General features: G+C 53.3%; 50 protein-coding genes and 1 pseudogene (1 of these 51 running past the window's edge). 44 read left to right on the top strand and 7 right to left on the bottom strand.

The annotated features are described in order from the left end of the window. Nucleotides 1–116 precede the first annotated feature (116 nt). Both M5R41_19150 and M5R41_19155 read right to left on the bottom strand, forming a co-directional pair. The gene (locus tag M5R41_19150; protein MCZ7558511.1) at nt 117–812 is read right to left on the bottom strand and encodes a hypothetical protein; all 696 of its coding nucleotides are present in this window, start codon (nt 810–812) and stop codon (nt 117–119) included. Next, the gene (locus M5R41_19155) at nt 805–1989 is read right to left on the bottom strand and encodes an AAA family ATPase (protein ID MCZ7558512.1); all 1185 of its coding nucleotides are present in this window, start codon (nt 1987–1989) and stop codon (nt 805–807) included. Before M5R41_19155 ends, M5R41_19150 begins: the two co-directional genes overlap by 8 nt. Before the next feature lie 104 nt (nt 1990–2093). Between M5R41_19155 and M5R41_19160 the strand changes: the two genes are divergently transcribed. The 8 genes from M5R41_19160 (at nt 2094) to M5R41_19195 (ending at nt 13934) form a co-directional block, all read left to right on the top strand. Continuing rightward, nucleotides 2094–2357: an ATP-binding protein gene (locus M5R41_19160; protein ID MCZ7558513.1), complete on the top strand. Its 264-nt coding sequence runs from the start codon at nt 2094–2096 to the stop codon at nt 2355–2357. Between the two features lie 444 nt (nt 2358–2801). Further along, complete coding sequence (locus tag M5R41_19165; GenBank protein MCZ7558514.1) at nt 2802–3806, top strand: tyrosine-type recombinase/integrase; 1005 nt, start codon at nt 2802–2804, stop codon at nt 3804–3806. 144 nt (nt 3807–3950) lie between these two features. Then, complete coding sequence (locus tag M5R41_19170) at nt 3951–5384, top strand: hypothetical protein (protein MCZ7558515.1); 1434 nt, start codon at nt 3951–3953, stop codon at nt 5382–5384. Between the two features lie 97 nt (nt 5385–5481). Further along, nucleotides 5482–7437, top strand: coding sequence for a hypothetical protein (locus tag M5R41_19175; protein MCZ7558516.1), 1956 nt, complete (start codon nt 5482–5484; stop codon nt 7435–7437). Then, nucleotides 7437–7859: a hypothetical protein gene (locus M5R41_19180; GenBank protein ID MCZ7558517.1), complete on the top strand. Its 423-nt coding sequence runs from the start codon at nt 7437–7439 to the stop codon at nt 7857–7859. The genes M5R41_19175 and M5R41_19180 overlap by 1 nt, the downstream gene beginning before the upstream one ends. A gap of 349 nt (nt 7860–8208) precedes the next feature. Then, nucleotides 8209–8985: a hypothetical protein gene (locus tag M5R41_19185; GenBank protein MCZ7558518.1), complete on the top strand. Its 777-nt coding sequence runs from the start codon at nt 8209–8211 to the stop codon at nt 8983–8985. Nucleotides 8986–10022: 1037 nt separating this feature from the next. Beyond that, nucleotides 10023–12728: a VWA domain-containing protein gene (locus tag M5R41_19190; GenBank protein ID MCZ7558519.1), complete on the top strand. Its 2706-nt coding sequence runs from the start codon at nt 10023–10025 to the stop codon at nt 12726–12728. A gap of 288 nt (nt 12729–13016) precedes the next feature. Continuing rightward, complete coding sequence (locus M5R41_19195) at nt 13017–13934, top strand: hypothetical protein (protein MCZ7558520.1); 918 nt, start codon at nt 13017–13019, stop codon at nt 13932–13934. Nucleotides 13935–13984: 50 nt separating this feature from the next. Here the strand turns inward: M5R41_19195 and M5R41_19200 are convergent, their stop codons facing one another. Together M5R41_19200 and M5R41_19205 are read right to left on the bottom strand one after the other, a co-directional pair. Beyond that, nucleotides 13985–15106, bottom strand: coding sequence for a hypothetical protein (locus M5R41_19200; GenBank protein ID MCZ7558521.1), 1122 nt, complete (start codon nt 15104–15106; stop codon nt 13985–13987). Nucleotides 15107–15108: 2 nt separating this feature from the next. Then, on the bottom strand, nt 15109–15414 hold the full coding sequence (locus M5R41_19205) for a hypothetical protein (GenBank protein ID MCZ7558522.1): 306 nt from the start codon (nt 15412–15414) through the stop codon (nt 15109–15111). A gap of 1120 nt (nt 15415–16534) precedes the next feature. On the opposite strand from M5R41_19205, the gene M5R41_19210 reads away from it, so the two are divergent. The 23 genes and pseudogenes from M5R41_19210 to M5R41_19320 all read left to right on the top strand — a co-directional run bounded on the left by M5R41_19210 (nt 16535) and on the right by M5R41_19320 (nt 46321). After that, nucleotides 16535–16687 (top strand): hypothetical protein, encoded by a 153-nt coding sequence (locus tag M5R41_19210; GenBank protein MCZ7558523.1) that lies wholly within the window; start codon nt 16535–16537, stop codon nt 16685–16687. Next, a complete protein-coding gene (locus M5R41_19215) occupies nt 16677–19064 on the top strand; it encodes an N-6 DNA methylase (protein ID MCZ7558524.1) in 2388 nt (795 codons plus the stop codon). Before M5R41_19210 ends, M5R41_19215 begins: the two co-directional genes overlap by 11 nt. Next, nucleotides 19061–19306 (top strand): annotated as a pseudogene (locus tag M5R41_19220) (KilA-N domain-containing protein). Before M5R41_19215 ends, M5R41_19220 begins: the two are co-directional and overlap by 4 nt. Nucleotides 19307–19365: 59 nt before the next feature. After that, a complete protein-coding gene (locus tag M5R41_19225; protein MCZ7558525.1) occupies nt 19366–19983 on the top strand; it encodes a PDDEXK nuclease domain-containing protein in 618 nt (205 codons plus the stop codon). Further along, nucleotides 19980–21314 (top strand): restriction endonuclease subunit S, encoded by a 1335-nt coding sequence (locus tag M5R41_19230; protein ID MCZ7558526.1) that lies wholly within the window; start codon nt 19980–19982, stop codon nt 21312–21314. Before M5R41_19225 ends, M5R41_19230 begins: the two co-directional genes overlap by 4 nt. Beyond that, nucleotides 21311–22372, top strand: coding sequence for a hypothetical protein (locus tag M5R41_19235; GenBank protein MCZ7558527.1), 1062 nt, complete (start codon nt 21311–21313; stop codon nt 22370–22372). Before M5R41_19230 ends, M5R41_19235 begins: the two co-directional genes overlap by 4 nt. A 5-nt stretch (nt 22373–22377) precedes the next feature. After that, a complete protein-coding gene (locus M5R41_19240) occupies nt 22378–22932 on the top strand; it encodes a hypothetical protein (GenBank protein ID MCZ7558528.1) in 555 nt (184 codons plus the stop codon). Nucleotides 22933–23087: 155 nt separating this feature from the next. Next, the gene (locus tag M5R41_19245; GenBank protein MCZ7558529.1) at nt 23088–23915 is read left to right on the top strand and encodes a nucleotide-binding protein; all 828 of its coding nucleotides are present in this window, start codon (nt 23088–23090) and stop codon (nt 23913–23915) included. A 240-nt stretch (nt 23916–24155) separates the two neighbouring features. Continuing rightward, complete coding sequence (locus tag M5R41_19250) at nt 24156–26108, top strand: DUF262 domain-containing protein (protein ID MCZ7558530.1); 1953 nt, start codon at nt 24156–24158, stop codon at nt 26106–26108. A 174-nt stretch (nt 26109–26282) separates the two neighbouring features. Beyond that, nucleotides 26283–27209, top strand: coding sequence for an endonuclease NucS (locus M5R41_19255; protein MCZ7558531.1), 927 nt, complete (start codon nt 26283–26285; stop codon nt 27207–27209). A gap of 1 nt (nt 27210) precedes the next feature. Beyond that, nucleotides 27211–30297 (top strand): HsdR family type I site-specific deoxyribonuclease, encoded by a 3087-nt coding sequence (locus M5R41_19260; GenBank protein ID MCZ7558532.1) that lies wholly within the window; start codon nt 27211–27213, stop codon nt 30295–30297. Then, complete coding sequence (locus tag M5R41_19265; GenBank protein MCZ7558533.1) at nt 30287–31015, top strand: M48 family metallopeptidase; 729 nt, start codon at nt 30287–30289, stop codon at nt 31013–31015. The genes M5R41_19260 and M5R41_19265 overlap by 11 nt, the downstream gene beginning before the upstream one ends. Before the next feature lie 112 nt (nt 31016–31127). After that, nucleotides 31128–31340: a hypothetical protein gene (locus M5R41_19270; GenBank protein MCZ7558534.1), complete on the top strand. Its 213-nt coding sequence runs from the start codon at nt 31128–31130 to the stop codon at nt 31338–31340. A gap of 353 nt (nt 31341–31693) precedes the next feature. Continuing rightward, entirely contained in the window at nt 31694–33259 is a 1566-nt protein-coding gene (locus tag M5R41_19275; GenBank protein MCZ7558535.1) for a DNA cytosine methyltransferase, read from the top strand. Continuing rightward, nucleotides 33259–33672 carry a very short patch repair endonuclease gene (locus M5R41_19280; GenBank protein ID MCZ7558536.1) on the top strand — a complete coding sequence of 138 codons (414 nt, stop codon included), beginning with the start codon at nt 33259–33261 and terminating at the stop codon, nt 33670–33672. The genes M5R41_19275 and M5R41_19280 overlap by 1 nt, the downstream gene beginning before the upstream one ends. Nucleotides 33673–33730: 58 nt before the next feature. Further along, on the top strand, nt 33731–35377 hold the full coding sequence (locus tag M5R41_19285; GenBank protein ID MCZ7558537.1) for an NERD domain-containing protein: 1647 nt from the start codon (nt 33731–33733) through the stop codon (nt 35375–35377). Then, a complete protein-coding gene (locus M5R41_19290; GenBank protein ID MCZ7558538.1) occupies nt 35374–38565 on the top strand; it encodes a helicase-related protein in 3192 nt (1063 codons plus the stop codon). The genes M5R41_19285 and M5R41_19290 overlap by 4 nt, the downstream gene beginning before the upstream one ends. A gap of 25 nt (nt 38566–38590) precedes the next feature. Beyond that, nucleotides 38591–40456, top strand: coding sequence for a DUF1998 domain-containing protein (locus tag M5R41_19295; GenBank protein ID MCZ7558539.1), 1866 nt, complete (start codon nt 38591–38593; stop codon nt 40454–40456). Further along, entirely contained in the window at nt 40453–41658 is a 1206-nt protein-coding gene (locus M5R41_19300; protein MCZ7558540.1) for a hypothetical protein, read from the top strand. The genes M5R41_19295 and M5R41_19300 overlap by 4 nt, the downstream gene beginning before the upstream one ends. Continuing rightward, nucleotides 41651–43480, top strand: a complete 1830-nt coding sequence (locus tag M5R41_19305) for an FWWh domain-containing protein (protein MCZ7558541.1) — start codon at nt 41651–41653, stop codon at nt 43478–43480. The genes M5R41_19300 and M5R41_19305 overlap by 8 nt, the downstream gene beginning before the upstream one ends. Nucleotides 43481–43776: 296 nt before the next feature. Continuing rightward, entirely contained in the window at nt 43777–43968 is a 192-nt protein-coding gene (locus M5R41_19310; GenBank protein MCZ7558542.1) for a hypothetical protein, read from the top strand. 266 nt (nt 43969–44234) lie between these two features. Continuing rightward, nucleotides 44235–45392, top strand: coding sequence for a hypothetical protein (locus tag M5R41_19315; GenBank protein MCZ7558543.1), 1158 nt, complete (start codon nt 44235–44237; stop codon nt 45390–45392). A 23-nt stretch (nt 45393–45415) separates the two neighbouring features. Then, nucleotides 45416–46321, top strand: a complete 906-nt coding sequence (locus M5R41_19320) for a hypothetical protein (GenBank protein ID MCZ7558544.1) — start codon at nt 45416–45418, stop codon at nt 46319–46321. Nucleotides 46322–47142: 821 nt separating this feature from the next. Here M5R41_19320 and M5R41_19325 read toward each other — a convergent pair. From M5R41_19325 to M5R41_19335, 3 genes are all read right to left on the bottom strand, one after another. After that, on the bottom strand, nt 47143–47388 hold the full coding sequence (locus tag M5R41_19325; GenBank protein MCZ7558545.1) for a hypothetical protein: 246 nt from the start codon (nt 47386–47388) through the stop codon (nt 47143–47145). 115 nt (nt 47389–47503) lie between these two features. Beyond that, the gene (locus M5R41_19330) at nt 47504–47980 is read right to left on the bottom strand and encodes a hypothetical protein (protein ID MCZ7558546.1); all 477 of its coding nucleotides are present in this window, start codon (nt 47978–47980) and stop codon (nt 47504–47506) included. 125 nt (nt 47981–48105) lie between these two features. Then, nucleotides 48106–48303 carry a hypothetical protein gene (locus M5R41_19335; GenBank protein ID MCZ7558547.1) on the bottom strand — a complete coding sequence of 66 codons (198 nt, stop codon included), beginning with the start codon at nt 48301–48303 and terminating at the stop codon, nt 48106–48108. 684 nt (nt 48304–48987) lie between these two features. On the opposite strand from M5R41_19335, the gene M5R41_19340 reads away from it, so the two are divergent. From M5R41_19340 to M5R41_19400, 13 genes are all read left to right on the top strand, one after another. Continuing rightward, nucleotides 48988–49365 (top strand): hypothetical protein, encoded by a 378-nt coding sequence (locus M5R41_19340; protein ID MCZ7558548.1) that lies wholly within the window; start codon nt 48988–48990, stop codon nt 49363–49365. 117 nt (nt 49366–49482) lie between these two features. Then, a complete protein-coding gene (locus M5R41_19345; GenBank protein ID MCZ7558549.1) occupies nt 49483–50409 on the top strand; it encodes a hypothetical protein in 927 nt (308 codons plus the stop codon). Then, on the top strand, nt 50402–50593 hold the full coding sequence (locus M5R41_19350) for a hypothetical protein (GenBank protein MCZ7558550.1): 192 nt from the start codon (nt 50402–50404) through the stop codon (nt 50591–50593). Before M5R41_19345 ends, M5R41_19350 begins: the two co-directional genes overlap by 8 nt. Next, on the top strand, nt 50594–51553 hold the full coding sequence (locus M5R41_19355) for a hypothetical protein (GenBank protein MCZ7558551.1): 960 nt from the start codon (nt 50594–50596) through the stop codon (nt 51551–51553). It abuts the gene before it with no gap. After that, complete coding sequence (locus tag M5R41_19360) at nt 51537–52340, top strand: hypothetical protein (protein MCZ7558552.1); 804 nt, start codon at nt 51537–51539, stop codon at nt 52338–52340. The genes M5R41_19355 and M5R41_19360 overlap by 17 nt, the downstream gene beginning before the upstream one ends. Nucleotides 52341–52408: 68 nt before the next feature. Further along, the gene (locus M5R41_19365; protein MCZ7558553.1) at nt 52409–52699 is read left to right on the top strand and encodes a hypothetical protein; all 291 of its coding nucleotides are present in this window, start codon (nt 52409–52411) and stop codon (nt 52697–52699) included. Then, nucleotides 52693–54018 carry a hypothetical protein gene (locus tag M5R41_19370; protein ID MCZ7558554.1) on the top strand — a complete coding sequence of 442 codons (1326 nt, stop codon included), beginning with the start codon at nt 52693–52695 and terminating at the stop codon, nt 54016–54018. The genes M5R41_19365 and M5R41_19370 overlap by 7 nt, the downstream gene beginning before the upstream one ends. Further along, nucleotides 54018–54995, top strand: a complete 978-nt coding sequence (locus M5R41_19375; protein MCZ7558555.1) for a DUF932 domain-containing protein — start codon at nt 54018–54020, stop codon at nt 54993–54995. The genes M5R41_19370 and M5R41_19375 overlap by 1 nt, the downstream gene beginning before the upstream one ends. A 1-nt stretch (nt 54996) precedes the next feature. Next, entirely contained in the window at nt 54997–55212 is a 216-nt protein-coding gene (locus M5R41_19380; GenBank protein ID MCZ7558556.1) for a hypothetical protein, read from the top strand. Beyond that, nucleotides 55209–55682, top strand: coding sequence for a hypothetical protein (locus M5R41_19385; GenBank protein ID MCZ7558557.1), 474 nt, complete (start codon nt 55209–55211; stop codon nt 55680–55682). Before M5R41_19380 ends, M5R41_19385 begins: the two co-directional genes overlap by 4 nt. Nucleotides 55683–55689: 7 nt before the next feature. After that, complete coding sequence (locus tag M5R41_19390; GenBank protein ID MCZ7558558.1) at nt 55690–55839, top strand: hypothetical protein; 150 nt, start codon at nt 55690–55692, stop codon at nt 55837–55839. 91 nt (nt 55840–55930) lie between these two features. Further along, nucleotides 55931–57535: a hypothetical protein gene (locus M5R41_19395; protein MCZ7558559.1), complete on the top strand. Its 1605-nt coding sequence runs from the start codon at nt 55931–55933 to the stop codon at nt 57533–57535. Nucleotides 57536–57537: 2 nt separating this feature from the next. Beyond that, on the top strand, nt 57538–57671 hold the 5' portion of the coding sequence (locus M5R41_19400; GenBank protein ID MCZ7558560.1) for a hypothetical protein. It continues 67 nt past the right edge of the window; only the first 134 of its 201 coding nucleotides appear in the window; the start codon lies at nt 57538–57540; its stop codon lies off the right edge, out of view.

The following is a 57671-nucleotide window of genomic DNA, read 5'->3' on the forward strand; positions in this document are numbered from 1 at the left end:
GGCGGAGAATCCCTGAACCGCTGATGAAGAGTCAGCAAGGACTGCCATTATTGACATGGATATGCATAAAAGTACCCCAATGTCGTCATACTGACCCGCCAAGTAAACGTATTGCATCATGGTAACTTCGAGAGTACATCCAGTGAAAAGCGCTCCGCTTGCGAACACTGTTCGCGTACGCTAGCCCACGCGTCCTCGATTCTCTTGCTGTGATTCCTGTATTCAAGAGCATTTTTCTGTACCCGCTCGGCTACGGGTAGAACTCGAAGTTGCGTTGCGAGATTTGTGTTGCATTCAAGATTACTCGCAAGTGAGTGACCTCGACCGAATACCGCAGCAACGAGCCAGGCCTCTGATGCCTTGGAAGGTACACACAGTATAGTTCTGGGTCCCGGTGCTGTGAGTCCCGCCCACGCGAGCAAGCGACTTCGCATCGCGTCCACACTTCCTTGCGGCGGCGGACATGGAAGCACGCAGGGCAATATCGGCCATCGCCGGTTATTTGCTTCTTCGGAGATTTTCTGACTCACGTCCTCATACCTGTCGTCTGCAACGTCCGCGTCCACATGAAGGATGAAAAGGTCAAAGTCTGGGAGCGTCGGATCGGTCTCAAGACTGGGATACCCGCGCTCCGTAAAATCAAGGCACCAGCGGAGCACGCCACCCCATCCGGCACCCAGTTTCGGGCGGGTTTTTTCGGGTTGAAGTTGACTTAGTGTGAACGTTGTGGGGATGATCGCTCGCAGGGCGGATTCAATGATGACCGTATCCGTATCCCCCTCGACGACAAGAGCTATGCGTAACTCAGACATTGGGAACGGCTCCGAGATTGCCCATAGCCCAAAGGCGTGAGAGCGGATACTCCTCATTCAACCTGAGTAACTCCGCAGAGACAGTGATGCGTCGAATCGTCGTATATCCGGCGCTGTTACGTTCCACAGCGAATAGACGGATCTCATCGTCTTCGAGATCGAGTCCATCTAACACGGTTGGATTATGAGCCGTAAAAAGAAGCTGTCGATTTGGATCACTTGATCGAAGCCATTCACCCAGACGTTCAACCAGTCGCGTCACGAGTCGTGGGTTCAGTGCGGAATCGAGATTGTCGATCGCGAACACCGCAGGTGATGAAGATGACAGACACAGAATGGCGGCGAAAAGGACGTAGAGTGCTCCTTCGCTTGCGTCATACGCTGTGAGCGAATTTCGGGACTCAGCCATGAATCGATCCGTGAATTTCAAAACCCGTTTTGCCCGGGGAATTGCAGGCGAAAGCAGTGCGCCAGCGGAATCGGTTGCAGCCACGTCGCTCACCCAGTCGATAAGTGCCAAAACATCCGCGATTTCCTCTTCTCTCATCTCCCGCTTCAAAGAATCAAATCCCTCGGCGAGACCGCCTCCTGCGAGCCCCACGGGCAACCGTGTTTGCGAATCAGGGACCGTCGCTCGTAATGCCGGTGTATTCGGAGTGTAAATCGCATAACCCTGCAGCGTCTTCATCAGAACGGAAGCCGGATCGTCGGTTTGAAGATTCACGAGTTTCAGGGCCGATAGCCCCGCCGTTTTATCAAAATTCTTCTCGTCCTGCACTTTGTCCCGCACTCCGCGACTCACGATTTCCTTGCCGCCTGAGGAGAGATACTCGGTCTTGAACGACCAGGCCGGCTCAGGTTTATCGAGCGGATTAAGCAGAGACACACGGAAGATTGTATCGGATGCACTCCGCGCTTCCAGCATGATGTCTGGTGGAATCCTCATACCAGCAAACGAACTTTTAAACAAGCGGGGCAGACCAGCCCGAACACCACGGCGGATGATAGCCTCGTCGTCGACTCTACCGGCCGCGGCTGCACTGAGGACACCCAAAGCCTCGAGAATGTTGCTTTTTCCAACTCCATTGCCGCCGATAAAGCAGTTCACGCGCCCTAATTCGACTTGCTGATCTACGATAGACTTGAAGCCTTTGATATGGATCTCACGGAGTTTCATGCGATTGCCCGTTGCGACTGTGGATTGAGCACGGAATTTCCGTGCATACAAACCGTTCGGTGACGTATATCAGGATTCCAAACGGCTACTGCAAGGAAAAATACGTGCTCATTCTCCGAATGGCAAGGAAACAATGGAAATTGGGTGCGGATTCTGGCTGTATTCAACTGCGAGAAAGCAATGAGAGGTATGGCAAAAAATCGACGATGATCAGAAATCAACTTCCGATCGAACATTGGCACAAATGGATTGGTGAAGCGAGCCTCGGCGATGCGATCACGGACCGTCTGATTCACAATGCGTACACCATGACGCTGAAAGGAGATTCAATGAGAAAGCGGCTCGCCGTGACCCTCAATTTGAAGTAAAGCGACCACCTCTCATGTCAGCAACACCATCGTCACTGCGCTCCGATCTGCTGGTACGTTTGCGCAGGAAGTACAGGTCGCTTTCGCAGGAGTACACATCGAATCGCCCGCATCCCCCTATCCCGCGACATTCGGGGTTCTGGACGAGTGATCTTCTTCCTGCTTTTTTCCTACCCACCCCCGTCACACCCCGTCACGATCAGGCAATTCTCAACAAATCCTGCTGCTGCAACCCCAAGAAAAAAACGGCCCTTCTCTTACGAAAAAGGCCGTTCTGCATTGGGTTTGGGCACGTTTGTGCTCGTACACGCGAGGTCCGCCTCAGGCGGAGAACCCCTGACCCGCTGATTAAGAGTGCGTTGAAATCGCTCGAAACGGGCTCGGAATCGCCAATTTTGACCCCATTGTTACGTTGTGTGTTACGTCCATAGACAATGAGGGTCCATGAAAAGCAAAGTTTGGCTGCAAAAGCGAGCCAATGGGTATTACTATGCTCGCTATCAACTACCCGATGGAAGTGAAAAATGGCGGTCCACAGGCAAGAGGACAAAACGCGAGGCGATGGCGTTTGTCCAGGCGCACGCGGAACCGCAGAAGAAGCTGGTACCGGTTCGACTCGTCACATTCGCCGACCGTGTATGCGAGTATGTCAAAGCGAATCAGGCATATAGAACTTTCCTGTCGTACGATCTGGCGTTGAGGAGCTTCATTCGAATCATCGGTGATAAGATGCTTGAAGACGTCACCCGCGCGGATGTAGACAAGTTCAAGATTGCACGTATGTCCGAAATCTCATCGATCACGGTGAACATACAACTACGAAGTCTTCGAGCAATCTTCAATCTGGGCGTACGATGGGAACTCATGCAGTCAAATCCGTTCACCAACGTCAAGATGATTCGCCTTCCTGAACGGGTACCGGTCTTTCTGACTCGCGACCAGTTCAGCAAGCTGAGGGTCACGATTGATGGACATTGGATGCAGGATATCATCGTGTTCGCGGTCTGTACGGGCATGCGGCAAGGCGAGATACTAAACCTTCAATGGCGACAGGTCGATCTCGAACGCCGTGTCGTTCATGTGACCAATACCGAAAGTTTCAAGACCAAGACCGGAAGGGGACGAATAGTGCCGCTTAATGACTTGGCCGTCAAGACCTTGGAAGGACGATCGAGGAAGTGGGATCTCGTGTTCACCTACAAGGGGCGACCAATACGGGCGGACAGTCTCAGGCACCTCTTCAAACGCGCCGTACGCCGTGCGGAACTCCCCGAGGCCATCCACTTCCACTCCCTTCGTCACACGTTCGCTTCATGGCTCGTACAGGACGGCGTATCGCTGTTTCAGGTGGGACGCCTGCTTGGACATTCGGACTCCAAGACGACCGAGATTTACGCCCATCTGCAGCCGGAAACGATGCATGATGTGGTGAGCCGATTGAAGTTGTGATCCAATGGCCGGCACTTTGTCGGCCATTTTATTCACAATTGCGTCCGACATTCAGATGCAATTTTCACCAACTCGGCTGACTGGTCGTAATTGTACAGAGGAAACAAAGTCCTCTATCGATAAAATTAACACTTGGAGACAAACATGAGAATATCAGTCGTAACTACCTTTGCACTGGTGTGCATGCTTTCGAGTCAGTGTTTACCACAGTCTACAGAAATGAAAGTCCTTTATGGGGCTGAATTCGGCTGGACAAAGCAACAAGTGAAAGAACAGCTGAAAGACTATTACAAGCTTCGATCTGAGGATGCAACCAAGTTGCAGTACGCGAAGGTTAAAAAATACAGGTCGACCGTTCCTGAACTGGTCCAATTCGGTTTTATAGATGATAGATTAATTCAGATATTATATATTATTGGTTCAAATTTGGAATCATATCGAGCGTTGTACTCGGACATCTCCAACGATTATAATGAACCTCGGGAGAACAAGACGGAGGAACTGGATCCAGACCTAACTGATCCAGCATGGCTGATGGCGAACCGCCTGCCATCTGTTCAGGACATGAGATTATTGGGAGCCGCGATATGGGATATAAAGCCGAACTATGTGTTGACTCTTTGTAACGGTCTAGTGCCAATCCGCGATGAGATACCCGGTGTCAAAGATGTCAAAGAGATGCAGTTCACCTTTGTACGTCTAGGCTTCAAAGACGCCTTCGAGGCATTGTTGGAATTTGACGGTACCGTAGGACAGTGGGATAGTACACAGGTGGTGCGCGATTCCGTAGGGAGTTATAAAACTTGGAATAGATACAAAGGCAACAATATTGTGTTCACAGAATTCCATACGAATGGGGCGGTGAAATGCAAAGGTCAGCGAATTGACGGAAAAAGAGAAGGAACGTGGATCTGGTGGTACGACAATGGGGTGAAGGAATCGAAAGGCACCTATAGCGCTGGATTGGCTAATGGAAGATTCACCGATTGGGCTTATAATGGCAATATCCAGTCCGAAACCGATTGGAAAAATGACATACAACATGGAATTAGAGTTGAATACAAGGATGGCCGGCTCGTGAGCGAAGCAGAATGGAAGAATGGTGTTATGGATGGAGCTTGTAGGGAGTTCAATCCTTACTCAGGAGCGATCACAAGTACTGTATATTGGAAAGAAGGTAAGCGCATTGAGTCACCCATGGCAAATTTGGGTAAATCATGGAATGAGGCTGTTAAAAAAGGTGGCTCGTACTTCATTGGGAAGTGGATTGGTGATGGTACACATCCTCAGTACGGAAAGGTGTACGTGGAAATAAATGTATCGGTGCCCAATAAAGAGGGTATATGTAGGTGGTCTTACGAGGTTGTGGTTCCTTCTGCAAAGAACATGGGGGGAACTACATCCGGTCGTTTAGTACTATCTCAAGTTAATTTCTCAACCGATGAAGCAATGGGCAAGGTTTCATTAACACCGAGTACGGGCGAGCTTTCAATGCTGTACTTGCCGAATGAAGGTTGGGTAAAAGCTGTTCTGCCGATTGGCCCAAATTTTGCAAAGGTTATTCTTAAAAAGTATTAATCCTAGTCAATCATCGCCCTTCCATCCGGAGGGGCTTTTTTTTGTGACAGCATAACCGATGTTCCTATCGCCCCTGCGGTAAAGTCATATTTGCCGCATGGAGCTGCAGAGAACACGGCCGAAAAAACTGTCCCGCAAGGAAGCGGAGTTCGAGAAACAACGTTTCGAATTCTACCAGTCCGAGCGGGGCGGCCATCTTGACAAGCGGGCGATCGAGTCATGGGAGCTCTATCACAACGACCGCGACGGCACCAACACGCAGTACACCAAAAAGCAGATCGAGGCGCTTGAACACCTGAAGTCGCCCGTGGTGAGCATGAACATGATCATGCCCATCATCCAGAACCAGAAGGCGGTCCTCACGGCCGACAGACCCACCGGGCGGGTGATGCCGTCGTACGGCGAGTACGACAAGCGGGTGGCGAAGCTCTACGACGCCCTCCTGGGAGCCATGTGGCAGCGGTCCTACGGCGACGCGCACTACAAGAAGGCGATCAAGGACATGCTGATTACCTACATCGGCTGCATGATCGTCGAGCCTCAGACATTCTACCGCAGGGGAAAGTTCAACCTCACATTCGATCACGTCAGCTGGCAGGACCTCTACATCGACCCGTCGGCCAAACGCAGCGGCCTGTGTTTCGAGGACGCCGAATGCATTTACGTCGCGAAGGTCATGCCGAAGCGCAAAGTGCGGAACATCTACGGTTTCGTGCCGGAAGACCGGGGGAACTTCATCAAGACCGAGTGGAACGCCACGGCCGAAGAACAGGACAACGAGAACGTCCTGATACGCAACGCCTACGAGAAGGTCTACGGCATATACTGCCTCCTGAACGTCACGAACCCCGAGGCAGAATCGCATTACGTCACCCGGCGGGTGTTCGCATCCGAAGCCGAGCTTGACGCCTTCCGCAAGAAGTATCAGGCGAAGCTCGTACGCTATACCGAAAACGTCTACATGCGCCGCCGCACGATCGTCGGTTATGAGGACATGATCGAGGAGAAGATGCTTCCCCTCACGGTGTACCCCATGGCCGTCTATACGCCCGACGATTTCGACAATCCCTTCGGCAAGTCGCCCGTCGAATTTCTGCGCGAGATGCAGAAGGCGATGAACAAGTTCATCCAGACGACCATCCTCAACGCCAACGTCGGTTCGCACATTCGCCTCATCGCCGCCCAGGGTTCGATCATCAACCGTGACGCCGTCGTCAAGAACGGCGCTGCCGCCGGCGGCCTTATCGAATACAAGCCAGACCCCAACCTGCCGAATAACGGCGCGCCGACACCGCTGTACCCCGCGCCGTTAGCGGCCGCATGGTTTCAGCTGGGGAATTTCATGAAGGACGCCATGGAGTATTCCGCTGGCCGTCCGGCATTCACGCAAGGGGACCCGTCGCAGTCGCCGAACACTGCCACGGCATCGAGCCAAATCGCATCCTTCGCAGACCTTCGCCCTCGTGACATCCGTTCGCGCTGCGAGACCGCCACGGCGATGATGTACAAGGCGGCGGTCGAATATATCAACTACTACGGCAACCGCGAGGAGATCGTCCGCTACATCGATGACCGCGACGAGATCGTCGACATACCGCTTGCGGACATACTCGACGACAACAACCTCATCGAGCACGACGTGGTTATGAGCACCAAGTCGTCCCTTCCGACCGACCGGGTGGAGATGCGCAACGACATTCGCCTGGCGCTGCAGCAGACGGCCGATCCCGGCTGGCAGAAATTCCTGTTCCTCGAAAACATCGAGATGTCGGATTCGCCGGCCGCCGAACGCATCCGCAAAAAACTGGACATGTTCGAGGAAATGAACGGCCAGATTCAGCAGCTACAGGAACAACTGGAAGAACGCGACAAGCTCATCGACCGTCTGTCGACCGAAGTGATCGTCGGCAAGCAGCAGGTGGCGGTCGCGAAGCTTGACGGCGACGTGAAGGCCATGAAGGCCGAAACGAAGGCCAAAATGCAGGTCGCCTTGGCGAAGGTCGAACAGGGCGACGTTGGCGAGCAGGCACAACAACAGATCGAGGAAATGTAATGAGCACCACAGCCACCGACACCGCGACGACGACCGAACAACAGGCGCCCCTGGGCGGGCTGCGTCCGCAGGACATCAACCTGTCTGATGCGCAGTACGAACAGCCGGGCGGCCGCGAACGCGCGCTGGAAAACACGTCGGTGGACTGGCTTCCGAACGATCCCTTGCTCGCATTTTTGAATGACTCGACGCATCCGAATCAGGATACCGGACTTCATCCGTCATCGGAGGAGCCGTTTGCCATACCGCGGCCCGAACGGGACCAGCAGCAGCAAACGCGGCAATTCCAGACGGACCAGTCTGCCCAGCAGACGCAGTCTACGACGCAGACACAACAAACGGCACCGACGGCCGCACAACAGTCGACGCAACAGACGCCCCAGGGCGAGACGCTGGAAGGCCTCAAGGCCCAGCTCGCGTAGCTTCAGGAAGTCAAGACGCTCGTCGAGACGCAGGATTACAAGGACGCCATGGCCGTGCTGACGCTGTTCCGGCAAGATCCGGACGCATTCTATCGGCAGTACGTCCCGGTAGCCAGAAAACGTGGATTGACGCATCTGAAACGGTATCGTGCACGACAGCGCATAACCCGCAGGCACCTCGCTATCACGGCGTATACACTGCTACGAAGGATTGCTTACAGACGTGAAATTCCCAACTGACCGATGTCCCTTTGACTCGAATGGTTGTTTGGCACCGGACATGGTCTCCTCCCGATAAAACTGCACCCAAACTTAAATCAAACGTACTCTTCAGCTTAAAGGAGCAACCATGAGAACCGATTTTGACCGCATGTTCGATTCCCCGTTTGACGTTCATACGCCAATTGTGAAAGAACAGTATACCATCACGCAAGGGCATATCGTGCAGTGGGGCGTACTGGCGATTCGTCCGCATTGGAAAGAAGCACAGAAAGTTGAGATCCAGAACCCGGCGACTTCCATTGACGAAGCCGTGCCTTGGCATGCAGGGGTCGTCATGGACCTCATTGCGTTACAAACGATAGATCATCGAGGTATTGTTCGAAGCATGTATTCGGAAACAGGGGATGGCGGTGTGACGCTGCCGTTCTGGCCAAACTATCTTTCCATCCGGACCAAGCTGGAAAAACGCGAGGTGGAAAGCGGGTGGGCGCGCGAGTACAGTGAGGAAGGCCGCATTCTTCGATACGAATTTCCACAGGGCTGGAACGAGATGGAGCCCGCAAGAAGGCGGGATTACTGGATAACCATGCTAGGTGGCAGGTTCGGTTTCCAACGCGGCGGTTTGGCGCCAGGACGGACATTCAGCGCCTTCTTCACCCGCAACAAATCTAAAACGACCGGCAAATGGTACCAGGACGCCAAAATGAGCTATCAGGACGAATCTGGTCATTGGCATTCCGACTGTCCAGTAATCCTGGGCGCGGTCGATTTGAGCCTTCTCCAAAAGATTAACGCCAAGTGCGATGAACTGTATGGTTTGCGAGCGTCGCAATGCGATACCAGTGCGATGAGCTCCTCTGTCAGCATTCACAAACTGATGGATGATCCCAATATCGGGTTTTGATCGCCGCACCATCCGGCTCGCCGGCGGAGCCGTCGCTGCCAGTTTTGGCAATCAGGCGACAGCGCTCCGTCGGCATCGTGTTTTTTGCACTCCTTCTATGGCGTGTTTCTCCAAGTGGGGTGACTGGTCGCACTATGTTTCAGACCAGCATCTCGGCGATACGCTGATCAATTAGCACCCGCAATCGTCCGTGACATGTGAGTCCTGCCGTACTGAAGGCCGCCCAGGGGATTCGTACGACGACCGAACTGGTCACCGCGCTCAAAACGACAGCGAACGCAACGCTTCTGGGTGAGCGTGAAGTGAAAGCACAGTCAAATGGTTCGGTGTAGGTCCATGCATCTGATCCGTCGATCATCAACGGCATTCTGATCATTTCCATAACACACCGGTAGCACGAAGCGCCAAGCGTGCCCATGACCGTGACGTCTCGTGACAGCTAGCATCAGATGGCACTGGATTGTTACTCCAGCGGGTAACATTAATAATAGGGTTTGACGCTTTCGTAGACGTACGGGCCGTCAGACGAACATCCGGATCCTCGCACCGGCATAGGGGGCACACAGTTATAGATCACTCGCCAATAGGGAAATTGATCCCTTGCTCCCGGTAAGACCGAAGGTCCGCGATTTGGCAGCATTTTGCACATTCGCATCTGCTTCGTATCTTTCTCCATCCATCGCCTAACGTGAGGTGCCTCCGTGCCTGAATCGTGATCCATACTGCATGCCGAGCATCGGTTCGTGCGGGCTGTTATATTCGTTCCGTTACGTCAGAAAATTTCACCTTCATGCGGAGAGATCGCAATATCAGTGGAAGCGGGATGGTGGATTCGCGAGGAATGTTACTTTCGCGCGAGACCAACTTCCAGGTATCAAGCCACATGCGCGGGCTCTCGTCGGTTCATCGGATCACGGCGGTCAGACTTCGTTGCTCCATTGGTACACCAGTCCAAGCACGCCTCGAACCGCCCGACGGCTATCAACAGCAATAAGAAAAGCGAAGACTTGATTTCACGATTAAAGTAGAGGCAACACGTGCAGTTTGAGAATGAATTTCGATCAACATTGCGTCCATTTACCACTGCACTCATCATTATGGCCGTCCTCTGTTCGACAGCCGAGGCGCAACCAGATTTGACCTTTAAGCGAGTGACGTTGAACTGGCCGACGGTCGCACTGTACTTTACGGTTGGATGTGACGGTAATCCGGCATATAACATGACGAAGCAGGATTTCCGCGTCTTCGAGAATGGCGTAGAGATCAAGGACTTTACGTTTTGGTGTCCGGACCCGACAATACGTTGCGCATTTTCCGTGTCGCTGGTCTTCAGCGCATCCGGGTCCATGAGTGGTTCGGGGCAAGCAACCGCCAAGCAGGTGGGGCATGGCTTCATTGATCTCATGGATGGTTTGATCGACGAGGCGACGATCCTGTGGTTTACGTCCGTGGTGTCAGTATTCCAACAAATGTCAACAAACAAACCGATGCTGCATTCGGCCGTGGACGCGTTGCCGGCTAGCGGAGGATCAGCATTATGGGACGGGGCGTATGCCGGTTTAATAGAACTTATCAACAATGGTGTAAACCAATGTCGGGCCATGATTCTCGTCACAAACGGCTACTCTTATGGCTCGACTCGTCAAATGTCGGAGGTCCTCGACCTCGCGATCAGGCATCGCATCCGCGTGTTCTCGGTAGGTTTGGGTTCCGTAGCCAATGGCGCGGCTCTGGACTCGATCGCGCAGCTGACAGGCGGTGAGTACTTCCATGCACCCAACGGTAGCCAGTCGGGGGCGATCAGCGCCGAGTTGTACTCTCTCATCTCTAGCTATTTAGGCTTTCCACCCGTAATAACCTACGAACGTGATTGCGCCGACGGTGGTGTACGCTCGGTGCAACTCGGTGTGAATAATTTCTGTGGCGGTTCGGATACAGTTGTAACTTCATATACAGCACCACTTGACTCGTCAACTTTTAGCAGTATCCATTTGAAGCTTGGGGACGTCAACGCCGGGGGTGGCAACGATTTCGTTGTTCCTTTGAACTTGATAACTCCGATTCAAAATAAATCGATCTCCCCATTCTCATTCACTTTGTCAGTGGATACATCGTGTGTGAAGTTCGTGACCGCATCGACTGCATCGAGTACGCTTTTGTCGGGGATGCCTCTTTCAGTGATGCAGGTTCCCGGTGGCGTTAGTATTTCCGTTAATGATGAGAAAAATATTGACGGAACCGGTTTGCTCATGGAACTAACTTTACATGCTTCCGCACCAGTCGATTCGGTTCAATGTCAGATTCGAGCCACAAACGTCATGTTAGCGAACGGTTGCTTCCGCCCAAGCATCGAGCCGAGTGCAGTTCGCATCATAAATCTTAACATCCCAATTATAACGGCGGACGGACCACAGTCATTTTGTGAGGGCGACAGCGTTGTACTCAGCGCCTCGGGCGGATTTTGGTCATATCTTTGGTCAACCGGACAAACATCACAAAACATTACCGTCCGCCATAGTGGTACATTCTGGGTACGAACTGTCGATCAACAGGGAGTTCAGGCGACCTCGGGAAGCGTACAAGTGTTCGTCCAGCCTGCACCAGCTCCTGTTATCATGCCATCGGGCACGATCCGTTTATGCAAGGGCGGTTCGGTAGAATTGGACGCAGGCGGTGGGTATACGTCGTATCAATGGAATAATGGGAAACAACAGCGGAGGATTTCCGTCAGCACGGCGGGTGTTTACGCTGTGACGGTTACTTCGAGCTACGGATGTTCCGGTACCTCTGCGCCCGTCATCATTAGCATTGGGGATTCACTGCAGCCCGTCATTCGACCGGAGGGTCCCACTTCGTTTTGCGATGGCGGCAGTGTTGTGCTCGATGCGGGTGCCGGATATGCGACGTATCGCTGGTCTAACGGGGCAACGACGCAAAAAATCATGGCATCGAATTCAGGTGTGTTTGCGGTGACGGTGACCGATGATAAGGGTTGCGTCGGAATATCAGATCTGCTCTCGGTGGAGAAATACCAAGCACCCGAACCCAAAATCTCCCCAACGGGGCCGATCATGATCTGTGAGGGCGACTCCGTCTTGCTGGATGCGGGTCCAGGCTACTCCAGCTATCAATGGAACGATGGTACGACATCGTCGATGAAGGTAGTACGAAATGCTGGAAAATATTTCGTGACGGTTCATGACATTCATGCGTGCATAGGACATTCTGATACCATCGATGCGAGCACGCTTCCTTCACCTGCAAAACCAATTATTCAACGCACTGTCGACCTCCTAACGACTGGCCTTGCATCCAGTTACCAATGGTATAGGAACGGCATCCCGATACCCTCCGCCGTCAACCAATTCCACATTGTAACGGAACCTGGGATATACCAGGTCCGTATTTCGAACATCGCAGGATGCACAGCCATGTCGGACCCGTTCGACGTTACCGTCACTGGAATCGAGGCCATTCCATCGCCGTCAGCCGCCGCCGAACTGCACGTCTACCCCGAACCAGCGGATAACGTCCTTCATGTCGCGATTCGTTCTGCAGAAGCGGGGTCGATGCGCGTTATCATCAGCGACCTGTCGGGGCGGTATGACGTCCTCCATGACGGTGCGGGTACGCCCCCTGGTTTGGACTTGGTTGTGCCGCTTCGGGAGCGGAGCAAGGGTGTGTACTACGTAATCGTCTTCATACGCGACATGGTGCTGAGTCAGCGGGTGACGAAGTTGTAGTCATGAGGTGCAAACATAGTTTTTTATGCCGATACATCACCTTGCTTCAACTGTGTTATGAAGAAGGTCGAGGGTGGAGGGGGGGCACCATCACGCGACGATATGTATCGCCGCATACGCATTTCTGATCGCTGGATTCTCTATGTATGGTCTCTACCCTGGAGTGAAGTGGGTGGTGATGAGGTGGGTAAGTTCCGGAAATAGGAATAAAAAAGCCCGGTTTGTATCGGGCATAATTCTTGCGTACTATGACCTAAAATTGTGCCAGAACCAGCGAGTCACTTCACGATGGATGCGGAAAGGCAGAAGGAAAATCGCGAGGATGGATCATCTTCACGTAATCAATGGATTGGTCATGCAATAACTTTTATTATTGGTGCATGCATCCCTTTGCTCATCTTTTATATCAGCAAACCACAGTCTCCTGAAGATCAATATGTTGAGAAACAATTGGCTCATTTCCCAAAACTGCTGTCTAAGGATACCGCGAGAGTTGAAGGCACCGCTACACATACGATAGCGCTGACTATTGCGATGGAAAAGTGGCAGAACCGTTTCGATTCAGCGAGGTGGGAAAATAAGGCGCGTGGTATGAACCATTCTCCCATCCCCAATATCAAGTGGTTTAGCGAAGCCGAGATTGTCGAATGTGTCGTCCCCATCACCTTCAGGCTGGTAAATGAGTCACCGGACGAACCGGCGGTCCTTCTATTTGAGGTTGCCGGATCGGTAGATCTCGACACCAAGTTTCATCCATACGATGCTCTTATAGCTGGGAAGTGGACGGAAAAAATCGATACACTCGAATTGAACTTAGACGAGATCGTACCTGCTGACAAGGGCGAACATATCGTAAACTGTATGCTTCGGCTAAATATGAAGAAGAATTCTTCCCGAGTGTATTACTTTGCGGTCTATAAAAACGCATCAGACCAATATTTTTATACGCACTGCGACATCATCTGCAAATACGATATTCCGCTTGACAGTTTGATCAAGCTTAGGTATCAGCCTGGGAAACCTACACTCAATTGGGTCGTTGACCCGTCTAGAGAGGGCATCCAGAGCCTCGTCCCGTTTATTCAGGTTGGTTCGAACTACTACGACACCATTCCGTACGACAAAGTCGACCGTCTCATGTTGGCGTTGGAACAATTGGCGCGAATGCCTGTTCGCGAGGATAGCGAAGACGAAAAGACTCGTTGACCAGCGGCACACCGTAGCCACGCCTTTAGGCGGTGGTCATTCACTTTGGTTCAAGACTGTAGTGAGCCAAAAGCGGGGTGATTTTGAATCGAAGATGCTGATAGTGATAGTGAGGCGCCTACGTTGTCGATGGCAGGTTTATTCCGAAAATAAAATATGTCGTCCTCCGTTACCTGAAAGAGGCACATCGCAAGGTCCATGGTGTGTGGGCGGATTTTTCGGTTGAGGTAAGCTGCAGCAACCGCTCCTGAAACCGCACCTCCGAAGGTGCCAAATCCAGGCAACACTGCGGTTCCCGCTGAACCACCAACTATTGTGCACACGGTAGAAACTCCGAATCGCTGGAACAAAACGAGAGCTTTCATTGCATGCATGCGCCCACGGTCATCAATGTTCACGGACCCGAAGTCACGCTCCACCTTCACTATATCGTAGATCAACCTGATCCCGAGTACAATCTCACTGACGTATGGAAGAAAGTCCCCAACGGCGTCAGGGACATCGATGCCAAAGTTGTCTGCCAGAAGATTCATGTTTTCTTGAACTTCGGAGGTGAGCTCATAATTGGAGAGGTTCACGTGGAGAAGCTGTCCCGCCATTTCCGGATGATGCGTGACAATTGCATCCCTGATCTCATTACTGACCACGAAGAGGGTATCGGGATTAGCTTCCATGCTTGACATTACGTTGTTGGCGTAGCCCGAGCCACCCACTTTGACCTGGAAGAAAACATCGGTGCCCTCAACGTTCGTGCCAAAGATGTCCCATCCTGCTTGATTTTGACTGGAAGCAAGCGAGAAGGAAAATCCAGGATATTCTTGTGCAAGATGCTCCGGCATCCGAATCTCTGCCAGTTTGCCTTTGACGTTACTTATGAATCCTACAGCACTATCCGGACCACGCTCAACCATTTCCAAATACCGATCATAAAGAGAAAATTTTGTGGCGATGTCTGGAGCAGCCCGCTGATAGGCCTCGAAGAGGTCATCTGTCACATTATGAGCATCGAAGATTCCACGCAGTCCAACCTCAAGACCTGCTCCGATTTCTATCGCAAACAGATCGTTTCTCATCCGATTGGACTGTTTGATCGTTTCTGACCACGAGTATCGGCGGTGCTTATTGCGAAGCGGAATACGCTCCAGTTCAGGAAGCTTTGCGTAGGAGTGCATTTCTACCGAACCAGCTGAAAGATTGAGAGCGCGCACGAAATGAACGACAGCACAAGAGCTGCGTAGGCGACAAGTTTGAGATGTTCTGATGGGAGCACCATCTTTTTCTGGTATTTCTCGCCCACGGTTTTGAGCACTCGAGCCTCCGCTGCAGCAATCTGTCCAGTGATGTCCGCCGTTCGTTTATGAAGCTCACAAACAGATTCGTGTAGCTCGATTACCCGAGGGATAAGTGCCAGATTTATTTTGTCCTGTTCTTCCCAAAAGCGGACTTTTTCTGCAATGTTCGGAACTGTTTTCTTTGCCATTTCGATCCGATTTGATGTGAGAGACTCGTTTTGCCACGCAAGGAGTAAGTATCGTGATTTTATCCATTATCAACAAAAAAGAAAAAAATGTTGATATACGATGACAGGGCGGCTAAGAGACCTTACGCGGGTTTCGCCCCAACGATGTTCACGGACAGACTAATCGAATGGAAAAAATGGCAGCGCGAGAATCTTCCCTCTAGATGACTCCAGCACGCAAAAATGATATTAGTTGGGACGGCAATCGCACGACCCTGCCGACAAGTATTGGCGATGCTGATGCATCACAAGCCCGCATTGAATTCGAACGCAGACGCGCAAGGATCCATGAATTAGACTGGTCGAGGGTGGGGCGGGGGAATTTCACCCCCTGCTCTAGTCCTCATCGTTTAGCGCCCTTCGCATTCATGCAGCGTTCAGTTATATCTGACTACAAGTGACAGAACCGTAAGTTCGGTCGCCCCGCTAGAGCTGCCCCAAGAGCCATTACTGCAACGACGAGTTCCATAGTGACCTCCTTCAAAAGAAATTGAATTATGGTGACAAGGGCTCTGCAGCCGGAAAAAACTGAAAGGATTACACCAATGGTTGGACAAACGATTGAGCTTGTTGTGAGTTGAGAAGGAGTCTCAACGATCAATTCAAATCCAATATAGATAATTTCGCTTTATGCAGATAATGGTGTTGATGATGGGCTATTGGTGACGGGCAAACCTCTCGAGTACAGCCCTTCGCGAGTAATGGCTATAGATAGCGATGAACCCCAGAAGGGTTGGTCAACCCAATGCCAATTACCCGCATATTGCGACCCTATCCTCGTGCGACCCTATCCTCGATGAACCACCCTTTTATCTTTCATCGGAGAACCGTACATTCTCCGTACAGATTCCAGCCAACACATGCGAGGTCGTGGTGCTGAATCAGCAGTTTGTAAAACCATGGGGAGGCATTCAAGTACGCTTGAATGGATGGGATAAATGCTGATTTCGATCCCACGTATTCTTCTTGCCGAAATTCTTCCACACGGTGCTACCTTTCCGAATGATGAAGCCCTATGCCGATTCGTTGCGGAGCATTCTAGACGGGAGGTTGCGTGCCGTAGATCAGGATTGAGGGGGATTTGGCACTTATGAAGTTTGGTGAGGCTGATTCTGCCCGCAACTTGCTCTCGCGAGCAGCAAAAATATTCATGGCAACTCAAAATCTGATGCTGGTGCTGATTGGTGAGGCGCCAACTGATACAGAACTGGGAAAATACCAACATGCCCCTTAAAAAATCCGAACTTTACTCCTCACTCTGGAAAAGCTGCGATGAACTGCGCGGCGGAATGGATGCATCGCAGTACAAGGACTATGTGCTGGTGCTGCTGTTCGTCAAGTATGTCTCTGATCGCTATGCGGGGAAAAAGGATTCCCTGATTCAGGTGCCGAAGGGCGGCGGGTTCGCGGACATGGTGACCCTCAGAGGCGACAAGGAAATTGGCGACAAGATCAACAAGATCATCGGGCGGCTCGCTGAAGCGAACGACCTGAAAGGTGTGATCGATGTAGCGGATTTCAATGATGCGGACAAGCTGGGCAAGGGAAAAGAGATGGTAGACCGCCTCTCGAACCTTGTCGCCATCTTTGATGCGCCTGGACTGGATTTCCGTTCCAATCGTGCGGAGGGTGATGATCTGCTTGGTGACGCGTACGAGTACCTCATGCGTCACTTCGCGACGGAGTCCGGGAAGAGCAAGGGGCAGTTCTACACTCCGGCGGAGGTCTCCCGTATCATGGCCAAGGTGATAGGCCTGAGGACTGTGAAGAGCTCCACTCAGACGATATACGATCCTACCTGCGGCTCCGGATCGCTGCTGCTCAAGGCGCACGACGAAGCGAAGGGTAACACGGGAATTGACATCACCATTTACGGCCAGGAGATGGATGTCGCTACCGCCGCGTTGGCGCGCATGAACATGATTCTGCACGACTGTCCGTCAGCTGAGGTTTGGCGTGACAATACGCTTTCCACGCCGCATTTCACTGAGCCGACTGGTGCGCTTAAAACCTTCGACTTTGCGGTTGCAAATCCTCCGTTCTCGACGAAGGCTTGGAGCAATGGCTTCGACCCTGAGAACGATGTGTACGGCCGCTTCCACTATGGTATCCCGCCCATGAAGAATGGCGACTATGCGTTTCTTCTGCATATTCTCGCATCGCTTAAAAGCGCGGGTAAGGGTGCGGTGATTCTGCCGCACGGTGTGTTATTTCGCGGTGGCGCGGAAGGGCAGATCCGCAGGCAAGTTGTGAGTCGGGGCTATATCAAGGGGATCATTGGACTGCCCGCGAATCTGTTCTACGGCACAGGCATCCCCGCCTGCATTATTGTGCTGGACAAGGAGCATGCTGTTGGCCGAAAAGGCATCTTTATGATCGATGCCAGCAAGTACTTCGAGAAGGACGGCAACAAGAACCGACTGCGGGCGCAGGACATTCACAAGATCGTCGATGCATTCACCCGGCAACTGGAGATTGATCGGTATTCCCGCCTGGTGCCGCTCGCGGAAGTAGAGGCAAATGATTTTAATCTGAACATCCCGCGCTATATCGACAGCACGGAGCCGGAGGATCTGCAGGATATTGATGGACATCTGCGCGGAGGCATACCAAATCGCGACATCGATGCTCTCCATCCATACTGGCGGGTGTTCCCGGCCGTGAGGAAGGCATTGTTCAAACGCGCTGATCGCCCGGGATACAGTCTGCTTCGGGTTCCCGCGACAGAGATCAAGAGTACGATCTTCGACCATGAGGAATTTACCGCCTTCAATCAAACTGTTACCGCTCTCTTTGCGCGATGGAAGAAGACGTATACACCACGACTGAAAAACCTCTCTATTGGCGATCGGCCAAAAACACTGATTGAGGAAATTTCCGAAAAGATGCTGGCGACGTTCGCGAATGCGCCGTTGCTCGATGCCTACGACGTATATCAGCATCTGATGGAGTACTGGGCCGGCACGATGCAGGACGATGTGTACATCATCGTGCAGGAAGGGTGGAAGGCCATACTGGACGGCAAGCCCAATACCGAGCTCATTCCTGCGGAACTCATCATCAACAGGTATTTCTTACTGGAGGAAGAGGCGATTGAACAGCTCGAATCCCAACGTGAGGACCTCGCCCGGCAGTTGGAGGAACTGGACGAAGAGCATGGGGGCGAGGATGGCCTGCTTGCTGATGCGAAAAACGACAAGGGGAAACTGACGAGACTGAGCGTGAAAGCACGGATGACCGACATCAAAACAGACAAGGATTCCGGAGACGAACAGAAGCTTCTGGATGCTTGCCTCGCACTCATCGACGCGGAAACCGATGCTCGTAAACAGGTGAAGGATGCGATGAACGCGCTGAATGCCAAAGTCGCCGCAAAGTACGCGAAACTGGATGCTGATGAGATCAGGACGCTGGTCGTGGACGATAAATGGCTGGCTGCACTCGCAATTGCTGCACAGTCTGAACTGGACCGCGTATCGCAAACCCTCACCGGCCGCATCCGCCAGCTCGCCGAACGCTACGCCACACCGCTGCCGCAGCTCGTGGATGAAGTGGCCGCTCTCGCCGCAAAGGTGGACGGACACCTCAAGAAGATGGGGGCGAAAACATGAGCAAGGCAAAAAAGACCGCCATCGACGTCCAGGGCACGGCTATCACCATCCTGTCCAGGGAGCACGGCGACTACATCTCGCTCACCGACATGGTGCGTAATTTCGATGGCGGTAGCGCACTCATCGAACGATGGCTCAAGAACAAGGACACCATCATCTTCCTTGGGGTCTGGGAACAGATTCACAACCCGGATTTTAATTCCCTCGAATTCGAGGGAATTAGAAATGAAGCAGGACGGAACAGCTTGCTCACCACCAGCGCCGCGGCACGGCAGCTTGATGCGCCCGGAAAGGGGATGAAATGAGCGCACATTGTACCGCCACCCCGCTGCCGCAGCTCACCGACAAAGTGGCGACGCTCGCATCACGCGTCGACGGACACGTCAAGAAGATGGGAGCCAAGCTGGACACCCCTTCCCGGATTCAACCGCCGCTGTCGGTTGAATTCACAGGCTCGACCAGTTGGCCAATAAATCTGTCGGCGCTTCTGGAGACGCTTCCGCGCAGTTTCACCCTCGGCTGGTCCCATTATGTCGAATTGCTCACGATCAACGACACCGCCGAACGTCGTTTCTACGAGATCGAAGCCGACACCAACCAGTGGAGCGTCCGCGAACTCACCCATCAGTATCTCGGCCAGATGCAGATCTATGTGAATTATTTCGACCGCCACGTGAAGCTGCCGGAGGAACTCCCCACCATCGGCATCGCCCTATGCCACCGGAAAAACGACGCCCTCGTGGAACTCACTCTGCCTAAAGACGCCAATATCTTCGCCTCCAAATACCAGCTTTACCTGCCGTCCAAAGAGGAACTGAAAGCCCGCTTGAAAAGGATCACGGAGGAGCTTGAACACGGCTCACGCGGTGACGCGGAGAGTGTGGAGAATGGAGAGTTGAAAATGGAGAATGGAGAATGAAAGTCAACAATAATTCTCAATTCTCCACTGTCCATTCTCCATTGATCCCGCCCGGCTATAAACAAACCGAGGTGGGCGTCATTCCGGAGGATTGGGAGGTAGCCCACCTTGGCGACTTGAAGCCGTTCGTCACGAGTGGTTCACGCGGTTGGGCCTCCTATTATTCCGAACGAGGCGACCTGTTCGTCCGGATCACGAATCTTTCTCGCACGAGCATCTACCTTGACCTCACCGAATGCAAATTTGTAAGACTGCCACCGGAAGCGAGAGAAGGTGTTCGCACACAACTAATCGAGAACGACGTTCTGATTTCCATCACCGCCGACATCGGAATCGTGGGATACGTCAACGCAAGCGTGCCCTCTCCAGCTTACATCAATCAACACATCGCCCTCGTGCGTTTTGATTCCTCAAAAACGAGCGGGAAGTTTGTGAGCTACTTTCTGGCATCGGAAAAGCCGCAGAATCTTTTCCGAGCCTCAACGGATACGGGCGCAAAAGCTGGGATGAGTCTGCTGACGGTGCGGAAAATCCAAACGGCACTTCCTCCCCTTCCCGAACAACGCGCCATCGCTACGGCGTTGAGCGATGTCGATGAGCTGCTGAACGGGCTGGACCGTCTCATCGCCAAGAAGCGTGACCTCAAACAAGCTGCTATGCAGCAACTCCTCACCGGACAAACCCGCCTCCCTGGCTTCAAGGGCGAGTGGGAGGTGAAGCGGCTGGGGGACTTGTTCAACTTCAGCGGTGGCTATCCAGCCTCCCGTGACCAGTTATCAACGGAAGGCCATTGTTACTTGCACTACGGCGACATCCACGGTTCAACGAAGACGTACATTGATACCGATGCCGACTTTCAGGACATTCCGAAGCTCGATATCCCACTGAAGCGCGTGTCGTCCACATCACTACTAAATGATGGCGATGTTGTCTTCGTTGACGCCTCAGAAGATGATTCAGGCACGAGCAAACACGTCGTCGTCATGAACAAGGCCAAGAAGCCTTTCATCTCTGGTCTTCACACCATTGTCGCGAAGAGCAAGACAGACGAGTTGGCCCATGAGTATCGGCGCTATTGTTTTCGAACGCTTGTGATCCAGCAGCAATTTCTTTTTTACTCCGTGGGCACGAAGGTCACGGGGATCAGTAAAAGCAACATCCCCAAGCTGACGCTTTCATTTCCCTCCCTCACCGAACAAACCGCCATCGCCGAAGTTCTGTCGGACATGGATGCGGAGCTGACGGGGTTGGAGGAGCGACGGGAGAAGACCCGCGCCCTCAAGCAGGCAATGATGCAGGAGTTACTCACTGGTAGGACGAGGCTCGTATGAAGACCCACATCGTTGGCGGAAAGACATACAGGCTGCCCAATGCACTCAGCGATTTTCAGACGAAGATGTTCGTGCATCTGATCGACTGGAAGCGGGCATACATCACGGATGATCCCGGCTATTACGAAAGAAAGGGCATGAAGTTTGCCTACGACGCGATACTTCCGGAAGACTATGAGCGCGATGAAAACATGCAGCACGTATACGAACCGGCCCGGGCGCAGCTTGCGTCGCATCGAGAGGTCAACGATTTTCGGATTCACGAGCATTTCTATCACATGGCCAGCTCGCAGGCGGCGAACATCAACCTCTTCCTGCCGATTCTGCACCATCCCAATGCCAGTGCCATCCTCGCGGGTATCAACGGCGCCCCGCCAGACTTCGTGACGCTGGCCACTGATGCACTCGACCATGGTTATTGCCTCGAGTTCTGGGGCGGAAATTTCGGAAAGAACAAGAAGGACAAGGGACCACTGGGAGACAAGTCACCCAGGGCTGGAACCGATTCGGATATCGCCATTGGCTATCTCAATACGCAGGGCGAGCTGTGTTTCTGGTTGATAGAGCATAAACTGACCGAACTTGAGTTTACCACCTGCGGAGGATCTACAAGCGAGGGGCGGTCAGATAAGGTGCGGCACGACTGCAAACGTGGGTTCACATATCTTCTGGGAAACAAGAGCAGCTGTTACTATCACGACATGTGCGGGTACGCATATTGGAACATTACTGAGAGGAATGCGGCATTCTTCGCGAATCCCCCGGGCGATGACAAGTGCCCCTTCAAAGGTGGCATGAACCAGTTATGGCGCAATCAGCTTCTGGGACTCGCGATTGAAAACGAAGGGACCGATTTCAGGCACGCCCATTTCTCCGTTGTGCGCCACCCAAAGAACAAAGCTCTCGACCAGTCGCTGAATGCCTACAAGCACCTGATCGCCGACAATCCAAAATTCTCCAACTTTACTTCCGAGTCGGTTATCAGGTCCGCAGAAGAACACGGCGATGCCAGCCTTATAACCTGGGCCCAATGGTACCGGGATCTTTACATGTTGTGATAGTAATGAATACCAAACCTTTTACAATAGAACAGCATAAGCACCGTCACGCCGCATGGGCAGCTTCCACGGCAGCCAGAGCCAGCAAGCTTTGTCGCTTCAGTGTTGAGAAAGGCATCGCCATTCTTGACGCGTGCGGCTTCGATAGCAGGTTTGCGAGTCCGGACCAATTGCCTGCCGACGTGAATATCGATAAGACTCACAGGAAGTGGCGGGAGACCGCAGTTGCTGCGGCTTGCGATATCGGCGTGGAGGGTTTTACCCATGGTGTGGCGGCCAAGCTCATCAATTGTTACCTGAATACCCGTTTCGTCTGTGGTGGCCATCACGAACACAAGCGCGTAATGTGTCTGCATCCACCAATTGATGATCTGGTACTAAAAGCATTAGCTGACAAGGATTTTGGCGGTCAGGCAAAGCAGTGGCGTATCTTACGCAGTAAGCGTTGGTCAAAGTTTGACTCCGACACATACCAGGATGTGATTGATCTGCTGCGGCACTCATTGCCCGCCGGTGAGCCACTTTGGAAAATCGAAGAATATTGGCAGGGCCATCAATGAGAGATTTTGGAACCGCATTGTTGGTGAAGTGGCGGGGGGAGACACATACCGACAAACGGGGGATGATGCAGGAATTTCTCGCCGGAAGGACGAGGTCTGTCGCCAGAAAAAGGATATTAAAATAAATATTAACAGGAAAGTAGAGGAATACTTCAATGTCAAAATATGCAACCATCAAATGCTGGAGCCTTACGGATGCCGTTACCGATCCAAAGATTATTACTGTGAAGGAACCATCACTCCTGCTCATAAAAAAGAGCATCCTGAAACTTGGATATCGCGCATTCGCGATAAACGAAAGGGAAGCCATTGAGAAACAGGCTTGGTACCCTGATTTTTTATTGGGTAATGAAGTCAGATTCTACATCGATGGCAGCGGTGTGTATCGGTTGGTCAACTGCGATCTGACGGAAAGCGAATTATACTTCGAACGACTAAACATCCCTATCGGTCACAAGCCTTGGGTGTTCTACAGTTGGCAATCAGATTACAACTCATCGAGGTCAGCAATTGACGAAGCCATTAAAGAGGCCATTAATGAAATCAATAAAACATTAAACCCTCGTCAGGAACTTGAGATAGTTTCTGCCACTCGACCAGAAGACGGCGCGAAGGACATCGTGGACGCCATTCAAGATAATCTGAATAAGTGTATGCTTGCCGTCTTTGACATTACCAACATCGCACAGGTGGTACGTAAACCGGAGGTGAAGGGAGATGCTGATAAGCCAAAGGATGAAGCCAAATGCTACCCGAACCCGAATGTGGTCTTTGAACTGAGTTACGCCTTAGCCCACAAAAATCCTGCCCAGATCGTCCTGGTGAAGAAGGGACGCAAGAAAGAGCTTAAAGACGACCGAGTGCCGTTCGATTTCGAGCACAACCGCCGACTTGATTATGAGAAGCCGGCGGATCTGAAGCAAAAATTGAAAGGAATCATAGTTCAGTATTTTCGCAGCGTGAACTACATCGCAGCCGAATGAGCGATTGAGACGTTGAGGTCAATGCCGAATCGGCACCCTCACCACCGTGGCCACCCAATATACTGGTGATACCATGCCTGGAATCCTCAGCTCCGAACGCAAGCCACAAAACCACGCCAACTCCCTGGTACTTACGGATATGCACACGGAGCTGGCGGGATTGGACCAACAGCGGAATACGATACGTGCTCTCAAGCAAGTCATGATGCACGAATCACTCACAGTAAGGATACATCACGCATGAAGATTTCTACAATACTCGACCACATTGATAATGGACACATGGCTTTGCCAGAGTTTCAGCGCGGGTACGTCTGGAACCGGGATCAGGTGAGAAGCCTGTTCGACTCACTCTATCGCCGCCATCCCGTGGGTGGATTGCTCGTGTGGGCAACAGAATCCATGACTGCCACGCATCGCGGCGATGGACCCTTGGCTCCCGGTGTTGTGAAGTTGCTGCTTGACGGCCAACAAAGGATGACCTCGCTATATGGCGTCGTCAGAGGGACGGCACCGAAATTTTTTGATGGCAACTCGCAGGCGTTCACCGGGCTCCGATTCCATCTTGAAACGGAAACGTTCGCTTTTTATCAACCCGTGAAAATGCAGGACGATCCTCTTTGGATCGATGTCACACATCTGATGAAAAAAGGGATGATCGGACTTGGGGAGTATGTAACGCGCCTCAATATGCTGCCGGACCTTTCTCCAAAGGTGGGTGGTTACGTAGCACGACTCAGCCGTTTGCTCGGGGTGACCGACATCGAGCTGCATGTTGAAGAAGTGACCGGAGCTGATAAAACATTGGATGTGGTGGTTGATATTTTTAACCGGGTAAACAGCGGCGGAACCAAGCTCTCCAAGGGTGATCTTGCGTTGGCGAAAATTTGCGCTGATTGGCCGGAGGCGCGCGATACCATGAAGGTTAAACTCAAAGAGTGGGCCCAGGTCGATTACCATTTCAATCTTGACTGGCTCTTGCGTTCGGTGAATACGGTGCTGACTGGTGAGGCAAAGTTCCAGTATCTGCACGGCAGGAGCGCTCATGAGATTCAGGATGGTCTAAAACGAGCAATCAAGCATATCGACACGAATTTGAACCTGATCGGTGGACGGTTGGGACTTGATCATGATCAGGTGTTTTTTGGGCGCTTCGGTGTGCCGGTTATGGTCCGCTACCTCGACAAACGAAACGGACCAATGGGCGAGAATGAGCGGGACAAGCTGTTGTTCTGGTTCGTGCAGGCGGGTATGTGGGGTCGTTTCTCGGGTTCCACCGAGTCGTTTATTGATCAGGATCTTGCGACGCTTGAAGGTCCAGATGGCGGGTTGGACAAGTTGCTGGATCAGCTTAGACTTTGGCACGGTGGACTGAGGGTGGAACCTGGGCATTTCACCGGTTGGAGCCTCGGCGCGCGTTTCTATCCAGTGCTGTATATGCTGACGCGTATGGGGCAGGCCCGCGATTGGGGCACAGGCTTGACGCTTAAGGCCAGTCTGCTCGGAAAGATGAGCAAGCTGGAAGTACATCATATCTTTCCCAAGGCTGGACTTTATAAACACGGCTACAAGCGTCCGGAGGTCAATGCATTGGGTAATTTCTGTTTCCTGACCAAAGACACCAATCTCAATATCAGTGATAGACTTCCGGAGGATTACTTCCCGAAGATAGAGGAGGCTCACCCCGGCGCACTTGCGTCGCAGTGGATCCCAATTGACCCTGTGTTATGGAAAATCACGAATTTTCGAGACTTCCTCGAAGCCCGGAAATCGTTGCTTGCAGCTGAAGTCAACATGCGTATGGAAGAACTGTTGCATGGTGACAAACGCTGGCTTGAAGGTCCTGCTGTCCCGGTTCAATCGGTGGTGGACGTTATTGGTGGTATCAGCAGCGAGGAAGAGGAGGCGCAGCTCGGAGAGCTGAACATCTGGATGGAAGACAGAGGCCTGCCGCCTGGCTTTATGGCGTACGACTATGCAGATCCCGACACGGGCGAGCAGAAAGCGATATTTGATTTGGCGTGGCCTAACGGAATCCAAGAGGAACTCACTGAACCAGTCGCTGTGCTGTTGAATGAAGGCTCCGAGACGCTCGCAATCGCGAATCAGGCCAGGTTCCGCTGTTTCATTACCGTTGCGGATTTCAAACTCTACGTGCAGACAGAGGTTTTAATGGAGGAGTTGATTGCGTGATCCCGGTAGGCCAACGCGAATGCGCCACGCAGAACCGCGACACCGCCATGTTTGCGGCAAATGCTCATTCGAATTGCCATCCTGGATACCATAAGGGTAATGAGACCCACGTCCCCAAGCAGGCCTTGACACAGGAATTGCTCATCGGAAAAACCAGACTCATATGAGGTCGTTATGAAGAAGTACTACTTCCTGAAACTCGGCAAGCAGCACACCCACGCAGCAGAATGCTTCGCCGAGGACTTTATTGGCATCGATATGGGTATACGGCAGAATGTGTCGGCCGATCTGTCAGATGACTGGTACGGCTTCAATGAGAAGTATCGCCCTGTATTTCTTGCATCCCACCCCGACCATACCAAGGTAGGTGCAGGGCTTGCATGCGGGGCGATTTGGACGCTGGGAAAGGGGATTCATGAAGGTAACATTGTCCTGTGCAATGACTGGGAGGGCAACTACCAATTCGCTGAAGTGACGGGCTCGTATGAGTACGTCGCCGATGCAGTCCTTCCGCACCGGCGGCGGGTTCAGTGGATTGGTCAGGCCATCACCAAGGATGACATGAGCGAGGCTCTCCGTAAGCCCGTCAGTTTCCCCGGCACTATCTGTGACATCACGCAACATCAGGATGAGATTGAGAGGCTGCTTGCAGGACTCAGTGCGCCAACCTTATCAATAAATGACGAGACCGTTCTGGACCCTGCGGCGTTTGCGATGGAACGGCATCTGGAAGACTTCCTCGTACAGAATTGGGCCCAGACGGAACTTGGGAGAGATTACAACATTTTCGAACAGGATGGGGCCCTGGTTGGTCAGCAGTACCCAACTGATACTGGTCCGCTTGACATCCTTGCCATCAGGAAGGACAAGTCCGAACTTCTGGTAGTCGAGCTCAAGAAAGGCCGCGCCAGCGATGTCGTTGTGGGGCAGGTCCTTCGCTATATGGGATTCGTGCAGGAAGAACTCGCGGAGACCGGGCAGTCTGTCCGCGGTGCCATTATTGCTCTTGAAGACGATAAGCGTATTCGCCGTGCGCTTGCGGTCACACGGAACATCGATTTCTATCGCTATCAGGTGAGCTTCAAACTGGTGAAGGGTTAGCATGGATGCAGTAGGGCAGAGAGAGAAAAAAACGCAGCAGCGGGTTGTCACGTTATTCCGCGACACACTCGGATATGAGTATTTGGGCGACTGGACCGATCGGGAAGGCAATAGCAACATCGAGGCGGAGTACCTGCAGGCGTTTCTCCTGAAGTCCGGGTATGACGAAAACCTGATTAAGCGGGCGCTCTACTCCGTCACAAAGGAAGCCGGTGATACAAGTAAAAGCCTGTATGACCGCAACCACGCTGTCTACGACCTTCTGCGCTACGGCGTGAAGGTGAAGCCCGCCGTCGGTGAACATACCATCGACGTATGGCTTATCGACTGGAAGATCCCGGAGAACAATCATTTCGCAATCGCGGAAGAAGTGACCGTCGAAGCGAAGGACGAGAAGGCCCACAGCAAGCGGCCGGATATCGTGCTTTACATCAACGGTATAGCAATGGGAGTTCTGGAGCTGAAGCGGTCGACTGTATCGGTCGCCGCAGGCATTCGGCAGAACCTCGACAATCAGAAGAAAATATTCATCCAGCACTTTTTCTCGACCATGCAGCTTGTCATGGCGGGCAACGACACCGAGGGACTTCGTTACGGGACGATCGAGACTCCGGAGAAATATTACCAGACATGGAAAGAGGAAAGCCCGGTTGCTAACCTGCTTGACAGACATCTCATCCAACTTTGTACGAAAGAGCGATTCCTCGAACTGATACATGATTACCTGCTCTTCGACGCCGGGACGAAAAAACTCTGCCGTCACAACCAGTACTTCGCCGTTCGGTCTGCACAGGAATATGTGCGGAAGCGCGAGGGCGGCATCATCTGGAACACGCAGGGCTCGGGCAAAAGTCTCATCATGGTATGGCTGGCCAAATGGTTGAGTGAGAATATCACCGGAGCGCGCGTACTGATCATTACGGACCGCACCGAGCTTGACGAGCAGATCGAAAGTGTATTCGAGGGTGTCAAAGAACATATCCACCGCACGAAAAGCGGTGACGACCTCATTTCCCGCCTGAACGCAACCACTCCATGGTTGATTTGCTCGCTCATTCATAAATTCGGGAACAAGGAAGAGGGGGTTGAGGTCGGCGACATCGAGAAGTACATCGAAGATGTGCGCAAATCGCTGCCTCCCGGATTCTCACCCAAGGGCGATCTGTTTGTGTTCGTCGACGAGTGTCATCGCACACAAAGTGGCGAGCTCCACAAAGCGATGAAGGCGATACTTCCGGGTGCCGTGATGATAGGCTTCACGGGTACGCCTCTTCTGCAAGCGGACAAGAAGCGCAGCATCGAGATATTCGGCGGTTACATCCATACCTACAAGTTCAACGAGGCCGTGCAGGATGGTGTGGTTCTGGATTTGCGGTACGAAGCACGCGAGATCGATCAGAACATCACGTCGCAGGAAAAAATTGATCAGTGGTTTGAAGCGAAAACCAGCGGCCTTACAGATCTCGCGAAAGCGCAGCTGAAGCAGCGTTGGGGTACGATGCAGGCGGTGTTGAGTTCGCAGGACCGGCTCAAGAAAATCGCCGACGACATCATGATGGATATGGAAACACGTAACCGGCTCAAGAGCGGGCGCGGCAATGCCATATTGGTGGCCGGCAGCATCTATCAGGCGTGCAAGCTGTTCGAACTCTTCGACAAGACCGACCTCCATGGCAAATGCGCTATCATCACTTCCTACGTACCGAGCATCGCAAGTATCAAAGGCGAAGAGTCGGGCGAGGGCGAAACGGAGAAATTGAATCAGTACGCCATCTATCAGAAAATGCTGTCCGATTGGTTCAACGATCAGCCTGAAAAAGCTGTGAATCGGGTGGTGGAATTTGAGCGTGTGGTCAAGAAGAAATTCATCGACGAACCAGGACAGATGAAGCTTCTCATCGTCGTGGACAAACTGCTCACCGGTTTCGATGCACCTCCCGCGACCTATCTGTACATCGACAAGCAGATGCGCGATCATGGACTATTCCAGGCCATCTGCCGCGTGAACCGGCTCGACGGCGAGGACAAGGAATACGGCTACATCGTCGATTACAAAGACCTTTTCCGTTCGCTCGAGTCCGCGGTGCAGGAGTACACCAGCGGCGCACTCGATGGCTACGACAAGGACGATGTGGCGGGACTCCTGATCGATAGACTTGCGGCCGCAAGGCAGGATCTGGAGGAGGCGCTTGAGGCCGTCAGGGCTCTGTGCGAGCCTGTGGAGGCTCCCAGAGACCAGCTGGCTTTCCAGCACTACTTCTGCACCAGAGACTCCGGCAACGCCGAGCAGCTCAAGGAGAATGAACCAAAACGCTTGTCGTTGTACAAACTCACCGCGGCGCTGATTCGTGCATACGCGAATATTGCCAACGAGATGAAAGAGGCCGGGTATGGCAAAGCTGAGATTGAGACCCTGAAGGCCGAAGTGGCATTCTACGAAAAAGTGCGCGACGAAGTAAAGCTCGCGAGTGGCGACTACATCGACATGAAAATGTATGAACCGGCGATGCGCCATTTGATCGACACCTATATCCGTGCAGAGGAGAGTGAGAAAGTCTCGGCCTTTGACGATATGTCGCTCGTCGAATTGATCGTGCAGCGGGGTCCCGAGGTCGTGAACGTGCTGCCCGATGGATTGCGGAAAAATGAAACCGCCACAGCCGAGACCATCGAGAACAACGTACGCAAGCTCATCATCGATGAACATCCGATCAATCCGAAGTACTACGACAGGATGTCGGAATTGCTGGATGCGCTCATTCTGCAGCGCAAGCAGGAGGCGATCGACTATCAGGAATACCTCGCGAAGATCGTGGAGTTGACCAGGCAGGCAAAGAATCCTGCGACCGGAGAGAGCTATCCGGCGACCATCAACACGTCAGCGAAGCGTGCACTGTTCTACAATCTTGGTAAGGACGAAAAGCTCACTCTCGACGTTGATACTGCAGTCATGGAAAGCCGGCAGGATGATTGGAGGAACAACCGCTTCAAGCTCTTGAAAGTGAAGTACGCCATCGGTGCTGTACTGAACGACGAAGAACTGACCGACAAGACACTCGACTTGGTGAAGAATCAGATTGAATACTGATCGTCATTATATCACAGTGAGCGGCATCAGCGTCGAAATCGTACGCAAAGCCATCAAGAATCTGCATCTGGGTGTGTACCCTCCGCACGGCCGTGTACGCGTCGCAGCACCGTTAACGGTCAGCGATGAAGCCGTACGTCTCGCCGTCATCGGCAAACTGGGATGGATCAAACGTCAGCAGTCGAAATTCGAAGGACAATCCCGGCAGTCCCGCCGCGAGATGGTCACCGGCGAGAGTCATTACTATCTGGGCCGCCGCTACCGACTCAACGTCATTGAGCACGATGGATCCGCCCGAGTGGAGCTGCGCAGCAAGACCACGATGGATATGTACGTCCGTCCCGGCGCCGCTACACCCAAGCGAGAGCAAATCCTGAACGACTGGTACCGTCAGCAACTCAGAGCGCTGATCCCGCCATTACTCGAGAAGTGGGAGCCCGTGCTGAATGTTCAGACCTTGGAATGGGGCATAAAACGGATGAAGACCAAGTGGGGCACCTGCAGTCCGGCAGCCCAACGCATCTGGGTGAACCTTGAACTCGCCAAGAAACCGCCCCAGTGTCTGGAATACATAGTCGTGCATGAACTGGTGCACCTGATCGAGCGTCATCACAACGACCGCTTCCTCGCCCTCATGGACCAGCACCTGCCGCAATGGCAGCTCTCCCGAGCAGAACTCAATCACGCGCCGCTCGGGCACGAGGAGTGGGGGTATTGAACGTGACCTGGACGTGAGCCAATTGCAGGCAATGGCAAGAGCTGAACTTCTGAAGAAGTTAGAACAAAAATGATGATAAAATGCAATAGTGCCATCACAACCAAAGAGAGCTATGAAGCCATACGAGTCCGACCACAACTGCATTGCCCATGTGAGCGAAGCAGCGATCGATGTAACTGTACGCTACTGGGAGGGCCGGACCGGGCGGCGGCTTACTCGCGAAGAAGCTCGTGAGTCGGTCGAAAATATTCTGGGGCTGGCCAGATTACTTGATGAACTCAAGGCCAACGAGGCCAGCTTTGATGAAACTGAACATCATGAATGAACTTGACTTTATGTCGGATCAACGTCTGCTTCCACGCTTCGGCTGGCTTGCACCTGATGTGCGTTTCTCTACGCTCAGCCAAAAATCCCACATCACGAAGGAGTTCGTGAGAGTGCTGCATGAGCATCCCGAGATGGTTCCGTCCGAACTAGAACTTTACAAATTTGGGCCAGACAAGCATGCCCAGTGGTTTGAGGCGAGGGAAGTCCAACCCCTGATACATGAGTCACAGTGCAAGGAGCAATTCAGGAGGTGCCGCTGTCCGATGTTTGAGAACTATTCTTCAGGAAGAAATAATATCTTTGTACTTCGTGATCGTCTCTTTTCCACAAACTGGACCAGGGTACAGACACATGATTAGAGTTGTTGACATCTTTGCGGGTCCAGGGGGACTTGGAGAAGGTTTCTCGGCTGCAAGGGACGAATTCGACCGATCTGTGTTCGATGTGATTCTGTCAGTGGAAATGGAAAACTTTGCCAATGAGACACTGAAACTCCGTACGTTTTTTCGACAGTTCCCTACGGGCGCACCTGAGGAATACTTCCAACATCTTCGGGGTGCGCTCTCCCGCAAAGCTTTGTACGATTCTTTCCCGCAAGAAGCAGCAGAGGCAGCGTCACGTTGCTGGCAGGCACGACTTGGACCCAACGGTGTATCGACGGATATGGTACGGCAACGAATCGATGCGGTGGTCGGTCATGAGGAACACTGGGTATTAATCGGTGGACCACCATGTCAGGCCTACTCGCTTGCAGGACGATCACGTAATCGTGGAATTCCAGGTTACCAGCCGGAGCTGGATGGACGACAACGCCTTTATATCGAATACCTGCAGATTCTCGCTGACCACCGCCCAACAGTATTCATCATGGAAAACGTCAAGGGGCTCCTCTCGGCGACACTTGGGAATGTCAGGATGTTCGAGAGGATTAGAGAAGACCTCCAGAATCCGGGGTTGGCGCTCGCTCGAGATGGTCGGGACATGGTTGGCGGGAAGCGAGGTGGTTATCGACTGTTTTCCCTGGTCTTGCCGATGAGTTTGGACGAACGAGGTCCAGCAGGTGCACTTATACGTTCTGAGGAATATGGCATTCCACAGGCACGTCATCGGGTGATTCTTCTTGGGATCCGGGACGATTGCAGCGGGGTGACGCCGAAGCAGCTTCTCAGTCAGCCCAGAGTCAGTGTGGCCTCTGTGATTGCATCTCTGCCACCACTGCGCAGTGGTTTGTCACGACAGACCGATTCAGCCGAGAAATGGAAACAATGTCTGCATGACCAGCTCGAGCGACGATGGGTTAATGCCGGGGCGAAACGAATCGGCGGACAATCACTCAGCGATCTTATCCGTCGCTCGCTGCTTGCGGTGCGTATGCCTGCCGCGAATCGCGGGAATAACTTCATTCCCGGTTCGTTTATACCTGCGCATGCACCAGCCTGGTATGTTGATGAGAGGCTTGGCGGCGTCTGCAATCATCATTCACGCAGCCACATGGATTCCGATCTCTTCCGCTATTTTTATGCTGCATGCTATGCCCGTCAATACGGAAAATCACCATCATTAAGGCATTTTCCGACGGATCTGCTGCCCGCGCATGTGAATGTGGATGCGGCTGTCGAGAATGGAGGCAACTACGCTGATCGCTTCCGCGTGCAGGTTGCAGATCGACCCAGCACAACAATCGTTTCGCATATCAGCAGGGACGGCCACTATTACATCCATCCAGATCCGCTGCAATGCCGCAGTTTCACGGTTCGTGAAGCCGCCCGCTTGCAGACGTTCCCTGACAATTATCTTTTCTGCGGTCCAACAACAGCGCAATACACACAGGTCGGAAACGCCGTTCCGCCACTGCTTGCGAAACAGATTGCGGATATTGTTCTGGACATTTTGAAACAGGCAGGAGTCAAGACCTGATGGATAAAGTGACGAAAGAGGTGCGGAGCCGGAATATGTCACGAATCCGCTCAGAAGACACAACTCCCGAGCTGATAGTCCGACGACTCATCCATCGTGCAGGATACCGATACCGATTGCACCACCGCGACCTTCCCGGTCGACCGGATCTGACATTCAGTTCTCTGAAGAAGGCGATTTTCGTTCACGGATGCTTCTGGCATCGTCACAGCTGCTCAAACGGCACAGTGGTCCCTGCCACGCGGACAGAATTCTGGCTTGAGAAATTTCGCACCAATGTTGCGAGAGATGCAGCAGCCCTACAGCAACTGCGGCTGAACGGCTGGACTGTCCTCATCGTCTGGGAGTGCGAAACACGTGTAGGTGACCATACACAGCTTCAGTCCAGACTGATCAGATTTCTGGAATCATGATATACCGCACGACAAATCTCGTGAAGATAAGACCACCAGCAGAAATGCAGGTTCCCGCATGAAAATATTTCCAAGTGTCGTTCATGAATTCAGAAGCAACGCAGAGCGGAAAGTGTACGATATGCTCCTTGCGACTGACCTGGGCCCAAACGCGTTTGCCCTTCACTCACTGAACCTGTCAAAGCATGAATATAAGCGGTGGGCTGAACTGGATTTTGTGGTTGTATGGGAAGATGGTATTTATGCCCTTGAGATAAAAGGTGGGCGGGTCTCCTGCCAGGAGGGGATCTGGTCCTTCACCAACCGTTTTGATGAGACTTCACGCAAATCTGAAGGACCCTTCGAACAGGCCAAAACTGGACACGAGGCGCTGCGCGAGATACTTGCAGCACACGCCGACCGACCAGCTCTTGGCAGTTTCTGTTGGGGCTGGGGAGTAGTTTTTCCAGACATCGAATTTGACGTATCCTCAGTCTCCTGGTCCACGACGCTCATCGCAGATCGCCGGGACTTGGTCAAGCACAGTGATCTTGGCAGGTATCTTAATAATCTTGCCAAGTGGTGGCGTGCGCGTGGGAGGGGGCATCGTGCTCTTGCCTCCGCGCACGAACTTGCTGCAATCCGACAGGCTTTGCGGCCCGATTTCGATAAGGTGAAGTCCATCGGAACATCCATCGATCAGGCATTTGAGATTATAGTCCGATTGACGGATGAGCAGATCCAGGTTCTGGATGCCATCGATGACAATGACCGTATCCTTTGTATCGGCGGAGCCGGAACTGGTAAAAGTTTCCTTGCACTTGAGGCTGCACGTCGCGAGGCGGTAAAAGGGAAGCGGACCATCTTGCTATGCCGAAGTCCAATCTTTGCGGGGTTTTTACGTGGGCGTATCCAAAATGACAGCGTCACCGTCGCGCATCTGGATTCACTCGAAAGCATTGCTGCCTCTCAGGATCGTTTCGACATGATGATTGTCGATGAAGCTCAAGATTTCCTTTCCGACTATGGAATTTCCGTGCTTGATGCCGTAGTCGCAGGGGGACTGGAATCCGGTAGCTGGCGAATGTTTCTGGATCCTAACAATCAGAGTGGGCTGCATGAAGCGCCTGAACCGGATGTTCTGCGAATGCTGCAGAAGTTGGCCTTTCAGTACAACCTGAAGCGTAACTGCCGCAACACCGAGCAGATTGTGCTTGAGACGCAGCTGTTGACCGGAGCGGATATTGGGATCGCCGTGATCGAAGGGTCAGGACCACCGATTGAGATCAATGATGTGAATGATCGGGAAGACGCTGCCACCGCCTTGGATAGACGAATCGAAAGCTGGCTGGATGATGGGGTACATCCGGGCCATATCACGATTCTCTCACCGAACGCATTTACCGATTCATCAGCCTGCTTGCTGCCAGCGCGATTCAGATCAAAGATCTTGACGGTCGATGCCGACATTGCATGTCGCTGGCCATCAGTATCAATGACGTTTTCAACAATTCTTGATTTCAAAGGACTCGAAAACCGCTGCATCGCAATTATTGATCTCGACCCGTCTGCCATTACAGGGATTGACATTGCACAGCTATATGTTGCGATGACTCGTGCGCATGCCGGTCTCTGGCTGAGCGTACCCAAGGACAAACGTCCAATTCTGAATAATCTGATCCGCGAGCATACTGTTCGTTTGCTGGAACAAGGAGGCCGTTCATGAACACAGAAAATCCCATCGATTTCCGATGCGAGCGCGAGATGATGGTCGAATATCTGGGCCGACAGCTCATCGGCCCATTGAACGGCCGGGAGGAATCATTCGTTGGCGATCCACTGGATCGCTACCTGCTTGGTATACTGTATCCCCGAAGCGCACCCGCGATCGAGATGATACAAGAGGAGGACAGTGTGGACACGACAGCCTCTGATGAGGAGATCGAGCTCGACAATCCCATCAGTATGGCATTTGAACGGTTACCGGCTTCGCTGGGTCTGAGTTTTTATGTCCAGGGTACTGATCATCTCACTTGCAGAGTACAGGGCAGCTGCTACCGCCTCGTCAAGAAGGAGAAAGCAAATGAAACCTGGGCACGTGTCTCCATCGCCGAACCGGAAGATCCTGAAACGTACACCATTATCTGTCCTTTGCCCGGGAGCGCAACAGAAAGACGACCTGTTCTTCAGAACCGGGCATCGCTTCATTCTCTATGGCGACCCCTCGGTAACGGTTTTCTCGTAACTGTGACACTTTTAAATCAATACACTGCTGGCGAAGGGCGACCAAGCACGGACAAATGTCTTTTTCAGATTGGATTGTCCTGCACTGGTGACGGTGGAAGCATTTCCGATTATCCCATACTTTCAGCAACTCGTTATGATCCTGAAGAGGAGGAACTTGCTCTTCTCTATCGGGGACGGCGCGTATTCGCGGTGGGGCATGGCTGTGCTGCAATGTGGCATGGCGAAGGCCAGGGGCTCACGGTAAGCACGGCTGTTATGCCTGTACATGAGACGTTCCCTGTGACACGTGATCTTGCCGAAATGACGCAGGAACGAGACGAAGAGTTTTCGATGGAGCTTCTGTCCCTGCAATACCTCGCTGACCATCGGGTCCCGCATGCACGTCTGTGCGCGGAGCTGCGCGCGTTCGTCCGTCGCTACCAGAGATGGATACAAGGCATCGCAGCCGAAGCAAAAGCTGTCCCTTCACTGCATAAACAGGCTGCTGAACGCATTGTTGAGCGCATAAACTGTGCAGTGGACAGAATGGAGCGCAGTATCAGATGCCTCGAGAGCGATGATCTGGTTTTACGGGCGTTTCGGTTAGCTACACGAGCAATGCTTATGCAGATGGTGCACAGTGGGAGTGAATATGGTGGCACGATGCGGAAGTGTAACGAAAAGGTTTTTGCTGAGCCAGCATATCAAGGGGAGTCAGTCAGACAATATCGATGGTACCCCTTCCAGCTTGCCTTTATGCTGCTGACAATGGAATCAGTTGTCGACCCCTCTGTAAAGGAACGTGAGATCGTCGATCTGATCTGGTTCCCGACCGGTGGTGGAAAGACGGAAGCGTATCTCTGGGTCGCCGCTCTGGAATTGTTCCTTCGAAGGCTGCGTCATGGCGACATGGGGGCAGGAACTGCGGTGATTAAACGGTATACACTGAGACTGCTGACCTCACAGCAATTTCAGCGAGCCGCATCACTTATCTGTGCATGCGAAAGAATCCGGCAATCTGAAAACAACCTGGGGTCGATAAACTTTTCACTCGGACTCTGGATCGGTGGTCAATCAACTGCCAATTCGCACCAGGAAGCCACCCGACAATATGAGAATCTTCTCGATCAGATTGAGCCTGAGAACCCCTTTCAACTGCAACGTTGCCCATGGTGTGGTACGCGTATCATTCCCGAACTTCAGGAAGCTGATCGTGCTTTTTACGGGGTGCGGGCAAGCAACACGCGGTTCGATTTTTTCTGCCCGACTGTATCCTGCCCGTTCAATGAACGTCTTCCCATTGCTGTGGTTGATGATGAGTTGTACCTGCGTCCGCCCAGTATGCTGATTGGTACAATTGATAAATTTGCGCGAATGGCGTGGGACGAGCGATCCAAAGCATTTTTTGGTGGCCGGTTTCTTCCCCCTGGTCTTGTGATACAGGATGAACTGCACCTGATTTCTGGACCCTTGGGTACAATTGCTGGAATTTACGAAGCGGCTATTGACGGTCTGCTGACGGCAAATGGCCATCGGCCCAAAATCATTGCCGCTACGGCAACCATTCGTCGTGCACAGGACCAGGCACAGCGCCTGTACGCACGCGATGTAGCGATCTTTCCTCCTTCCGGGTTGAACGCGGAGGACTCTTACTTCGCCAGAATCGATGACTCAAAGCCGGGTCGGTTATATGTCGGAATAATGGGACAGGGCCATACTTCTGTTACATCGCTAGTCCGTTCTGTTGCAGCCGTGAGCCAGGCACCGATGGAACTCCCCGCACTCAGTGAAGAAACAAAGGACGGATACTGGACCGTTCTGGTTTACCATAACAGCAAGCGCGAACTTGGAAAAACCATGGCTTTGGCAAGAGACGACATCCCCGCGCGTATTCACGTGATTGCTGCTGATGAGTCGAATCTTAGGGTGATCGAAAATGTCGAAGAATTATCGGCAAACATAAGCGGCAGGCGCATCCCGGAGGTACTTGCGCAGCTAGGGAGGTCGCTTGGTGACGATGCAATTGATATTCTCCCATGCACCAACATGGTTTCCGTAGGTGTGGATGTAAAGCGCCTCGGACTAATGGTGGTTGTGGGGCAACCGAAAACCACAGCAGAGTACATTCAGGCCACGAGCCGAGTCGGACGCGATGTCGTCCCCGGGCTGGTTATCACAATGTTCTCTCCGACAAAACCGCGTGATCGCTCACATTACGAGAGCTTCAATTCGTATCACGATGCTTTATATCGGTGGGTAGAGCCGACGAGCGTAACACCTTTTGCCCTTCCTTCAAGGGAACGGGCGTTACATGCAGCTCTGGTGATTCTGGCAAGACATCTTGCAGGTCTGAGTGAAAACGCAGCAGCGGAACGTTTTGATCCAGAAGTCGATCCGATGAAATCACTGATAGAATGGCTCATCGCACGCACATCCAGAGCCGAACCCGCAGAGGCTTTCGCAACTGAACGGCATATCCGTCGTCTTGTGGATCAGTGGGCAAAGCGTGCGCTAGACGCGCGTGACCGGAGGACAAGCCCGTTGCGTTATAATGGTGCCGTTGGGAATCAGTTTGAGGCCCTTCTCTGCACTTACGAGAATCAGAGTCCACCGGCATGGCCCACGCTGAATTCAATGCGTCATGTTGACCTCGAGACTCCGATTTGGGTAAAAGGCGAAACTATTTGATCTATTATCCTGCGAGAGGATTTAAATGAGAACAATAAGACGGTCTGCTACTGTCGCGCCTTTTGGTGTTGGTGCGATTTACGATTTCGGTGATGAATCCTTGGTCGCGATGGATACATACCATTGGAATAATCGAGGAGAATGGCTTCACCTGCACAGACTCGAGAGGGCACTGGGTGTAGATCATTTTCTCATGGCACCTGTTGTACGCGACCGCAATAATCCTCATACCAGTAAAATCCCGTACTTCCGATTTCCCCAGTGGATGTTCTGCCCATCATGCAGAAAGATGATCCGTTGGAGCTATAAAATGGAAAGACAAGGTGAACCTCCAAAATGTATGCAATGTGCAAAACATTCAAAGCTTGTGCCCATGAGATTTGTCGTTGGCTGCAAGGGTGGTCATCTGTTTGACTTGCCGTGGTGGAGATGGGCTCACAGTAAAGCAACTGAACCAAGGCAAAAGCAATGTCAGGATAGCGATCATCTGAAATTTGAGACACACCGCGGCAGTGGTGGAGGTTTGGGGTCACTTGTTGTAGTCTGTGATTCCTGTCACGCGTCGCGCTCACTGTATGGTATCGCACGCAAGGATAGCCTCAAAGGTGTCATCGGAAACTGCGAGAATCGACAGCCATGGGAGTGGGCAGACCCGGAACAGCAGCAGCAACCATGCACACATTTCCCGCAGGTCATGCAGCGTGGTGCGACAAATCTGTATTTCCCGAAGGTCCAGACGGCGATTGATATTCCGGAAACCTCGATTGAAGGAGTCAATCCGCTGAAAGCAAACATACAAGGACACAGCCACTATCGAATCCTGACACAAATGTTTGAGGCGACAGCAACGCCTGATACTGATCCGGGGGTTTCTTTAGTGGCAAAGATAATTGCCGACGATCTTCTCACTGTGCCGGATGAGGTGCTGAAGGTACTTAAGGGGGAGATGAAGCCAATAATTGTTGTCCCTGAGAATAGTATTGAGAAGCTCTTGCGTGAAGAGTGGGAAGCATTCATCCAGGCAGAGCCAATTGATGATCAGCGAGCGAGCTTCATCGCAGAGAAGGCAGATCTCGATTCATGGCTGATGGAAATATCCTATGACCATCCTTTTCGTATGCTCCACTCCCACATTGATCGTATTGTGCTCGCAAAACGGTTGCGTGAGGTTCGAGTTCTTCAGGGCTTCGAACGCCAGGAACCGGGCACGACAATGGTCAACCCTGCAATTGATCGAAGGCTCGGCTGGTTGCCGGGGATAGAGGTATTCGGTGAGGGTATATTCCTGACACTGAACGAGGAGCGACTTCGCGCGTGGGAGGCGGACAACAGGCACACAATCGAGACCCGGCTTGGATCGATGGAGAGCAGTCGAAAGCGCTCAACGTTAGCCTTCCTGCCGAGTTTTTCCGCCCGTTTTGTGCTGATTCACACCCTCGCTCATATACTCATACGTCAACTCAGCTTTGAATGTGGCTACGCATCCTCCTCGCTCCGTGAGCGCATATATTCGGCGGAGCCGCTTGATGGAGCGGATGGAATGGCCGGCGTTCTGATATACACGGCAGAAGGTGACTCCGAAGGTTCCTTGGGGGGACTTGTACGTGAAGGTCTGCCTGAACGGTTGTTTCCTACTCTCCTGACGGCACTGCAGACTGCCAGATGGTGTTCTGCTGATCCGATCTGTCGAGAGCTTGAAGCCCAAGGTTTACAGGGGTTGAACAGGGCAGCTTGCCATGCCTGTGCGCTGGTGAGCGAAACAAGTTGCATATGTTCAAATGTAATGCTCGATCGTTCCATCCTGATAGGAGATGATGCAGGTATGCCTGGGTTCTTTGACTCAGTATGTCGAGCGATGGACGATTTTTCGTCGAAGGAGATGATTCAATGAAAATACCACCGTTCGACGACTTGAGTGAGGAGCAGGATGAGATTTGTGTGCTTGCACCTTTGGACGAAGTCATTCTCGTTTCGGGGCCACCAGGTACCGGTAAAACAGTTGTTGCGTTTTACCGCGCTGAGGCTGTATCAGGAAAAGGGTGTACCCCAGTTCTCGTCATGTACAATGCGGTACTATGCAGATACTCACACAACGCGTCAAATCTGCCGGCCGTAAGAGAAGGGGTAAAAACATGGTTCAGCTGGTTCGGGCGATGGTGGAAGGTTGTATTTGGTCAATATTATCCACAGAAAGGCCCGTATATCCCAGATTGGGAGCCGATGCTGAAGAGCACGGTCCAGCTTGTCACAGACCCACAGAGGCAGCTGCGAGCATTCCGTGAATGGGGTCATTTGATCGTTGACGAAGGACAGGATTTCCCTTGCGACTTTTATCATCTTGCACGGCTCGTATTGAATATTGCTGAAAGCTCAAACGTCAAAAAAGTCTCCCTTACGGTCCTCGCTGATGAAAATCAGCGACTTCAGGCCGGAAAAAATTCCAGTATTAAAGAGATAAAACAAGCGCTGGCAGTTAAGCAGGAGAGGCACTATCACTTGACAAGGAATTACAGGAACACGTACGAGATTGCTCGCGCTGCAGCCCATTTTTATGTTGGCCTGCCGGATGGTATTCCAAAGCTGCCGGTAAACAGGCGCGGTCAAAAGCCACGCATCACTCGCACTGAGAATCTTGATGCATCCGTGGATTTGATCAGACGCTTTGTAGTCAATCAGAGCGATCTTGAAATCGGAGTCTTCTTGCCCACTCAGGCGCTGCAGATCAAATACTACAACGAATTGAAACGCCGGCTCAGGGATGTTGCAGGCGTGAACGTGCAGAGATATACCAATAATGATCATGAGCACGGAGATGCAAATCGTCTTCAGTTCGATACCCATGGTGTTGTCACGGTGCTGTGTGATCAAAGCAGCAAAGGTCTAGAGTTCGATGTGGTGTTTGTGCCAGAAATCCAGGCAAGGAGATGGGACCCTGTCGCCATCGATCAGTTTCGTATGCAGTTCTATGTCCTCACCTCACGAGCCCGACAGTTCCTTTTCTTCCAGTATACAAGCAAGAATGGCGATCAGATTCCCATACTTGATCATTTCCCTCGCCCTGATTCAGATATAATGGAGTGGATAAATGGCTAAACGCGCTGCTACCCCCGACACACCTCTGTTCGAGAGCGGAAACAGACTCTTTTTCGTCACCAATCGCATGAATCTGATTCAGGTTCTGTCTACCGGCCTAATCCGACCGAGAGAGGCGTATGGGAAATACTATCCGGATCTGCTTGAGCTTTTTCCAGGTAGTGTGCCTCTCTTTCATGGTGGTTTTCCGAAATCTCTCTTGCAGATGGTATCAGATCGTGAGCGAGGGATTTTCCCGGTTCTTATTGAGATAGATTCCACACAATTGTCAGCTGCCGGCAAACGAATGCAAATAGGGAATAATCTTTGCATTTTTGAAGGGAATACTCAAGTAAGTGGGGACATACTCGTTGAAATCGTTGAAGCTCCAATACCCATTGCCGCTGTTGTGCAGCTCTGGTTTGTTAAACAAGATGATCTGGAGGATTTTGAAGCCAGGGATTTTCCCAATGTCCTCGCATCGCCACAAACAGGAGTGAGCGAAACATTATTGCTCGACAGTGGACCCGATCCGGATCAGTTCAGAGACTGCCTCAGTACCATCACTCATTCACCAGCGAGTGCAGAACACTTTAGACACCTTGATGCTGCCATGGGCGCAGCGGCTCTTCTGTCCATCCAGCTACCACCAGTATACTCCTGGATAGAGGATTTTACTGCTGCAGTATCATTTCTGCGTCCGATTAAACCCAAACCATCACATACGCCGGCATGGCTGGCGTCTTCTATCAAGCATATCATGCTACCGGATCGCGGAATGCTTGAAGTCTCCAGTGTGGATGAGAGGCTCATGTTGGCCGCCATTCACGTGCTTAGATCCCTTCACCCGCAGGAGGGGTGGCTCGAGGAGAAAATTGCAGATGCAATTGCATTGCAGGCTGCATCCGATGCGGAGCCAGCGTTGACAGCTGAAATCAATAAGTGGAGAGAGCACGTGATTGCCGTAGCCAGGGCAGAAAAATCAGCTCCAACTCTCGACGACTCTGGTTCTGTCGTCCGCAGAGGTCTCATGCTGCTGCTACTGCGTTGTGATCCTGAGCGCATTCTACGCGCCTGCGACACTCCATTAAATCCGGGCCCGCAGGTCGCTGCGATTGCCGGGATGCTTTCAGGTTTATTCCATGGATACAGCCGCTTGGACAGGTCCATCAAGTCAAGGGCCTGTCATTTAGATCTGCTTTCCAAATTGGCAGTTCACTGGTGGTCGGGCACAGTTGGTCAGTCAACAACCAATGATTTTGGTGTAACTATTCGCCACAAAGATCAAACGACGGCGATAGTTGCAGCCACCGTTGACCAGAGCATAATGCTCGAGCGGACAATCAAACCGAGTGACGCCATGATGCGCGTATATTACGAAGCTAAATCGGTGGGGTTTTCGTCCGAATTCAGACCTGAATTCAATGCCCTTGTCTATAACTACCAGTCAGAACAGAACACCATTCGACAGATCATCATCGAGGAGGGGCCGCCGACCAACCACCCAGACATCACGATCAGGGTCCGAACGTCTTGCCTCATGAGGAATGGGAAACCGGTCAGAATTACAAAGCGAGAAGAGGCGACAGATCTTCTTGAACGAAACTACAATCCGTCCGCTCTGTGTCGCTTCGCAGTTCAACCGGGTACCGGTAATGTTGAGGTGCTGGTTCACCAGCTTCTGTCAACAATGGATTCTGCCGAACTTCAGATGCATATAGAAGCAGTCGGCAATACGGCGGATGAATACGAGATTGCCTGGATGGACCGCCAGAAAAGCTCAACAAAACGAAATGCAAAGAGAGATGAAGACCAACAGCCTGACGCCTTCACGGAGAGTTAAGGAGGAATCGCAGTCGGTTTTATTGTCTGCTCCGGTATGGAAGCAAAAATGGCAAATGCATTACGTTTCGGGCCCCCGAACAGGGGTGCGGCAAAAAGCCTGCATCTTGATGACCAGTTCCTCTCATGGACAAACGCACCGAAAGGGGGTATTGATGCTATTTCTGTTACTCGATCACTACGGTATCGCTATCCAGCTGTAATTCTAAATCAGCACCGCTGGCATTGCTGATGCTTCTTACTCATGATAGGTCAAGAGGGCCGCGATTTACTCGCGATGTTTTCATGGAGAGGAACATGGCGTTAAATATTGTACCAGACGAGGCAGAATGCGGCGCGCTCACAGTCAACATGGCAAATTACCGTCAGACCGCCCGGTTCCACCCTCACATCATACAGAACGTTGAGGACAACCTTGGCATCGAGATCATCATTCGTGACAAGCAGTACAAGGGTTACAAAAATAGAGGCAAGCGTTACTTCCTCTAAGCGGAAGACAAGGAGACGGCCCTAGTAAAGGCCCATATCAAGGAGGACAGGAAGGCTCTACGGAAGAAACATAAGGTGGTACTTGATGCGACAAAGCGAAGAATTGACAAAATTATTGAAAAAATGAATACTCCGCAAAAATAAATGGATTTTAAAGAAAAAATAAAAGTACATGCGAATTTATTCTTAAAACGAGGTATGAAATGTGCATAATAGGAAAAAGTAATATTGCCGATACGAAGAGATCTACAGTGTATTGCGCAATTATGATTACAATGGCTATAATGGTCGTTTCGGTGTCGAGTACGGAAGCTCAGGTCGTTGTCACGTTGAAAAACGGAAAGGAAGTTTCAGGTGAAATTGTACGCTTCACCGAAAATGTTATTGTAATGAAGCGGTACTCTCAGCAAACGCAGAAGTACATTGAGTTTAACCTAGATAAAACTGAAGTAGCAAAAGTTTTTGACATTTTAAGCGACAAAGATGTCACATTATTAATTCTAGGTAAGCAATATGTACCTGACAGCATCAACGAAAACGTTTACGAAAACAGCAACAAATTAGACGGAAATTCTTCGAAGAAAGATCAAACAATCGCACCACGTGTTGAAATAGCGCCATATCAATCGAGAAACGTTACAAAGGATTCGAGTATAAATAGCGCACGTGAAGAATCAATTGGCGTTTCAAAGATAATTCACCCGAGAAATACACTTGGTTTTATGATTGGTGGAGGTTATAGTACCATATCTCAAGATGACTGGAATAGTGATTTTATAACCACCCCAAATAGGTTCTATGAATCGATTAATATGTCTACTGAATTTCAAGAAATGAATAATGGCTTTCCTGTTACAGCGGGATTGCGCTATATTTTCGGAAATTCTTTTGAAGTAGAGCTCGATGGTTTCTATCTCTTTGGCGGATCAAATATACATGCGAGTGGTTTTATTTATCATACAGTTTTGCAAAGCGATGTCTACACAAGGGTTTCCGATGAGATTGAAGTACACCATATCGAAGGACGAATGGGGTTGCGCGTGTATTTTGTAGATGCAAAAAGCAACCTAGCGCTATATTTACGCGTGGGTGGAGCCGGTGCGTATATGGCAACGGATCGCTCTGTGGAGATGGTATATTCCGGTTATCCATATATGTCTGAATATTGGCTTGAGAGATATCATGCGTATGGAGTTTCAATCAATGGCGGGTTTGGTGTCCGAGCTGCTCTGTCCCCGATATCGATCAATGTAGGTGCTAATTACAGGCATACGCCAAAGAAGGATTGGAACAAATTTACGGCGGATAAGACATCCTACAAAAATGGCGATGCTGATGATCTTGTCCCTCCGTCCGGATCCTCTTCGGTATTTTATGATATGAGCGGTATTGAGGTGATATTACAGCTTGTAACTTACTTATAGAATGACTAACTCGTGGAGAAATCATGACCTCACATTCGATGTCGTATGTATGCGGTTTAGTTGCGATTCTCGTGCTAAACACGAATTTTTTATCTGCACAGTATATCGTCACGATGAAGGACGGCAAGATCGTCGACGGTGACGTCAAAGAATATTCCGGCAGTGTTTTAGTTTTAAAGGTTTATTCTAAAACCCTAGACAAATACAATGATCTGACCTTGCAAAAAGACATCATCCGTTCAGTTTATGATGTTCTGAATGATAGGGACGTAACCTTGACATATCTTGCAGTATCGACCTTGCCTTCGACCCAGACTGGCGTGGACCAAGATTTGTACGAGAGACAATTGAAAACCCAACAACAGCAGCCTGTATCAATTCCAGGCAATACTTATGGCAAGAATTTGATTGATGTAGTATATCTTAATGATGGTTCGGTAATAAAAGGAGTCATTATTGAACAGATTCCAAATCAGCTACTTCGTATCCAAACTCGCGATGGCAGTATCTTTACCTATGAGTATACCAAAATTACTCGGTTAGGAAAGGACGTAGACCCGTTTGAGCAAGAGGAAGTATCCGAGAAATCGCCATTATTAGCCTTTGTACTATCATTTATGATTACAGGTGTTGGACAGTTCTACAATGAACAAGTTGGCAAAGGTGTGCTCATGATGGGTGGAGCTATTGCAGGATTTGCAATGATGGCATCAAATCCCAGAGACCCGGAGCCCGGTTTAATCGTCTGGTTAGGTTGCACGCTTTGGTCATTGATTGACGCTCCAGTGTCGGCTTCAGCAATAAATAATGACGCCAAGAAGCGCAGATACGGTTATCTTTATGAGAAAGAGGTGGGACCAGGTACACTTGGATTTGATATTACCTCAATAGACAGACAGATTGGCGTGAAATTCGCTTACCATTTCTGATCGTGACATTTGGATCGCGGTTCATACTAACGTCAGTTGCTTTTTGGAGAGCCCTGGCATCGGGGCTTTCCCATTCCATGCAATGACCAATAATCCGGACCCCACTTGACTTGAATAGGTCCCAATCCTTATCCTGCCAGGGAGTCTTACGACCTGGCTCTTTTATACCCCATGGACGTCATTTTGACGCCAAACGCGCCTTCCTCATACCCCGTACACCCACTCGCAAAAAAAAAATATTCGTGCGTATTCGCACGATGCAGCGCACACCGGGCGTAGCCCGAGTGCTTGGCGCATACCTGCCATCCTTACACATAATCCTTCGTCCTACCCAGTCACATTGATGTCTAAATAAGTCCTCATTAAGGCACTTTGAGGATAAAAAAAGTCCCCATGAGGGGACTGTATGCGTACGGGTGAGAGCGTCTTACTTCGAGTCGTTATTGAAATCCTCAAGAAACTTCGCCTGCCGTTCATGGAATCGTTTGACCGCCGTGCCACGAATGAGGATGGCAACCAAAAGGGTAGTGAGTGCGAATATAACCGCGCAGATTAGCGCCATTAGGAATAGCGGTTCGGAATCAAACATCACGACCTCCTCTCCAGGTTGCTCAAATATTTCGGAAAATGCGCCTCACGTTTACAAACTTGACCAGATCCTCGCCAAAGGCCATGAGTCCAAGGAACACGGCTACGAGCCCGATCATGACAGCTGTCGACAGAATGACGAAGATTGGAACAGGAACATACATGACGACTTCCTCTTGAATGTATGAGTCAATGTAAAAAGACCCCTTGGTCTTTCCAAGGGGCAATATGGGTCATCGTGGCGCGCAGTCATGGGCTTCCTGCAGCATGGCGAGCTCGATGCCGGCTATCAGCTGGCTCAAGGCATTCGAACATGCGAGGAAGTCTCCGGACCATACGAACGCACGGGCCTGTCGCAAGTGATCCGCCAGGTGATACGACGACGAGCTCACATGGTCCAGCCGCAGCGGTCCGCGGCGCATTTCGGTCCTCAGCACGGACATATCATGCAGCATGGCCGTCTCTTCGGTCGTAGGCATTATGACCTCCTGAACATGATGGAAACACGGACATAGACGATACGCAAAGGGGCGGACCCTGGCCTCCCTCGCCAAGGTCCGCAGTGGTGTTCCGTAGCGGAAACCCGTAGTGGTATCAGAACGGGCAGTCTTCGAGGACGACGCGCTCTTTCGGCACGTAGGTCCGGAAGCGTGGCGCCTCTGCCGACGCCTCGCGCATGAAGTACGCGCTGTGCGGTATGCCGTCCGCATCGACGATGGTCGCCGTGAGTCCGCTCGTGAGGTTCGACGTGAACTGGCGGGTCGCGGGCAGCGTCAGCCAGTAGGCCTTGTACGCCTCGATGGCTGCCGCATCGGCGTCCGGATTCTCGGCCTTGTATTTGGCGAGTGAGTCCTGCCATGCGGCATCCAGCTTGTCCTGCTTGCCCTTCAGCTCGTCGGCGCGAAGCTGGGCGTCACGCGGCTTGAGGAAGGACTTGTAATCCTTGCCCGAAAGCAGAAGACTGTCGATGAGGACGACGCTGTAGGTCTTGCCCGTGGTCGAGACTTCCGACAGCATGCTGCCGGTCGCCTGCATCTCTTTGCCGTTGATGATGACGGTGAACTGTGCCATGATAGCCTCCAAACTTGCAATGAACGGTCCAAGCTTCGGGTCATTCCCAAAGGACCAAAAAAACAAGCCTGAAAACCCCACAACGGGGCACTCAGGCTTGCCTACGAGGGGCGGACCAAGGGCTGTTACTTTACTGCGCCTCGCTGAAGCAGATTTTCGTCAAGACGGGCGGCGGGGAAGAGACTGAAGGGATATGGCTCACGGATGGCCCTGTATTCATTGGCGATAGGCTCGCGGACGGCCGTTACCAGACCATCGTGACTGACGGTGAGCTGCTGTCGGGAGGGGGTTTTTACCCCACATTCCATGTGCGATGCGTTCATGCGTACTCCATTGGTGGTTGCGTGCGCGGTCACTTGCCGCACTGAAGACGCAAGCCTGAAGGCGTCACAAGACGCGCAGGAGAGGGCGGCACAAGGGCGCTCAAGGTGACTGCGTGGGTACACGTACGCGTATCGCTTTACGCGTCCTTTGTGGTGCGACAGCGCCACCGTTACGTGTACGAATCGACCCCCCGCCCTCAAAGTCGACCCCCGCCCCGTCCGCACTAGGGGGTACCTCTCTCCCACTGCATGGTATTTCTGAAAATCACCGGCCATCTGCTTGCCTTATGCGGACAAGGGCGGATAAGCTGCATGCCATGATGACCTATGGTGACGTGGTGCATCGGTATGCCGACTCGTCGTCGTCCTACCGATGCACTCGCATCGTCATGCGCGACGGGCGTGGTGATGGTCACTGGCGTGTGTGTGGTGGTGGGTGCGTGTGGTGTCTGCTTTCAGGCCTGTTTTTTCGGCTCCCGGTAAAAAAAGTTGAAACCGCCGTTATTCCTTGCGGCATAACCGCTTACCGGCCCGGCCTCAAGTGGGGACTCAAAACAAGTGTATCAGTTTGTCAGCGGGGAGTACGCCCCGCGCCTATCTTGGACACCCTAAAACATGGAGGACGAATGTCCCGATTGAACATCACAAGCCCGCACAAGGGTGGAATTGATGGAGGAAGGACGCATGTCTGAAACGGGCGTGTACCTGAACAAATGCATCGTCTGCGGACTGGTCGAAGTCGGCGCAAGGCGATCGGTACTCGAAGACGGTCCGCCGATGAGCCTGTGTTCGCAGCATGCGTTTCTGCTTGAGAGCGACCACGCATACGGCGTGTACTGCATGCGCTGCGACCGGCTGACCGCCGTGCTGCATATCGCCGGCTACGAGGGCGACAAGCTGGTGTTCGCCGAGACGTGTCCCTTGTGCGACGAGAGCGTAGTCAAACTTGAGGCCCGATCATGGAAGAACCGTTCGACGAATGTCGCCTCATCGAGTCCATCGCCAAGGGACATCGATCCGGACGACGCATCATCATCCACGGACCCCACGGCGACGCCCTGAGGATCCATACGACCGACCGCAGAGTCCGCCGCGATACGTCCGCAAAACGTCTGCGGGATGCCCTGTGGGAGTTTCTTGACCCATCCATCTACGAAGAACTCAAGGAGATTTTCCGGAATGAATAACGAACCCGCAACAGTCCAGGAGCCCGCGGCCGCCCTTCAAACGCTGCCGAATGTAGCGATGACGAAGGCCGTGGACGCTCCGTTGGCCCTCGCGCGCAGGCCCTCGTACGACCTGCCGCTGGCCGAACTGGCCGAATCGATGTACCTGTCGGGCATGTTCAAAGACCTCAAAAGCGTCCACCAGGCGAAGGTGAAAATACCCGCAGGACGCGAGCTGGGCGTCCCGCCGGTGCAGGCGATGAACTCGCTGTACATCATCGAAGGCAAGGTCGCAATGGCGGCCGCGCTCATGGGCGGACTCATACTCCGCGACGGACGCTACAAGTACCGCGTAACGCAGCTGGACGACTCGGGCTGCACCATTTCGTTCTACGAACGCAACGACATGCAGGAATGGACCGCGTGCGGACCGCCGTCGACGTTCTCGCGCGCGGACGCGCAAGTGGCGCAGCTTTTGGGCAAGGAGGTGTGGAAGAAGTGGTTCCGCAACATGGCCTTCTCCCGCGCGCTTTCGAACGGCGCACGGTGGTACTGCAGCGACATCTTCTTAGGTCCCGTGTACGTGCCCGAAGAACTCGGCGCCATCGTCAACGAGGACGGCGATGTCGTGACCGTCGAGATACCGACGCAGGCCGACGGCGAGCCCAAACCCGACCGCAACGACTGGCAGCGCGAAGCCGCCAAATCGATCTACCCGCGCGTCGCGCCCAACGTGGCCGAACGCGTCCGCGAAAACGCCCGCAACCCCGACATCTCGAGCGAAGACTTTACGTCCTTCCTCGTCGACGTGGCGAAGATCCACGGCATTTCCATTCCACCACCACCGCAACAACCGCAAGAGGCCAGCTATGTCGACATCGCAGCAGATGAACTCCCCTTCGGACAACATCCCGCTACCGAAGGCGAAGCTCATGCTTGAGGTCTCAGGAGGCGTCATAACGTCGATGCTCGCGAGCGAACTTGTCGAAGTCACGATCGTCGACCGGGACTTACAGAAGACCGGCGGCGCCGTGGGCGAGGTCCTGCAGACCACCATGGCGTTTCCCATCGCCGACTTCGAGGAGGCCGTCATGGCCATCAGAAACCAGATCATCGAGGGATAAATGCTGCATCTCAAGGAATTCGCGCCGGTGGGCATCTGGAAGCGGCGCTTCGGAGCGACGGAGTATCAGCCGTCTCAGCGCATCTGGACGGTCCCGAAAGGACTCGGCTTCATGCCGGTGTACGGCTCGCTGTACTCGTGGGAGATCCCGGCGAAGGGCGAAGACCCCAATTTCGCCATGCCGATCATCCATGAGATCATATGGGACTTCGATTCCAGCCTCGGCCTTGAGTACGCGCAGGAAGACGCCCGCAACTTCGTCACCTATCTCGCCGAAATCCACGACGTGGACTGCGGGACCATCGGCATGTACTTCAGCGGTCAGAAGGGCTTTCACATCGTCCTGCCGATCGCGTCCATCGTCGACATGAACGACCAGGCGGACGGACTCTGGGGCGTGCGTCCGCAGATCATCCGCAACTTCGCCCTGCAGATCGCGACCGGCTTCAAGACGCTCGACCAGTCGGTGTTCGACGCCCGCAGGCTTTTCCGCTTGCCGTACGCCGTCCACCCGGGATCGGGACTCTACAAGACGCCCCTGGACTTCGCGCAGCTTCGCGACATGACGCCGGACGACATACGCGAGTACGCGAGCGTGAGCCAATGGGCGGACCCTGTGGTGTTCAACACACCAGTGCCGTCGCCCTCGCTCTACGAGCTGCTGCTGCAGACGAGCGAGACGCTTGAGGCCTCGCATGAACCCGCACCCAGGGCGTCGCTTGCCGCCATGTTCGACATCGCCGCGCCTGGCGAACGCAACGTCCGCGCAACGCAGCTCGCCGGCGTCCTCGTCAAGGCCATGGACGACCTGCCGATGATCCGAGAGATCATGAAACTCTGGAACCGCCAGCACAGGCAACCGCTATCGCAACACGAACTCGACGTCGTCACCACCGGCGTCTACCAACGATATCACACCAAAGCACACACAAGAAGGAACCACCATGTCCCAGGATTTTAATACCATCATGCCGCCCACCATCCCGATCACGAAGGAGGACTACACGCTCGCCCACGGCCATCAGGTCAAATGGGGCGTCCTCGAAATCATGCCGCTCAAGACCGAAATCGAAGCCCTCGGGGAGGGCCAAGAAGCGGTCGACATCCGCAAGCTCGTCCCGTGGCGCGCCGGCATCATCCTGCGTGCGATCGCTCTCAAAAGCCGCGTCGTCCTCGAAGACGGCCGCAGCATCATCCGCGAGCTGTATACGTGCGACCCGAACGGCAACGTCGCGCTGAGCTACAACGGCAAGTACATGTCGCAGTGGTGCAAGCTGGACCTCGGCGAGGTCGAACGCGGGTGGGCCCGCCAGTACAGCCGCGAAAAGCGCAAGCTCGTCTACGACCTGCCGCCGAACTGGGACGCCATGCGGCCGGAAGAACGGTATGCCTACTGGCTCGGCATGCTGGGCGGCCGCTACGGCTTTCCCATCGGCTCGCTGCAGGAAGGCTCGACGTTCTACGGCTACTTCACGCGGTCGAAGTCCGAGTCCACGGGCAAATGGTATTCGGACGTGAAGAAGGTCTACAAGGACGGCGCGGGCGACTGGCACGACGCATGTCCGACCGAACTCGGGTCCATCGATGTGCCCGTCCTGCGCAAGCTGGCCATGCTCATCGAGGACGAGTACCAGCGCAACGATCCGGCCTCGTTCAACTTCGGCGCGAACGTCGGCCGCCAGCAGTCCGGAAACGGTCACGGCAACGGCGGCGGCGTGCGGTCCTTCGACGAGGAAGCCGGTTTCTGAAATCATTTCCGCGGGCGGCCCTGGGGCTTCGGCCTTGGGGTCGCCGGCGCATAAACAGCAGGTAACGCATGCCACCACGCCAATCACGAATAAAGCCGCATCTCTACAGCCGGGACCTTGAGTACGCCATTATGCGCGCAAGCCAGGCGGCCATCAGCGCGGAAAAGAAAGCGCTCATATGGTTCTTCGCCAATTGTATGGACTTGGGCTACACCGAGGCGCAGATCACCGACGCCTTCGCGGCGTTCTCATCGGACCCGGCGAAAAACACACTGGGACTGCGGTACTTCAAGGCGTATCTGGCCAAGTACGTCGCGGGCGACACGCAGTCCACAACCAACTACAGCGAAGCATGGTAAAACTCAACGACCCGAAATGGACGGTGCTTCGGCACTTTATCGACACAGGTGATCGTGCGGGACTGGCCTCGCTCAATCAGTCGTACTTCACCGGCCTTGCCCGCACCGTCTACAACATCGCCTGTGAGCAGATGGAACTCTCCATGCCCGTTATCCGCGAGGCCATGTCCGTCGCGATGGACCCGGTCAACGCCGACGAGGCGTACCGGCTGCTCATGGACAACCGCCCCGACGACTACGGCATCGACAGCTACATCGCCGCGCTGGCGAAAGCATGGATGAACTATCGCATCAAGGAATCGGTCGACTGGGCCGCCGAACAAATCGGGGAAGGACAAAACCGCCTGATCGTCGCCGAAGAACTCATGTCGCGCCTGTCGACCGTTCACGACGCCAAGGAGCTCAAGTCCCTCGAAGAAGTCTTCACCGTGATGGAAACGCTCGAAGGGACATCGATACCGACAGGAATGCGCGAACTCAAGGACATCGGCATCGACAGCTGGCAGATGGGCAATCTGATGATACTCGCCGGCGACACCGGCACCTTCAAGACCACGGCCGCCGTGAACCTGAACATGGCCGCGCTCACCGCCGATCCCGAGCTGCACGTGATTTACTTCATGAAAGAGCAGCCCTTCCACGAGGTCTGGTACAAGGCATTCACGTACTGGTCGCCGTACAGCTACACGCGCATCCAGAGTCAGATGAACGCCCGCAACGCCGAACTCGTAAGAGACGTGCGCCGCAGCCTCACAGACGAAGCCTTGGGCGTCCTGCAGCGCTTTCACGTCGTCGACCAGAACGACTTCTCGCGCCCGGGCGACGTTGCCAATCAGCTGCGTCATTACGCATCGAAATACAAACGCGTCATGTGGGTGGTCGATTACATCACCCGCCTGGACTTCGGTGGGCGTCCGGAGCATTTCAACAGCTACTACACCGCCGGCCTCGAAGTCCTCAAGAACATCGCGCTGCAGACGCAGTCCTTCGGCATCATCATCTCGCAGTTCAAGGACGGCTGGAATATCGATTACAAATCGTCGAAGCCGGTGAAGATGTTTCCGAACCGCTCGCACATCATCTGGTCGTCGGAAAACAAGAACCTCGCCGCGTACATCCTGCTGCTGTATCACCCCGGGACGTACTTCGACTATCCGAAACGCTACCTCTACGGCGTCATGGGAAAGGTGCGGCATACCGACAGCGCCCGCCGCATGAACTGGATCATCGACGGCGCCAAGCAGAAGGTCCTCACGCCCAGCGACGAGGAAACATTCAACATGAACACACTTGTCTCACAGTTCAAGAGCACGCAATAATGGCACATGAAATAATCAACAACATGATGTTCTCCGTCCGCCTCACGCCGTGGCACCGGCAGGGGACCGTCCTTCGGGACGCTCCGACCACCGAGGAAGCGATTCTGGCGGCCAAGCTGGACTGGGAAGTCCGCAAGGCGCAGAACTACCTGCGGGTGGGCGACGAGTTCGTCGAAGCGCCGTCCATGTCGGTATTCCGCACGTCCGACGACGGGCCCATCGTCCTGGGTACGGTCACCGACCGCTACACGCCCGTGCAGAACGTGCGCGCGTTCGCCGTCTTCGACCGCATCATGAGCGAGCACGGTTACTCGTACGAGACCGCCGGCGCGATCAAAAACGGCAAGAAGGTCTGGATCCTGGCCAAGGCTCCCGAAGGCGCGAGCGTGGGGGACGATCACCTTGACAAATACGTCCTCATGGTCACCTCGCACGACGGCACGGCGAACCTGCGTCTTCTGCCGACGGGCGTGCGGGTCGTCTGCAACAACACGTTGACGCTGGCGCTCGGCCGCGGCGAGGACGACGGATTCAGCATCCGCCATACGGGCGACATCGACCTCAAGCTTCGTCAGGCCGAGGACGCGCTGGCGTGGTCTGACGTGAACTTCCGCAAGGCCGTCGATGTCTGGCAGATCATGGCAGACACGCGCATCGAGCCGATGACGGCCGTCCGGTATTTCGAGAAGGTCATCCCGGCCCTCAAGAAGCGGCACGACGACTCGAAGGCCTGGAAGCGGGCGTTCGATGTCATCGGCGAGTCCTTCATGTACGGACGCGGCAACAGGGGCGAGACGCTGTGGGACGCATACAACGCGCTCACCGAATGGGTCGACCACCTCAAGGGCGTGGACAACGACCGCATCGCCGACTACGCCGTCTTCGGCGAAGGCGCGCGCATCAAGCGCGAGGCCATCACGGTCGCAAGCGAGGTCATCGCGGAAACGGTCTTCGCACCGGCAATGGGGGTGAACTGATATGGACCTTGCACTCGCCATCATCCAGGCCGCCGCCATCGCGATTCTCGCTCTTGCCTACGTCCACCTGTGGCGGAAATACCGCGAGGTGCGAAAGGCGCTCGCAAGTCAGATGCTCGTTTCGATCGTGCGTGAAATCGACATGACGCTTTTGCGCAAGCGATCGGGAAGGGCGGAACACAACGAACCACAAACCACCGGAAAGGAATCCACATGAGAGACTTCGCATTCGACGACGACGAGCACCCCGTGAGCATCGTCGACCTGCAGATCGTCCCGTACGAGATGCCGGCGGAATTTCCGAAGAAGCAGGAAATCAGGTCCTACCGGGCCGACCTGCTTGAGCAGCTGACCGGACGGCTTAATCCGCTGCGGGCGTATATCCTCGTCAAGTTCATCGAAAAGGTGATCGCCGAAAAGGACGAGGGCATGGTGTCGATGCTCAAGGATCTGGCCAAGGACGAATTCATAAACAGCTTTCCCGGCGTCAAGACGCACGACATCAACGGCGTCACCGTGTCGATCAAAGGGCAGACGCGCTATGAGTACCCGCCGCACATCGCCGAAATGGAAAAGGAGGTGGCGGTCATGAAGCAGAAGATCGACAACGCGAAGAAGATCGCGGAAATCGACGGTTCGGCGCTCAAGTTCGTCAACCCGCACGGCACCATCGCCGTCAGCTTTTGAGGCCGCCATGCTTATCGACACCGTTCAGCTGATATCCACCGCGCCGTACATCGACATGCCGCTTCCTCCCATTGAGGAATGGCCGAAGGTGGCCGGACTTCTGACCGACGACAATCCGCCGCCCCCGGGCGACGAGGACGCCCCGCCGGATAACTGACATTCACACCCCGCGTGCGGGCGGGCATTCAATCACCGTACGTCGGCGGCGGGCCGCACACCGCCGATTTAATAACAACCCCGGGCCGCCAATGAAAATCATCGAAATAGAAGTCGAAAACTTCAAGAATATCACGAGCAAGAAAGCGACGCCCAACGGCGCCAGCATGTATCTGGTCGGACCGAATCAGTCCGGCAAATCGTCGTTCGTCCAGGCGGTCTACGCGGCGCTCACCGGCAAGGAAATCCCCATCGAGGCCATCACGCGCGGCGAAAGCGAATGCACCATCAAGGTCAAAGTGGGCGACGACCCGTTGAAGGCCGTGACCGTGAGCCTGGGTCTGAGGGAAGGCAAGCGCGGCCTCAATCGTTCGCTCTCCATCGTCGACGAAAAAGGCAACGTCATTCGCGACAGCCCGCGCACGTGGCTTAACGACTACCTCGGCAACTTCGCAACCGACGTTGAAGGCCTCTTCGACGGCGACAAGGCAAAGAAGATGACCGTCATCGCGCAGGCCCTGGGGCTGGAGGAAAGCGAGCGTCACTACGCCGGACGCATGAAGCAGCTTTCCGAAGACCGCCGCAAGGATGATGTGAGAATCAAGACGCTTGAAGCGGAAACCACGCGTGTCGCGGGCGAACTTGAAGCCGAACCCGCCATACGCGAACTGCGGGCGACAATCGAACCCGACATCCGCCTTTCGTCGCTCCTCATGCTGCCGTACGACGACATGATCGATGCCCTCGATAAGGTCATCCTTACCGAATCGGTCAAGCTCGAAACCCTGCCGTCCAAGGCCGACCGTCTCGCGGACCTCGAACGCCGGTACGTCGAACGCAAACAAACCCTCGACAACGAACTGGCCAAGACGCAGACGATTATCGAGGTGGCGGGCCAGTCTCAGGTCTCCATCCAGAATGACATCACGTCGATGCGCGAGCAGATCGAGGTCCTTGAGCGCCGCATCCGCGAGAAGGAAGATGACTACAAACGGGCCCAGAGCAACATCGTGGCCGACATCGAACGCAAACAGCATATCGAACGGATGATCACCGGGTGGGAGAGCACCGTCGCAGAAGACCGCCGGACCATCGAATCGGACGACGACGGCAAGAGGCTCGCAATCGAGGCGCACATCGAAGGCCAACGGGCGGAACGAGACAAGTACGTGAGACTCAGGTCACTCAAACCGCGGGCGTACGACCTCGAAGAGAAGCTGCAACAGCTCGTTCAGGCCCGCCGCGAATACCAGTCCGTCATGAGGGCCATCGAGGACCTTGCCAGCGACCGCATGGCCGCCATCAACACGGCGCTTGGATCAATCGACATACCGCTCGAGTGGGACGACGTGCGCGAGGAATTCACCTACAACGGTTTCGAACTCGACGGCGAACAGGTCAATACCGCGCTCATGACTGAACTGGCCCTGCAACTCGTCATGCTCAACAAGGACCAACGGCTGCGCGTCGTACGCCTCAAGGACGCCGCCCTGCTGGACGAAACCACGAGGACGCGCATCCTGCAATACGCCGAAAGCAAGGGTTTCCAGCTCTTCCTTGAGATCCCGATGACCACCGGCGAAAGCGACCTCGTCATCCAATACATCGAATCCCATCCGGACGAAATGAACTTACCGGTGGCACCACCAGCGGCCACACCGGCACCGAAACCAACCATCATCAACGACGGATTTTAGGCATGAAACGTAAGCCAATCACAGCACGCACGCGCGTCGCACTGATGAAGCGGGCGATCCGCTACGACCTTCGGGGCGTCCATCCGGACCACACCGTCACCATACTCGGGATGGTGCTGCTGCGGGATAAGTCGGC

The sequence above is a fragment of the Bacteroidia bacterium genome (genome assembly GCA_027493955.1).
Lineage (GTDB): Bacteria > Bacteroidota > Ignavibacteria > SZUA-365 > SZUA-365 > JAOSJT01.

What these genes read in the sequence shown, in the direction of transcription:
- M5R41_19150 (MCZ7558511.1), bottom strand. Translation starts at nt 812, where the DNA reads ATGTCTGAGTTACGCATAGCTCTTGTCGTCGAGGGGGATACGGATACG.
- M5R41_19155 (MCZ7558512.1), bottom strand. Translation starts at nt 1,989, where the DNA reads ATGAAACTCCGTGAGATCCATATCAAAGGCTTCAAGTCTATCGTAGAT.
- M5R41_19165 (MCZ7558514.1), top strand. Translation starts at nt 2,802, where the DNA reads ATGAAAAGCAAAGTTTGGCTGCAAAAGCGAGCCAATGGGTATTACTAT.
- M5R41_19170 (MCZ7558515.1), top strand. Translation starts at nt 3,951, where the DNA reads ATGAGAATATCAGTCGTAACTACCTTTGCACTGGTGTGCATGCTTTCG.
- M5R41_19175 (MCZ7558516.1), top strand. Translation starts at nt 5,482, where the DNA reads ATGGAGCTGCAGAGAACACGGCCGAAAAAACTGTCCCGCAAGGAAGCG.
- M5R41_19180 (MCZ7558517.1), top strand. Translation starts at nt 7,437, where the DNA reads ATGAGCACCACAGCCACCGACACCGCGACGACGACCGAACAACAGGCG.
- M5R41_19185 (MCZ7558518.1), top strand. Translation starts at nt 8,209, where the DNA reads ATGAGAACCGATTTTGACCGCATGTTCGATTCCCCGTTTGACGTTCAT.
- M5R41_19195 (MCZ7558520.1), top strand. Translation starts at nt 13,017, where the DNA reads ATGGATGCGGAAAGGCAGAAGGAAAATCGCGAGGATGGATCATCTTCA.
- M5R41_19200 (MCZ7558521.1), bottom strand. Translation starts at nt 15,106, where the DNA reads ATGCACTCCTACGCAAAGCTTCCTGAACTGGAGCGTATTCCGCTTCGC.
- M5R41_19205 (MCZ7558522.1), bottom strand. Translation starts at nt 15,414, where the DNA reads ATGGCAAAGAAAACAGTTCCGAACATTGCAGAAAAAGTCCGCTTTTGG.
- M5R41_19215 (MCZ7558524.1), top strand. Translation starts at nt 16,677, where the DNA reads ATGCCCCTTAAAAAATCCGAACTTTACTCCTCACTCTGGAAAAGCTGC.
- M5R41_19225 (MCZ7558525.1), top strand. Translation starts at nt 19,366, where the DNA reads ATGAGCGCACATTGTACCGCCACCCCGCTGCCGCAGCTCACCGACAAA.
- M5R41_19230 (MCZ7558526.1), top strand. Translation starts at nt 19,980, where the DNA reads ATGAAAGTCAACAATAATTCTCAATTCTCCACTGTCCATTCTCCATTG.
- M5R41_19235 (MCZ7558527.1), top strand. Translation starts at nt 21,311, where the DNA reads ATGAAGACCCACATCGTTGGCGGAAAGACATACAGGCTGCCCAATGCA.
- M5R41_19240 (MCZ7558528.1), top strand. Translation starts at nt 22,378, where the DNA reads ATGAATACCAAACCTTTTACAATAGAACAGCATAAGCACCGTCACGCC.
- M5R41_19245 (MCZ7558529.1), top strand. Translation starts at nt 23,088, where the DNA reads ATGTCAAAATATGCAACCATCAAATGCTGGAGCCTTACGGATGCCGTT.
- M5R41_19250 (MCZ7558530.1), top strand. Translation starts at nt 24,156, where the DNA reads ATGAAGATTTCTACAATACTCGACCACATTGATAATGGACACATGGCT.
- M5R41_19255 (MCZ7558531.1), top strand. Translation starts at nt 26,283, where the DNA reads ATGAAGAAGTACTACTTCCTGAAACTCGGCAAGCAGCACACCCACGCA.
- M5R41_19260 (MCZ7558532.1), top strand. Translation starts at nt 27,211, where the DNA reads ATGGATGCAGTAGGGCAGAGAGAGAAAAAAACGCAGCAGCGGGTTGTC.
- M5R41_19270 (MCZ7558534.1), top strand. Translation starts at nt 31,128, where the DNA reads ATGAAGCCATACGAGTCCGACCACAACTGCATTGCCCATGTGAGCGAA.
- M5R41_19275 (MCZ7558535.1), top strand. Translation starts at nt 31,694, where the DNA reads ATGATTAGAGTTGTTGACATCTTTGCGGGTCCAGGGGGACTTGGAGAA.
- M5R41_19280 (MCZ7558536.1), top strand. Translation starts at nt 33,259, where the DNA reads ATGGATAAAGTGACGAAAGAGGTGCGGAGCCGGAATATGTCACGAATC.
- M5R41_19285 (MCZ7558537.1), top strand. Translation starts at nt 33,731, where the DNA reads ATGAAAATATTTCCAAGTGTCGTTCATGAATTCAGAAGCAACGCAGAG.
- M5R41_19290 (MCZ7558538.1), top strand. Translation starts at nt 35,374, where the DNA reads ATGAACACAGAAAATCCCATCGATTTCCGATGCGAGCGCGAGATGATG.
- M5R41_19295 (MCZ7558539.1), top strand. Translation starts at nt 38,591, where the DNA reads ATGAGAACAATAAGACGGTCTGCTACTGTCGCGCCTTTTGGTGTTGGT.
- M5R41_19300 (MCZ7558540.1), top strand. Translation starts at nt 40,453, where the DNA reads ATGAAAATACCACCGTTCGACGACTTGAGTGAGGAGCAGGATGAGATT.
- M5R41_19305 (MCZ7558541.1), top strand. Translation starts at nt 41,651, where the DNA reads ATGGCTAAACGCGCTGCTACCCCCGACACACCTCTGTTCGAGAGCGGA.
- M5R41_19310 (MCZ7558542.1), top strand. Translation starts at nt 43,777, where the DNA reads ATGGCGTTAAATATTGTACCAGACGAGGCAGAATGCGGCGCGCTCACA.
- M5R41_19315 (MCZ7558543.1), top strand. Translation starts at nt 44,235, where the DNA reads ATGATTACAATGGCTATAATGGTCGTTTCGGTGTCGAGTACGGAAGCT.
- M5R41_19320 (MCZ7558544.1), top strand. Translation starts at nt 45,416, where the DNA reads ATGACCTCACATTCGATGTCGTATGTATGCGGTTTAGTTGCGATTCTC.
- M5R41_19325 (MCZ7558545.1), bottom strand. Translation starts at nt 47,388, where the DNA reads ATGCCTACGACCGAAGAGACGGCCATGCTGCATGATATGTCCGTGCTG.
- M5R41_19330 (MCZ7558546.1), bottom strand. Translation starts at nt 47,980, where the DNA reads ATGGCACAGTTCACCGTCATCATCAACGGCAAAGAGATGCAGGCGACC.
- M5R41_19335 (MCZ7558547.1), bottom strand. Translation starts at nt 48,303, where the DNA reads ATGAACGCATCGCACATGGAATGTGGGGTAAAAACCCCCTCCCGACAG.
- M5R41_19340 (MCZ7558548.1), top strand. Translation starts at nt 48,988, where the DNA reads ATGTCTGAAACGGGCGTGTACCTGAACAAATGCATCGTCTGCGGACTG.
- M5R41_19345 (MCZ7558549.1), top strand. Translation starts at nt 49,483, where the DNA reads ATGAATAACGAACCCGCAACAGTCCAGGAGCCCGCGGCCGCCCTTCAA.
- M5R41_19350 (MCZ7558550.1), top strand. Translation starts at nt 50,402, where the DNA reads ATGCTTGAGGTCTCAGGAGGCGTCATAACGTCGATGCTCGCGAGCGAA.
- M5R41_19355 (MCZ7558551.1), top strand. Translation starts at nt 50,594, where the DNA reads ATGCTGCATCTCAAGGAATTCGCGCCGGTGGGCATCTGGAAGCGGCGC.
- M5R41_19360 (MCZ7558552.1), top strand. Translation starts at nt 51,537, where the DNA reads ATGTCCCAGGATTTTAATACCATCATGCCGCCCACCATCCCGATCACG.
- M5R41_19365 (MCZ7558553.1), top strand. Translation starts at nt 52,409, where the DNA reads ATGCCACCACGCCAATCACGAATAAAGCCGCATCTCTACAGCCGGGAC.
- M5R41_19370 (MCZ7558554.1), top strand. Translation starts at nt 52,693, where the DNA reads ATGGTAAAACTCAACGACCCGAAATGGACGGTGCTTCGGCACTTTATC.
- M5R41_19375 (MCZ7558555.1), top strand. Translation starts at nt 54,018, where the DNA reads ATGGCACATGAAATAATCAACAACATGATGTTCTCCGTCCGCCTCACG.
- M5R41_19380 (MCZ7558556.1), top strand. Translation starts at nt 54,997, where the DNA reads ATGGACCTTGCACTCGCCATCATCCAGGCCGCCGCCATCGCGATTCTC.
- M5R41_19385 (MCZ7558557.1), top strand. Translation starts at nt 55,209, where the DNA reads ATGAGAGACTTCGCATTCGACGACGACGAGCACCCCGTGAGCATCGTC.
- M5R41_19390 (MCZ7558558.1), top strand. Translation starts at nt 55,690, where the DNA reads ATGCTTATCGACACCGTTCAGCTGATATCCACCGCGCCGTACATCGAC.
- M5R41_19395 (MCZ7558559.1), top strand. Translation starts at nt 55,931, where the DNA reads ATGAAAATCATCGAAATAGAAGTCGAAAACTTCAAGAATATCACGAGC.